The following is a 40,390-nucleotide window of genomic DNA, read 5'->3' on the forward strand; positions in this document are numbered from 1 at the left end:
TACTGCAGGGGGGACCCTGTGGGAGAGTAGGACGCCGCCGAACAATTATTGGGAAAACCCCCGCATCTTCGGATGCGGGGGTTTTCTGCGTTTAGAGCTCGCAACACGATCTTGTTGAGGTGTGCTGGTCGGGCGTGACCAGGGCGACGATTCCGCCGTTCGTGAGGTGTGGGACATCTGCCGTGGATCATGGATGACGAACCGTGGGCGCTGATCGAGCCGTTGCTGCCGCCCTGGCCGCAGAAGGCTCCCGGCCCGAAGCCGGTGGATGACCGGCTGTGCCTGCAGGGCATCCTGTACGTGCTCTACAACGACATCAGCTGGCAACTGCTGCCGCTGGAACTGGGCTTCGGCTCTGGGCAGACCTGCTGGCGTCGACTCGGGCGGTGGCACGAGGCCGTCGTCTTCGAGAAGCTGCACCGCCTGCTGCTCGCCGAATTGCATGCCGCCGACGCACTCGACTGGACCAGGGCCTGCGTGGATGCCTCCCACATCCGCGCGAAAAAGGGGGCGAGGCCACCGGCCCGTCGCCGGTCGAACCGCGGGAAGACGGGCAGTAAGCACCACCTGATCTGCGACGGGAAGGGCACCCCGTTCAAGGTCATCACCACCGCGGCCAACGTCAACGACGTCACGCAGACCCTGGCCCTGGTCGACGGCATCCCGTCCGTGGCCGGCAAACCCGGACGACCACGCAGGCGCCCCGACGCTCTGCTCGGCGACAAGGGCTACGACAGCAACCCCAACCGGCGTGAGCTGCGCAGGCGCCGGATCCTGCCGGTGATCTCCCGCAAGGGCTCCCCGAACATCAAGGGCCGGGGCAAGCTCCGCTACGTCGTCGAGCAGACCTTCTCGCTCCTGCACCACTTCAAACGGCTGGCCGTCCGCTGGGAACGACGCCTCGACCTGCACGACGCCCTCGTCTCCCTCGCCTGCGGCCTCATCTGCTGGAGACGCCTCAAGAAAGCCCGCCCATGATCCATCGAAGCAGCGCGGCGTGAGCTGAGCGAGCGCAGTGTGGTGGATGTCGAGGGCGCTGAGGCCGCCGAGCGACTGGAGGTGGCAGCGCAGTTGACTGCGCCCGCGCACGCTGACCGAGGCGCGCGGCTCCGCGCGGAGGCCGCAGTGCTGCTTCGCTTCCTCGACGGTCCCGGCACCGCATAGGACACGCGGCATCGCATCGCACCTGAAGCGACGCAGGAGCATCCGGCCGGTCGCGGTGGCTGGATTCTCCGCTTGGTGATGATCCGCCGGCCCTGGCGGGCTCACGGCATGATCCGCAACGTACGCTGGATCCAGCGGTCTGGAGCGACATGTACGCGCCGCCATCACTCGCCCCAATGGTTCAGAGGCGGCGACGGGGTCGTGTGCCCGCCCGACGGGGGATTCCCGGCCAAGAGCGCCCTTGGCCCACCTCCTCCCCTCCTGGAGAGCATGACGTGGCAGGTTCGGACCAGCACACATCGCCGTCCACCCGAGTACCCCGCCCCCTTCCGCCGGCCGCGGCGACGTCTGCTGGAGGGTGGCCGGCGGTCCTGGCCGTCGCCTCCGCCGTCTTCACGGTGACCGCGACCGAGACGATGCCCATCGGCCTGCTGCCCGAGATGGCGGCCGACCTGAGAGTGTCCGAGGGGACGATCGGACTGACCGTCACCTTGTACGGCGTGTTCGCGGGCTTACTCGCCCCGGTTCTCACCGCCGCCACCCGCCGCCTCGACCGCAAGCGGCTCCTGATCGTCATCCTGGCCGTCTTCGTCGCGGGCAACGTCCTCACCGCGACGGCCACGAACTGCACCTGGCTCATGCTCGTCAGACTCCTCGTCGGATTCATCCACGGCGTCCTGTGGGCGATCGTGGCGAGCATTGCCGTACGCCTGGTTCCCGCGAACCTGTCCGTGCGCGCTACGGCCGTGGTGTTCTCGGGCATATCCCTGGCGTCGGTCATCGGGGTCCCCCTGGGCACCATGGTCGGCCAGTGGCTGAACTGGCGGGCCGCCTTCTGGGGGCTGGCCGTGTGCAGTGCCCTCGCCCTGGGGGCCACCGCGGTACTGATGCCGGCGATGCCTCCCCGTGGCGGAGTCTTCCTCTCCGACCTGCCCCGCCTGCTGAGGCGGGGCAACCTGCGCGCGGCGCTGGCGGTGACCGCCGTCGTCGTCATCGCGCACTATGCCGCCTACACCTACGTCACTCCGTTCCTGCTCCGGAATGTCGGGTTGGCGCCGGGCATGATCGGAAGCCTGCTGCTCTGCTTCGGAGTGGCGGGCGTGGCCGGCAACTTCCTGGCGGGCGCCGTCATCGGGCGCATGACCTTGCGCACGGTGGTCATCGGCCTCATCGCCGGCACTGGCGTGTCCCTGGCGCTTCTCCTTGCGGCCGGTACCTGGCAGCCCGGGGCGGTCGCCTTTCTGCTCAGTTGGGGCATCGCCTACTCGGCCCTGCCGGTCGCCCTGCAGACCCTGATCTTCCGCAGCGTGCCCCATGCCCGGGAAGCCGCGACCTCCCTCTACGTCCTGTCCTTCAACGTCTCGATCGCCCTGGGCGCCCTCGCCGGCTCCGTCGCGCTCGACCGCTCAGGCCCGTCCATGGTCATGACGACCGCGGTCGCGCTGTGCGCCGTCGCCCTCCTCCTAGCGACCTTCCTGCGCCGCGAGGAGTGCGGGGCGTGAGGCAGACCTTCTCGCTCCTGCACCACTTCAAACGGCTGGCCGTCCGCTGGGAACGACGCCTCGACCTGCACGACGCCCTCGTCTCCCTCGCCTGCGGCCTCATCTGCTGGAGACGCCTCAAGAAAGCCCGCCCATGATCGTGTTACGAGCTCTTAGGGTCGAGCCATGCGCTATGACCTCGTGATCTTCGACAATGATGGTGTCCTGGTCGACAGTGAGCCCATCTCCAACCGGCTCCTGGCCGCCTATCTGACCGAACTCGGGCTCCCGACGTCCTATGAGGACTCCCTGCGCGACTACATGGGCGCTGCCATGCACCGCGTACACGACCTGGTCGCGGAGCGGACCGGGCGGCGGCTGCCGGTGGACTTCGACGACGTGTTCCATGCCCGGGTCTTCGCGGCCTTCGAGCGGGACTTGAAGCCGGTGGTCGGCGTGGAGGAGCTCCTGCAGAAGCTTGCCGCCGACTCCGTGCCGTACTGCGTGGCCTCGTCCGGGAGTCATGAGCGGATCCGGGTGGGGCACCGGACGACCGGGCTCGATCGGTGGTTCGACCAGGGGCGGATCTTCAGCTCGCAGGACGTGGGGAAGGGGAAGCCGGCTCCCGATCTGTTCCTGTACGCGGCCGAGCGAATGGGGGTCGCGCCGGAGCGGTGTGTCGTCGTCGAGGACAGTCCGCTGGGGGTGCAGGCGGCAGTTGCGGCAGGGATGGACGTGTACGGGTTCACCGCGATGACGCCGGCGGAGAGGCTGGCCGGGGCCGGGCGGCTCTTCTCCGACATGGGGGAGCTGACAGACCTGCTCATGTGTGGGACGTAGAAGCTGAACCGAATTCATCTTTGGCGGGATCTACCCACCGGTAAGCCGGGGCCCTACGCTCGCCGCCATGACTGATGTGCTGCGGCGCGGCAGGGGCTCGTTGGCGTTCAGCTTCTTGGTGCAGGGGGTCGCCTTCGCTCTGCTCGTGACGCGGATTCCGGCCATCCAGGACCGGTACGGGGTCTCCGACGCGCTGCTGCCCGCCTTCCTGGCCGCTGTGCCGATCCTGGCCGGGGTCGGGAGCGTGAGCACCGAGCGGCTGGTGAGGCGGGTGCCGCCGAGCCGGCTGTTGCGGTGGTCCCAGCCCGTGGTGCTGTTGGCGCTGCTCGGGGTCGGGGCCGGGGAGCGGATGGTGGAACTGGGCGTCGCGCTCGCGGTGTTCGGGCTGGCCGTCGGGGTGCTGGACGCGTCGATGAACATGCTCGGGGTGAGCCTTCAGCGGTCGTACGGGCGCAGCATCATGCTCAGTTTCCACGCGGCCTACAGCCTGGGCGGGATCGTAGGGGCCTCGCTGGCGTGGGTGGGGGCGCACTGGGATCTGGCGTTGTGGGTGTCGTATCTGCCGGTCGTGGCGGTGCTGCTGCCGACTGTGCTGGTGGGGAGCCGGTGGTACGTCGACGACCGGGACGCGGCACCCGTGGCGGAGGGGAAGGCTGCCGGGGAGGGCCAGGCCGTCGCCTTCAAGTGGCTGCTGCCTCTGTGTCTGGTGATGACCGTCGCCTATATCGGGGACTCCACGGTCTCCAACTGGAGCGCGAAGTACCTGAAGGATGTGCTCGGGTCTTCGGAGCAGATGGCGACCGTGCCGTACAACGTGTACATGGTCACCACGCTGCTGGGGCGGACGATCGGGGACCTGGGGGTGCGGCGGTTCGGGGCCGTGGCCGTCGTGCGGGGTGGGGCGCTGGTGGCGGCGGGTGGGTTCGCCGTGGTGGCGGGGGCTCCCGGGGCGTGGGTGGGGATGCTGGGGTTCACGCTGCTGGGGCTGGGGTTGTGTGTGCTGGTGCCGCAGACGTTCGCGGCGGCCGGCCGGCTGTTCCCGGGGGCTTCGGATACGGCCGTCGCGCGACTGAATGTCTTCAACTATGTGGGGTTTTTGATCGGTTCGCCGTTGGTCGGTGTGCTCGGGGACCTGTGGAGCTACCGCGGGGCGATGGTCGTGCCGATGGTGTTGGTGCTGGTGACGTTGGTGTACGCCCGGTCGTTCGCGGCTCAACCGGACCGATACGGTGGCGGGCATGAGCGGCCGCGCACAGCTGATGTGGGACGAGGCAGTAACGGGCTATGACTTTGGTCCCGGGCATCCGATGGACCCGGTCCGGCTCGCCCTGACCCGGGGACTGGTCGATGCCTTCGGGCTGGACCGTGAGGTGGAGGTGGTCGCCGCGAAGGCGGCCGGGGAGTCGACGCTGCGGCTCGTCCACCGGCAGGACTACATCGCGGCGGTGAAGGCCGCGTCGGTGGATCCCGGGGCGGCGGACCAGTCGTACGGGCTGGGGACGATGGACGATCCGGCCTTCGCCGGGATGCACGAGGTGTCGGCGCTGATCGCCGGGCAGTCGGTGGGGGCCGCGGAGGCCGTGTGGCGGGGGGAGGCGCTGCACGCGGTGAACTTCGCGGGCGGGCTGCACCACGCGATGCCGGGCGGGGCGTCCGGGTTCTGCATCTACAACGACGCGTCGCTGGCGATCGCCCGGCTGCTGGAGCTCGGGGCCGAGCGGGTGGCGTACATCGACGTCGACGTGCATCACGGGGACGGGGTGCAGGCGGCGTTCTGGGAGGACCCGCGGGTGCTGACGATCTCGTTGCACGAGCATCCCCGGACGCTGTTCCCGCAGACCGGGTGGCCGGAGGAGACCGGGGCGGACTCCGCGGAGGGCTCGGCGGTGAACGTGGCGCTGCCGGCCGGGACGGGGGACGCCGGGTGGCTGCGGGCGTTCCACGCGGTCGTGCCGGAGCTGATCGCCGACTTCCGGCCGCAGGTGATGGTGACGCAGCACGGGGCCGACACGCACTTCGAGGATCCGCTGGCGCATCTGGCGGTGTCGCTGGACGCGCAGCGGGCGGTGCAGGTGGCCTGTCACGATCTGGCACACGAGTACGCCGACGGGCGGTGGGTGGCGCTGGGCGGGGGCGGCTACGCCGTGGTGGACGTCGTGCCGCGGTCGTGGACGCATCTGGTCGCGATCGCGGCGGGCCGGGCCGTGGCGCCCGAGGCGATGATTCCCGAGGGCTGGCGGCAGGAAGCGTTCGCCCGGACGCGGCAGTTGGCCCCGGCGCGGATGACGGACGGGCGATGGCCCGTGGCCTTCCCCGGCTGGGATGAGGGCTACGACCCCGCGGACCGGCTGGACCAGGCGGTGCTGGCGGCTCGGCGGGCGGTGTTCCCGCTGCGGGGGCTGCTGGCCTGACCGGGTCGGCCCTCTCGTAGGCCGACCGTGGGGTGTTCCCCGGTTCTGGGGACACCTGGGGCCTGTGTCGCGCACGATCTCCTCGTGCTGACCCCCGAAGCCCTTCGTGCGCACCTGGTGGGCGCACGCCTCGCCGGGACCGTGGCCACGTCTCGTGAGGAGAGCCTGCGGAGTTACCGGCTGTTCGCCGCCCGGGATCCCCGGGTGCTCCTCGGGCTGGATCCCGAAGGGGCCTGGAGCCAGCGGGACGTGATCGAGCTGATGGCGGACCGGTGCGGCGTTTCGGCCGATTGCCGTCGGGTTTCCGGCCAGGACGTGATCGATCCGGGGCGCACCCTGGCCGCGCTGGACGCCTTCGCGGAGCGCCTCGCCGAGGCCGCCCGGCGGAGCGCACCCGTGCTCCTCGGCACCGGGCACCCCCACCGGCTGCTCGGTTTCTACGCCGCTTTGGCAGACGCGCTGTCGGCGGCGGGGTGTGAGATCCTCACCCCCGCGCAGGGTCGTTGTGTCGACATAACGACCCGGTTCGGCCTACGTACGTACAACCTCGACTACGTACGAGGAGTCGCGCTGGTGCGGGGAGCCGGGGTGGAACGCCCCGGTTGTGAGCCCGGCGCACATACGCACTCACCTCTCCCGGTTCGTACCGTGTTGGCCGCTGCCGCGGAGGTCGGCGGGCCCCTTCCCGACCTGGTGATCGGGGACCATGGGTGGGTCTGCGGGGCAGGTCAGCTGGGGTTCGAGGCCATCGGGCCGGCCGATACGGACGACCCCGCCCCGTTCGTCGGTGAGGCGGAGGGGTCCGTCTCCGTCGTCGTTCCACTTGATGACGGAGTGCGGTCTGATTACTACCTGCCGCTTACCCGCTACGTGCTCAATCGGGCGTGTCTGTCACAGTAGGCCGCCGATGGGTGCACCTCTTCCCCACTCGCATCACCCGCACCTACATTGGGGAGTGAGCACGCAGCGACGAAGAGTCACCGGAAGGGGAAGCCGGTGGCCGTCGAGTGCGGAAGGTTCAGGTGTGTCATGGCTGCAGCTGGCGAGAGGCCTCTGAACGAGGTTCAGTTCCTTACCGTGGCGGAAGTCGCCTCGGTGATGCGAGTGTCGAAGATGACCGTGTACCGGTTGGTGCACAGCGGTCATCTGCCCGCGATCCGTGTGGGGCGGTCCTTCCGCGTCCCGGAGCAAGCGGTTCACGAGTACCTCCGCGAGAGTTACGTGGGGGTGGAAACCGCCTGACGGCTGGGGCGGGGTGATCCCTCACAGGGCACTCGGGATCACCCTGGCCCCCTCGATTACGACCTCAGCGCTCGGGCGGGTAGGCTGGCCCCTCGTAGGTCGTGTGGGCCCCGGCGCCCAGCACCGAGTGATGAGAAGTGAGCGAGGGTAGTCGTGGGCTCTGTTATCAAGAAGCGGCGCAAGCGGATGGCCAAGAAGAAGCACCGCAAGCTGCTCAAGCGCACGCGCGTTCAGCGTCGCAACAAGAAGTAAGTTCGCGACGCGGACGCCGCGAGAGCGTTGCTGTGGCCCCCCACCCACCGGTGGGGGGCCACACGTGTTCCGGCTCGTACGTCCGGCTGCTTGTCGTCACTTCGCGCATCGTGCGGTCATCACAGCGCAACGCCGACCCGCTAAGTTGGCCCCACGGGGGAACGCGGCGGGGGCAAGAGGTTTTCTGGAAGAAAGGCGCTGATCTTGGGCAAGGTCGTGCTCGTGACCGGTGTGGCCCGCCAGCTGGGGGGCCGGTTCGTACGGCGGATCCAGCGTGACCCCGACGTGGACCGGGTCGTCGCCGTGGACGCGGTGCCGCCCGAGCACCATCTGGGCGGCGCGGACTTCGTCCAGGCCGACATCCGGCAGCCCACCATCGCGCGGGTGCTCGCCGAGACGGGCGCCGACACGATCGTCCACCTGGACGTGACGGGCACGCCGCTGGGCAGCGGCAACCGGGCCTCCCTGAAGGAGACCAACGTCATCGGCACGATGCAGCTGCTCGGTGCCTGCCAGAAGTCCCCGAACGTGCGGCGGCTGATCGTGAAGTCCAGCACGAACGTCTACGGGTCCGCGCCGCGCGACCCGGCCGTCTTCACCGAGACGACCCCGCCCAAGTCGCTGCCCAGCGGCGGCTTCGCCAAGGACACGGTGGAGGTCGAGGGCTATGTCCGCGGCTTCGCGCGGCGCAGGCCCGACGTGGCCGTCTGCGTGCTGCGGTTCGCCAACATCCTCGGCCCGACCGCGGACACACCGCTCGTCTCGTACTTCTCGCTGCCGGTGCTGCCGACCGTGTTCGGCTACGACCCGCGGCTTCAGTTCGTGCACGAGGACGACGTGATCGAGGTGCTGCGGATCGCCTCGCACGAGCCCACGCGGGGCACGCTCAACAGCGGCACCTTCAACATCGCCGGCGACGGTGTGCTGCTGCTCTCGCAGTGCTCCAGGCGCCTCGGACGCCCCACCGTGCCCCTGCTGCTCCCGGCCGTCACCTGGGCGGGCTCGCTGGTGCGTACGCTGGGCATGTCGGACTTCTCGCCCGAGCAGATCCGGCTGCTCACCCACGGCCGGGTCGTGGCCACGGGCCAGATGCGCGAGACGCTGGGATTCCAGCCCAAGTACACGACCGCGGAGACGTTCGCGGACTTCGCACGCAGCCAAGGACCCGGACTTCTTCCGCCGGAGGCCCTTGCGGGGGCCGTCGACCGGATCGCCGCGCTGCCCCTCGCGGGCGGCGGCCACCCCCCGACGCAGAGCGCCAACTGAGGAGCGCATCAACGATGGCGGATGCCAAGGTCATTCCGTTCGACGACGACCGGTCCCGCGGGGGCGCCGTGCAGCGTCCGCAGCGGCGCCGGAGCGCGGGGAGCCGGCGCCCGGGCACGGACTCGGGGCCGGTCCGTGAGGTGCAGCCCCTGCCCACCAGGGCTGTTCCGCAGGATGATGTTCCTGTGACTTCTGAGGAACAACCGCCGGAGGGGCTCCAGGGCGGCGACGGCGGCCTGGAGCGGCGTATCGCGGGCGGCCTGGCCTTCCTGCGCCGCCGCCTCACCGGGGACTACGAGGTCGACGACTTCGGCTACGACGAGGAACTCACCGACCAGGTCCTGATGTCCCTGCTGCGCCCGCTGTACGAGAAGTACTTCCGGGTCGAGGTGAAGGGCATCGAGAACATCCCGTCCGAGGGCGGCGCCCTGATCGTCGCCAACCACTCCGGGACGCTGCCGATGGACGGCCTGATGATGCAGGTCGCCGTGCACGACAACCACCCGGCGGGCCGGCATCTGCGGCTGCTCGCCGCGGACCTGGTGTTCATGCTGCCGGTGGTCAACGAGCTGGCCCGCAAGCTCGGTCACACCCTGGCCTGCGCTGAGGACGCGTCCCGGCTGCTGGAGCAGGGCGAGGTGGTCGGGGTGATGCCGGAGGGCTTCAAGGGCCTCGGCAAGCCCTTCGCGGACCGTTACAAGCTCCAGCGCTTCGGTCGTGGTGGTTTCGTCTCGACCGCCCTGCGCGCCGGGACGCCGATCGTGCCCTGCTCGATCGTCGGGGCCGAGGAGATCTACCCGATGATCGGCAACGCGAAGACGGTGGCCCGTCTGCTGGGCTTCCCGTATTTCCCGATCACGCCCACGTTCCCGTGGCTCGGGCCGCTCGGGGCGGTGCCACTGCCGACCAAGTGGACGATCCAGTTCGGCGAGCCGATCCCGACGGACGGCTATCCGCCGGAGGCCGCCGAGGACCCGATGCTGATGTTCAACCTGACCGACCAGGTCAGGGAGCAGATCCAGCACACGTTGTACAAGCTGCTGGTGCAGCGCCGGTCGGTCTTCTTCTGAGGCAGTGCGTTACGACTGAGGCCGTTCCTGCCTACGACGATGGGGGCGCCCCTTCCCAGGGGCGCCCCCACTGCCGTACCGCCGGCTAGTCGGCGTCCTCGCTGTTGATGCCCAGCCCGGGCAGCAGATCGGGCAGGAGCGGCGAGAGCGTCACGTGCGGCTCGGGGACGGCCGTGTCGCCCTCCGCCGACGGCGAGGTGCTCGCGTCGCTGTCCTGCGGCGGGTCGAGCAGGCCGCCGGTGTTGCCGCCGAGCAGGCCGTCGCTGTCGCTGCCGGAGCCGGCCGAGCGGCTGGGACTGCCGGAGCCGGCGTTGCCCTCGTCGTCGGAGTGGCCGCGGCCGCTGTCGCTGGGCCGGGCCGACCGGTCGGTGGCGGAGGAGCCGGTGGAGGCCGACTCGGAGGCGCCCTGCCGGTTGCCGTCGCCGTCACTCCTGGCGGGGGGCTCGGGCAGCAGGGACCGCAGCGGGGCGACATCCTCCTCTATGGCGTCGAACACCGACGACACCTGGTCGCTGACGTCCCCGAGCTGGACGGGGAGCCTCTCGCGCAGTTCGCCCCAGGCCTCGCGGTGGGAGTGGGAGAACGAGGACAGGGCCTGGATGGGGTCCAGGGAGTCCGGGTCGCGCTCGTATGCCTCGCTCAGCAGCCGGTGGCCTTCCGACGCTTCGTGCCGCATGCCGGACAGGGCGCGGCGGATCTCGCCCAGGGACTCGTGGTCCAGGGGGCCGCTGCGGCCTCGCTCCATCAGGCGGCGGGCTTCGCTGAGCCGGGTGGAGGCGTGGTCGAGATGGACCCGGCCCCGCTCGTCGACTCCGTCGGCGAGGCCGAGTTTGACGTCCTCGATGCCGCGCTTGAGGCCGTAGAGCGAGTCGCCGGGCAGGGCGTCGGAGCTGGCGGCGGCGACTCCGCCGAAGGCGCTCGCGGCCACGCCCACGCTGAGCCCGCCCGCGGTGAGACCCTTGGCGAGGCGGGAACGGGGCCGGAACTTCTTCAGTGGGCTCGCGCGGTGGGCGCCACGGGCCCTGGGGGAGCGCTGCTCGGGGACTGCGCCGTCCGTCGCCCCGCCGCCCGCGGTGCCCTCCTGGAGCATGGCCTCGAAGGCGGCCACCAGCTGGGCCCGCTGGACGACCTTGACCTCCGGGTCGAGCTCCGGCTTGGGCAGCGCGTCGAGACCGGAGGCGAGCGCCAGCAGGCGTGCCTGTTCGGTCCGCTCCACAGCGGCCGGGGCCGGTGCCGATCCTTCGGACTGCTCGGCCGCCGTGCCCTGCTCGGACTGCTCCTGAAGGGCCTGGGCGAAGGCGTTCGCCCGCCGGTGCGCCGATACGTTCGCGATCACTGGCGGCACCTCCTCTCGTCATGACGGTCGACTCCCCAGGGGGTCCTGAGGGTCGCACACCCTGACCACGACCACACGATCGAGTGATCGGAGTCGGTCAGGGGGTGACCACAGGGAGCCTGCACCCCGCACAACGAGCGGCGCGGCACTTGGGTTACGGACGCCGGATGATCGGATGCGGAAGCCAACGGACTCTCACGGAACGTGAGTTGACCGTCGCCGAGCGTACGGTCCGGTCAGCGGGCGTCTTCCGGGAGGAGCCGGGCGAGGGTGCGGACGGCCCGGTACTGGAGGGTCTTGATCGCGCCCTCGTTCTTGCCCATCACGCGGGCGGTCTCGGCGACGGAGAGGCCCTGGAGGAAGCGGAGTGTCACGCACTCCTGCTGCTGGGGGTTGAGTCGCCGCACGGCGTCGAGCAGGGCGGCGTTGGAGAGGGACTCCAGGACGGAGTCCTCGGGGGAGCGCTCGACCTCGTTGGCGTCGAGCATCTCGCCGGTGGTGACCTCGAGGCGGAAGCGGCTGGACTTGAAGTGGTCGGCTACGAGGTTGCGGGCGATGGTGACGAGCCAGGCGCCGAAGTCCCGGCCCTGCCAGGTGAACGTGCCGATGCGGCGCAGGGCGCGCAAAAAGGTCTCGCTGGTGAGGTCTTCGGCGGTCGCCTTTCCTCCGACCCGGTAGTAGATGTACCGGTAGACGGTGTCGCTGTATTGGTCGTAGAGGCGGCCGAAGGCATCGGACTCGCCGGCCTGGGCGCGCTCCACGAGGTCCATCATGCGGGCGCTGTCGCTGTCCGCCGCCGGCCGTCGGGCGGTGGCCGCGCCGGACGGGCGCCCTCGTCTGCCGACCGCGGCGCTGCCGTCGGCCAGTGCATAGCACGGGCCTACGGGCGCGGCGGTGGCGAATGCGGGGCCGGCGTACGCGGTGGGGACGAAGCCGCGCAACAGGTCGAGGACCGTTGCGCGCAGCGTAGCCAGGCCCGAGGCGTCAACCCCGACGTGTGGGTACACGGGACTCCCAGAGGCAGAGCTTCCATCACGTGCAGTGCGGGACCTTTCACCCGTCGTAGCGACGGAGGGGTACCGGTTTGCGTCTGAGGAGAATAACGCTTCGTGTAGGCCTTGCTACACCGAGTTGCTCAAATCATCGATTCCGTCGCTTCCGTAACCCATTGACGCCGCATCAAGTGTCAGAGCGTGAACGGTTGTTGATCGAAAAGGTTCGGATTGCGGCTGGGTTCAGGGCGTGTTGTGGCCGTGTGCAGCCAAGAGGACTGGATACGAGGTTGTGGGGGTACGCCAGTTGGATTTACGGGGGTTGTCATCCCGTAAACGAAGGTGTCCCGGATTGATCGGTCGTCGGCTTGACCGGTCGTCAGCGACGGCGGCGGTGCAGGGCGATCGCCGCCGCCGTGCCGCCGGCCACCGCGCCCACGCCGGCCGCGGCCGGGATGCCGACCTTGGCGGCCTTGCGGCCGGTGCGGTAGTCGCGCAGGCGCCAGTCCAGCTCGCGGGCGTGCTTGCGCAGCTTGGAGTCCGGGTTGATGGCGTAGGGGTGGCCGACCAGGGACAGCATCGGGATGTCGTTGTGCGAGTCGCTGTAGGCGGCGCAGCGGCTGAGGTCCAGGCCCTCGGCCGCGGCCAGCGCGCGGACCGCCTCGGCCTTCGCGGGGCCGTGCAGCGGTTCGCCGACGAGCTTGCCCGTGTAGACGCCGTCGACCGACTCGGCGACCGTGCCCAGGGCGCCGGTCAGGCCCAGACGGCGGGCGATGACCTGGGCGATCTCGACGGGGGCCGCCGTGACGAGCCAGACCCTCTGGCCCGCGTCCAGGTGGGCCTGGGCCAGGGCGCGGGTGCCGGGCCAGATGCGCTCGGCCATGTACTCGTCGTAGATCTCCTCGCCGATCGACTGGAGCTCGGCGACGCGGTGGCCCTTGACGATCGACAGGGCCGAGTCGCGGGCCTCCTGCATGTGTTCGGGGTCCTCGACCCCGGCCAGCCGGAACCACGCCTGCTGCCAGGCGAACTTCGCGAGGTCGCGCGTCTCGAAGAACTTCCGCTTGTGCAGGCCCCGACCGAAGTGGAAGAGGGCGGCGCCCTGCATGACGGTGTTGTCCAAGTCGAAGAAGGCGGCGGCCTGGTCGTCGCCGTGGACCGGGAACTGCGGTTCCTCGGTCGTGCCGGCGGCCTCCTGTGAGGACTTGCGGGCAGCCTCCGCCGAGGCCTCGCCTGCCAAAACGCTCCGCGCCGTGGCGGAGCGCCTACGGGGAGTGAGCCATCCGAGAGCGGCCATGGCGTGAGCATAGCCAGTTTGTTCGGGGGTTCCGGAGTCGAGAGGTTTGGAGCCTGTGAACTCTCGGCGAGCGTGTCGTTAAGGATGTCGCTCGGGACGGACGTGGTCGGCGCGTCCGCTGGCGCTTTCGTGAGGGTTCCCCTTGTTCACCGGCGCGCGACAATGGCCGACATGAGTCCCCTCTTTCGTCGCAGGCCCCCTCGGGACCGGCTCGTCACCCTGATCCGCAAGCCCGGCTGTCATCTGTGTGATGACGCACAGGTCGTTGTGGAGAAGGTGTGCGGTGATCTCGGAGTCCCCTGGGAGCAGAAGGACATCACCGAGGATCGGGAACTGCACGACCAGTACTGGGAACAGATCCCGGTCGTACTGGTGGACGGCAGGCAGCACACGTTCTGGCGCGTGAACGAGGACCGTCTGCGCAAGGCGCTGACCGACTGATCCCGGCCGGTCCCGCAACTGACCGACCAGTCCAAAGAGGCCGGAACGTCACTTAGGATCGACGGTGGCTGGTCTCGGGGGCGGGATACACAGAGGAGAGTGTGCGGTTTTGCCCCCAGAAGTGAAGGAACAGTGGTGCGTACGTGCCGGTTCCCCGCGAGTGCGCCGGGGGCGCGTGACCCCGGTCACGTTGGCCGGGCAAATCGGACACCATCTTTGTGCACGCGTTCACAAAGACATAGCCTGCTTTCGACGGGGCGGTCATGTAGGGACGTATGACCGCCTACAGCCCCGCTCTACCCGCAGGAGCACCGTGGCAACTGGCCGAACTCACCGACCGGCGACCCGCAGCCGAGGGATTCCCGAGGCCACCGTCGCCCGGCTTCCGCTGTACCTCCGCGCTCTGACCGCGCTGTCGGAACGCTCGGTGCCCACGGTCTCCTCCGAGGAGCTCGCGGCCGCGGCGGGGGTCAATTCCGCGAAGCTGCGCAAGGACTTCTCCTACCTCGGCTCCTACGGGACCCGGGGCGTCGGCTACGACGTCGAGTATCTCGTCTACCAGATCTCCCGCGAACTGGGCCTCACCCAGGACTGGCCGGTCGTGATCGTCGGTATCGGCAACCTCGGCGCCGCCCTGGCCAATTACGGCGGGTTCGCCTCCCGCGGCTTCCGGGTCGCCGCGCTGATCGACGCCGACCCGGCCATGGCGGGCAAGCCCGTCGCCGGGATTCCCGTGCAGCACTCCGACGACCTGGAGAAGATCATCCAGGACAACGGCGTGTCGATCGGGGTCATCGCCACCCCCGCCGGTGCCGCCCAGCAGGTCTGCGACCGGCTCGTGGCCGCCGGTGTCACCTCCATCCTGAACTTCGCGCCGACCGTGCTGTCCGTCCCGGACGGCGTCGACGTGCGCAAGGTCGACCTCTCCATCGAGTTGCAGATCCTCGCCTTCCACGAGCAGCGCAAGGCCGGCGAGGAGGCCGCCGCCTCCGACGGCGGTGTCCCGGCCGCCGCCGCGCGCAGCGACTCCGCCGACCAGGGGCCCGACGGGGACATGCCCGCCGTGATGCCGGCATGAGCCTCCTCGTCGTCGGACTCAGCCACCGCAGCGCCCCGGTCAGCGTGCTGGAGCGGGCCTCGCTCACCGCGGACGCGCAGGTCAAGCTGCTCCAGGACACGGTCGCCGCCGAACCGGCCGCCGAGGCCGCGCTGCTCGCCACCTGCAACCGCATCGAGCTCTACGCCGACGTGGACAAGTTCCACGCCGGTGTCGCCGAACTGTCCACGCTGCTCGCCCAACACAGCGGGGTCGGCCTGGAGGAACTCACTCCCTATCTCTACGTGCACTACGAGGACCGGGCCGTCCACCACCTGTTCTCGGTGGCCTGCGGGCTGGACTCGATGGTCGTCGGCGAGGGGCAGATCCTCGGCCAGATCAAGGACTCCCTGGCCCGCGCGCAGGAGCTGAACTCCGCGGGCCGGCTGCTGAACGACCTGTTCCAGCAGGCCCTGAGGGTCGGCAAGCGCGCCCACTCCGAGACCGGCATCGACCGCGCCGGCCAGTCCCTGGTCACCTTCGGCCTGGAGCAACTGGCCGAGGGCGGCGACGTGGAGACCTGGGCCCGGGGCAAGAAGGCCCTGGTCATCGGCGCCGGGTCGATGTCCTCCCTGGCCGCGGCGACGCTCGCGCGGGCCGGGGTCGCCGAGGTCGTCGTCGCCAACCGCACCTTCGACCGTGCCGAGCGCCTCGCGCAGATCCTCACCGAGGGCGACGACACGGACGTGCTGGCCCGCGCGGTCCCGATGGAGTCGGTGCCGGTCGAGCTGACACGTGCCGATGTCGCCGTCTCCTGCACCGGCGCGACGGGCCTGGTCCTGACGGCCGAGTCGGTCGCCGCCGCGGTGGAGGGCCGTACGGCCGCGCCGTCGGTCGCCGACGGCGACGGACCGCCCGCACCGGACGGCGAGCCGGGCCGGACGGCGGCCACGGAGCGGGGCAGCCTGCCGGCCACCGGCCTCGGCGGCGAGGACGGCTGCCCGCTGGACCTGCCCGCGGTGCAGGGCACCGCCGGATTCTCCGTGCTCGGCGAGGCTGCAGTGGCCGGTATGGCCGCCGCCGACCTGGAGCAGCACGCGGCGTGGGTGGACAACGGCACGGTGGGCGGCGCCCAGCGCGCGGCCAGGCCGGGGACGGCCGGTCCGCTCGACCCCACGCCGGACGCCGACGCCATCGCCGCGCTCGCCGCGACCGTGGCCACCGTCGGGCGGATCCCCGAGCGGCGCAGGCCCGAGCCGGTCGACGAGCCGCCGCGGCCCGAGCCGGTGCTCTTCCTGCTCGACCTGGCGATGCCGCGCGACATAGACGCGGCCGCGCACCGGCTGGGCGGGGTGCGGCTGGTGGACATCGAATCGCTGGCGGAGGCCTCCGCGGGCGCTCCGATGGCTGCCGATGTGGACCAGGTCCGGCGTATCGTCTCCGACGAGGTCGCGGCCTTCGGGGCGGCGCTGCGGGCCGCGCACATCACGCCGACCGTGGTCGCCCTGCGCACCATGGCCGCCGATGTCGTGGCCAGCGAGATCGCCCGCCTGGACGGGCGGCTGCCCGGCCTCGACGACAAGCATCGCGCGGAGATCACCCAGACCGTGCGGCGCGTGGTGGACAAGCTGCTGCACGCGCCGACCGTACGGGTCAAGCAACTCGCGGCCGAGCCCGGCGGCGCCGGGTACGCGGACGCGCTGCGGACCCTGTTCGACCTCGACCCGGAAGCGGTTGCCGCCGTCTCCCGGGCCGAGGACAGCACAGAGAAAGACCGAGGGCCGGCATGAATGACAAGGCACTACGGCTCGGTACCCGGCGGAGCAGGCTCGCCATGGCCCAGTCCGGGCAGGTGGCCGAGGCCGTGAGCCGGGTGACCGGACGGCCCGTCGAGCTCGTCGAGATCACCACGTACGGCGACGTCTCGCGAGAGGCGCTCGCCCAGATCGGCGGCACGGGTGTGTTCGTGACCGCCCTGCGCGACGCGCTGCTCAAGGGCGAGGTCGACTTCGCGGTGCACTCGCTGAAGGACCTGCCGACCACGCAGCCCGACGAGCTGGTGGTCGCCGCCGTACCCGCGCGGGAGGACCCGCGGGACGTGATCGTCGCCCGGGACGCGCTGAAGTTCACCGACCTGCCGAGCGGGGCCCGCATCGGCACCGGTTCGCCGCGCCGCATGGCCCAGCTCAACGCGTACGCGCGCAGCCACGGCCTGGACATAGCGACGGTCCCGATCCGCGGCAACGTCGACACCCGGATCGGATACGTACGGTCCGGCGAACTCGACGCCGTCGTGCTGGCCGCCGCCGGACTGAACCGGATCGGCCGGGGTGACGAAGTGACCGACTTCCTGTCGGTCGACACGGTTTTGCCCGCCCCCGGCCAGGGGGCACTGGCGATCGAGTGTGCCGCGGGCAACGCGGACCTCCTCGCCGCGCTCGCCGAACTCGACGACCCGTTCACGCGGCTCGCCGTGACGGCCGAGCGATCACTGCTCGCCGCCCTGGAGGCCGGTTGCAGCGCCCCTGTGGGCGCGCTCGCCGACCTTCCCCCACTCTCGGCTCCGCTCGAGCGGGGGGACCCCCAGGCCGACCGGCAGATTGTCAAGGAAATGCGCCTGCGCGGCGTCGTCGGCACCACCGACGGCACGCGCATGGTGCAGCTGTCCACCACCGGTCCCGTGCCCGAGACGCACGACGGGGCAATGGCGCTCGGTCGCGAACTCGCGGCCGAGATGCTCGCCCAGGGCGCGGCCGGTCTGATGGGGGAGCGAGCACATTGAGCCCCACCACCCTTTCCGCCGGTCCTGAACACGGGCACGTCACCTTCCTGGGTGCCGGACCCGGAGATCCGGGACTGCTGACTCTGCGCGCCGTCGAGGCGCTGGCGAACGCGGACGTCCTCGTCGCCGAGCACGAAGTGCTCGACGTCGTACGTCAGCACGCCAGGCAGGGCGTCTCCGAAGTGCACACGGACTCGGATCCTTCCCAGGATCCGACGCCGGGCACAGGAGCGCCCCAGCTGACGGTAGTTGACGGCACGTCAACCGCCGTCGCCGCCCCCGCGGTGCGGGATGCCGCACATCTTGTCATGGAGGCCGCACGGGGCGGCAGGCGGGTCGTGCGTGCGGTGTCCGGCGACCCCGGACTCGACACGTACGCCGCCGAGGAGATGCTGGCGTGCGCCGCCGCCGGGGTGCCCTTCGAGGTCGTCCCCGGCATCGCGAGCGCCGTCGGTGTGCCCGCGTACGCCGGTGTGCCGCTGCGGGACGCGCAGGGCGCGGACGTACGGTTCGTCGACGCGCGCACGGCGTCGGACCGGTGCTGGACGGAGGTCGGGGCGTCGGACGGCACGGTCGTCGTGTCCACCACCCTGGACTCCGTCGCCGCGGCGGCCGGCGAGCTCGTCTCCGCGGGCCGCAAGCCGGACACCCCGCTGACGGTCACCGTCGCCGGTACGACCACCCGGCAGCGCACCTGGACCGCCACCCTCGGCACGATCGCGCAGACGCTGAAGCAGGCCAAGGTGCTGCCCTCGCCCGACGGCGGCCGGCCGGTGATAGCCGTGGTCGGTGAGCGTTCCGCCGCCGCCCAGCGCGACCAGCTCGCGTGGTTCGAGTCCAAGCCGCTGTTCGGCTGGAAGGTGCTCGTGCCGCGCACCAAGGAGCAGGCGGCGTCGCTCTCCGACCAGCTGCGGTCGTACGGGGCCGTGCCGCACGAGGTGCCGACCATCGCCGTCGAGCCGCCGCGCACGCCCCAGCAGATGGAGCGGGCGGTCAAGGGGCTCGTGACCGGCCGCTACGAGTGGATCGCCTTCACCTCGGTGAACGCGGTCAAGGCCGTGCGGGAGAAGTTCGAGGAGTACGGGCTCGACGCGCGTGCCTTCGCCGGCATCAAGGTCGCGGCCGTCGGCGAGCAGACGGCCAAGGCGCTGATCGCCTTCGGCGTGAAGCCGGACCTGGTGCCGAGCGGGGAGCAGTCCGCGGCGGGGTTGCTGGAGGACTGGCCCCCTTACGACCCGGTCTTCGACCCGATCGACCGGGTGTTCCTGCCGCGTGCCGACATCGCCACGGAGACGCTGGTCGCCGGGCTGATCGAGCTGGGCTGGGAGGTCGACGACGTCACGGCCTACCGGACCGTGCGGGCCTCGCCGCCGCCGGCGGAGACGCGGGAGGCGATCAAGGGCGGCGGGTTCGACGCCGTGCTGTTCACGTCGTCGTCGACCGTGCGGAACCTGGTCGGTATCGCCGGGAAGCCGCACAACGTCACCGTGATCGCCTGTATCGGCCCTGCTACGGCGAAGACCGCCGAGGAGCACGGGCTCCGGGTGGACGTCATGGCTCCGGAGCCGTCGGTGCACAAGCTGGCGGAGGCGCTGGCCGACTTCGGCGCGAAGCGGAGAGCTGCCGCTCTCGAGGCCGGGGATCCGGTGACGCGGCCGAGCGAGAGGCGGCCGGGGGCTCGGCGGCGGCGGTCGACGACCTGAGGGTTGGCCGAGGAAGTTGGCTGCGGCTACGCGGGGGTCACCGCGTGGCCGTAGCGCAGCAGGTTGTCCGGGTCGTAGGTGGCCTTGTCGTGGCGTAGGCGTTCGTAGACCTCCGGAGTCCAGGCGCGGGCGCGGTCCCGGTCGTCGCCCGGGGTGCCGTGGATGTTGACCATGGTGCGGCCCGTGCCGTAGGGGGCCATGGCCGTGTAGAGCTGCTGCGTCGCCTGTTCGATGGCCTCGGCGGCGGGTGGCGCGGCCAGGATGCCGACGGAGTCGATGAAGTACTGGGCGTCGCGGGCGCAGACGGCGTCCTCGACGAGGGACGGGCGGGACATCGCGCCGCCCATGTGGCGTATCTCGACCATCAGCAGCGGGTGGTCGACGCCCGCCGCGGGACCGACCTGGTCCAGCAACGCGCGGATGGCGTCCGGGGGCAGGTCGCGCAGGAGCAGGCAGGATTCCCTTCCGGGGAGCGGGTCCTGCGGTTCCAAGTGGATGCGGTCCAGGGCCGCGTGGTCCATCACCTCGACCGTGTCGAAGGCCACGGGAGCGGCTGCGCGCAGCGGTGCGATCAGTGCCTCGCCCTCGGCCGGGAGGCCGGGCCAGGCGATCACCACGCGGGCCCAGAAGCCGCCGCGCAGCGGCTCCGGGATCTGGGGGATGGGCGGCAGGCGCAGGATCGTGAACGCGCTGCACATCTCGTCCGGGACGGTGTGGGTCCAGTCCGCCCAGGTCTGGAGCAGGGCCTCGGTGTGTTCGCCCGGACAGTAGATGCCGCCGCCGTAGAGGCGGGGGAGCGGCAGCAGTTCGGTGACGAGTGAGGTGACGACGCCGACGTTGCCCTTGCCGCCGCGCAGGGCCCAGAACAGTTCCGGTTCGTGCTGGGGGTCCGATTCGCGCAGGTGGCCGTCCGGGGTGACGACCTGGAAGGAGCGGACCAGGTCGGCGGCGTAGCCGTAGGCACGGCCGAGGACGGGGAGTCCGCCGCCGAGGGTGTAGCCGATGACGCCCGCGTCCGTGGAGGTGCCGCACAGGCCGGCGAGGCCGTGGGGGGCGGCTGCGGCCATGACGTGGCTCCACTTCGCGCCCGCGGCGATGGTCGCTGTGCGGGTGATGGGGTCCACCTGGACGTCGGTCATGCGGGACGTGTTGATCAGGAGGCCCTGTTCGATGGGGAAGTTGGCGCCGTGGCCGGTGGCCTGGACGGCGACGGGGGTGTTGGTGGCTTTCGCCCAGCGCAGGGCGGTGACGATGTCATCCGGGCCGGTTGCTCCGATGACCACGTCGGGGGTGTGGAGGGCGGCCAGGTTGAAGCCGGTGACCTCGTCGGCGTAGGCGGGATCGCCGGGGCGCAGGACCGGGCCGTGGATTTCCGAGAGGGCGAAGAGGTCGGGCGTGTCGTGGCGGGCGGTCATCGCGTCCTCCGTGGGTGGCGTACGGAGGGACGGCGGCGGCGGGGGGCAGGCCGTCGGGGTCCTTGTCCTTGTTGTTGTTTTCAGGATGGACCTGGTGAGTGGCGGGCGCACCGTGGGGCTGTGGGGTGCTTGGTGCCCGGCGTGGGGGCTGGGGCCGGGTGGGTGCGCAGCTCGGCGCGACGAGGTGCCGCTGCGCCCACCCGTGCCGCCCCTAGCGGCACGCATGCCCGCAGCTGAGTTCCGACAGTGCGTCGGCATCGGGCGGTTTTGGGCGGGCGTAGCGTAGACGGCATGACGACGTACGGATCTTTTCCCGGTACGCGGCCGCGGCGGTTGCGGAGCAATCCCGTCATGCGTCGGATGGTCGCCGAGACCCGGTTGCACCCTGCCGATCTCATTCTTCCGGCCTTCGTGCGCGAGGGCGTCAGCGAGCCGGTGCCGATCGCGGCCATGCCGGGGGTCGTGCAGCACACCCGGGACAGTTTGAAGAAGGCCGCCGCGGAGGCCGTCGCGGCGGGGATCTCCGGGATCATGCTGTTCGGCGTGCCGGAGGAGTCGAAGAAGGACGCCCTCGGGACGCCGGGGACCGACCCGGACGGGATTCTCCAGGTCGCCATCCGGGACGTGCGGGCCGAAGTCGGTGACGACCTGCTCGTCATGTCCGATCTGTGTCTCGACGAGACCACCGATCACGGGCACTGCGGGGTGCTGGACGCCCAGGGGCGGGTCGACAACGACGCGACCCTGGAGCGGTACGCCGAGATGGCCCAGGTGCAGGCCGATGCCGGGGCCCATGTGGTCGGCCCCAGCGGGATGATGGACGGGCAGATCGGCGTCGTCCGTGACGCCCTCGACCAGATCGGGCGGGAGGACGTCGCCATCCTCGCCTACACCGTCAAGTACGCCTCCGCCTTCTACGGGCCGTTCCGGGAGGCCGTCGGCTCGTCCCTGCAGGGGGACCGGAAGACCTACCAGCAGGATCCCGCGAACGTGCGTGAGTCCATGCGGGAACTCGCCCTCGATCTGGAGGAGGGCGCCGACATGGTCATGGTCAAGCCCGCGGGGCCCTACCTGGACATCCTCGCCCGGGTCGCGGACGCCGTGGACGTGCCCGTCGCCGCCTACCAGATCTCCGGCGAGTACTCGATGATCGAGGCCGCCGCCGAGAAGGGCTGGATCGACCGGGACCGCGCGATCATGGAGGCCTTGACCGGTATCCGGCGGGCGGGCGCCCGGAGCATCCTCACCTACTGGGCCACCGAGGTGGCCCAGCAGCTCAAGGATCAGTAGGACAGGGCCTGCTCCATGTCCCGCAGCCAGTACGTGACGGTCAGCGAGCTGTCGTAGTACACGCCCTCGGCGGGCAGCCGCGGGATCGCCGAGGGGCCGCCGCTGCTGTGCGGCGTGCGGCCCTGGAAGCCGACGGTGAGCTTGCGGCCGGTGGTGCCGCCGGTGCCGCTGCCGTCGGCCGCCGACAGCACTACGCCCGCGTAGCCGGACTCTCCGGGTGCCAGGGTCGTCACGGCCTGCGGCTTGGATTCCGCGATCGGCTGCGGGGCCCACTGCATCTCGTCGAAGCGCAGCACCGGGTAGTAGGTGAGGTCGCACGTCTTCGAGCCGGTGTTCTTCACCGTGATCAGCATGTGGTTGAGGGGGCGGGGGACCCGCTTGGCCGTGACGGTGGTGTTGGCGCCGTTGCAGGAGACACGGGCGGCGGGGGCGGCGGCCGTCCCGGGCTTCGTGCCCTTCGCGCTCGTGCCCTTGGCGTTTGTGTCCTTCGTCTGCGTGTCCTTCGCGTTCGTGGCCGTGTCGGCAGCCGTGTCGCTCGCCGTGTCGGCGGCCGCGGTGGTGGGCGTGGTGCTCGTCGTCGCCGTCAGCTGCGGCTTGGCTGCACCCTCGTCCTGTGTGCCCGTGCCGTCCTGGCACGCCGTGAGAGCGAGGGCGGCCAGGAGGGCGACGGGGAGAGCGTGGTACTTGCGCATGGGTGGTTCCCTTTCGGACAAACGTTGTTGGCGAGAAGGCCTGAGCGAGCCGCTCTACCGGTCGGCCGGGAGCGGCGTGCTTGGATGACCAGAGCTTGTGCGGTGATCCGTCCCAGCCGCCACAGCCGGCGGACGATCAGGGACGCTGGAACGCCCGCACATGCGTTGACCAGGGGAAACGACCCTCCCCTGGAACGGGGGAACGGGACATGGGGGTGGAGGAACGGTGTCGGAAGACACGGCCGCGGCAGACTTCGCCGCGTTGCTGGGGGAGTTGAAGGAGCGGTCCGGGCTGAGCTACGGGGTGCTCGCCAAGCGGCTCCACATGAGTACGTCGACGCTGCACCGGTACTGCAACGGGGATGCCGTACCCACCGACTACGCGCCTGTGGAGAGGCTCGCCCGGTTGTGCAAGGCGTCGTCCGAGGAGCTTGTCGAGCTGCATCGGCGGTGGGTGCTGGCGGATGCGGGCCGTGGGCGTAAGGGGGCCGCCGCCGCTCCGGCCGCCGGGGCGGTGACCGCGGAGACGGTGACCGCCGAGGCGGTGTCCGAGGAGGCGGTGTCCGAGGTGGAGGCTCCCTCGGAAGCAGGTCTTCCGGAGCAGGCGGGCGAGGTTGTTTCAGGGGGGCCGGTGGACCGCCGCCCGCGCCGGCCCCGCCCCGCCCTACTCGCCGCTGCCGCCGTGGCCGTGGTCCTGGGTGTCGTCGGGATCGCCGTGGCCGTTCCCTCCGGCGGGGCGGACGAGGACGGGCGTCGTGGTTCGGCGGCGGTCTCCGACGGCAACCGGCAGCAGCCTGAGGGCGGAACGGCGGCATCAGCGTCGCCCTCGGGCAGTTCCTCGCCCGGCAGCGGCAAGAAGAAGGGCGGCGGGAAGGACGCCGCCTCCGCGACGCCCAGCTCATCCGCCTCTGCCACCGGCGTCGGCACCGGAACCGGCACCGGCGCAGGCGCCGACCGCCCCGGACGGGACCCCGCCGCCTCCTCGCGCCCAGCCCCCCTCACCGTGAACACCGAGCCGCACGCCTGGGAGAGCCCCTGTTCCCAGCGCTACCTGGTGAACCGGCCGCCGGGGCGGGTGGGGCCGCCGCCGCTGGAGCAGGACGCGCCCGCCTGGGTGGGGGCGATGGGTGCCGTGCCGTCGGGGCAGCAGTATCTGAAGCTGACCGTGCAGGGCACCGGCAAGGAGACGGTGGTCGTCGACGGGCTGACGGTCCGTATGGCAGGCAAGCGTGCGCCGCTCGCCTGGAACGACTACGCCATGGGCTATCCGGGCGTCGGCTGCGGCGGCGGCGTCCAGACCCGTTCCTTCACGGTCGCCCTCGATGCCGCGCGTCCCGCCGTCGTCCCGGAGGCGGGGCACGACGACTTCCCGTTCTCGGTGAGCGAGTCCGACCCGGAGGTCTACTACATCCGGGCCGACGCCTCCGCGTACGACGTCAGCTGGTACCTGGAGCTGAGCTGGTCCAGCGGCGGCCGGAGCGGCACGTTGACGGTGGACGACCGGGGCCGGCCCTTCCGGACGAGCGGGAACAACGGGCGTCCGGCGTACGAGTTCCCGCTGGGCGGCGACAAGTGGGTCGAGGCCGGGAGCACCGACTGAGTCAGTGGAACTCGTGAACCAGCTCGATCCTGCCGACGATGTGGGCGTTGAACTCGTCGGGTTCCTCGGCCGGTACCCACAGTTCGAGGATCGTCTCCCCGCCCGCCTGCTGGACCGGGTACCGGCGCAGGAAGCCGGAGTCGACCTCGAACCGGGTGACGAAGCCAGCGCCGTCGTGCTTGACGTTCCAGTCGCGCGCGATTCTGACGGCGTAGTCCTCGTTGAGGACCGGGTAGAAGATCGGCTGCTCCGGGAGCCGGGGTGGCCAGGCCCGCCAGTCGAGCTCCCGTACCAGGTCCAGCTCCTTGGGACCGGTGGGGCGCCACAGCGTCGTCGTCGGCGGGTGGTCGGGCTGCATGGGCACCATCAAATCCCCTGAACCGTTAGGTTGTTGACCGCCGAAGTGGTTGCTGATTGAACCACCTACTCTTCAGGGAGACGTCCATGACCGGTGACGCCCTCAGTCAGAATCCCGCCGAGCTGCAGAGGAGGATCGACAGCAGCAAGGCGCACCCGGCCCGGGTCTACGACGTCTTCCTCGGCGGCAAGGACCACTACCCGGCCGACCGGGACGCGGCCGCCGCCGCGCTCGCCGCCAACCCGCGCGGGTACCTCGACGTACGGCACAACCGCGACTTCCTGCGCCGCGCGGTGACCACGCTGGTCGAGCAGGACGGCATCCGGCAGTTCCTCGACATCGGCACGGGACTGCCGACCGCCGAGAACGTGCACCAGATCGCGCAGCGCATCGCGCCCGACTCGCGGGTCGTGTACGTCGACAACGACCCGGTCGTGCTCGCGCACGCGCGGGCCTTGCTGACGAGCGGACCCGAGGGGCGTACGGACTACATCGACGCCGATCTGCGGGATCCGGCCCGCATCCTGGAACAGGCCGCCAAGACCCTGGACTTCGACCAGCCGGTCGCCCTCTGCCTGGTCGCCATCCTGCACTTCGTCGCGGACGAGGAGGCGTATCCGCTGGTGGGCGAGCTGCTCGACGCGCTGCCCGTCGGCAGCCGGCTGGTGCTCAGTCACCTCACCGAGGACCTCAACCCCGAGAACATCCGGGCGGTCCAGCGGACGTACACCGAGCGGGGGTTCACCTTCGTTCTGCGGTCCCGGGCGGAGGTGGAGCGGTTCTTCACGGAGAACTCCCTGGAGATCGCCGACCCGGGGGTCGTGCCCGCGCACCGCTGGCGGCCCGACGACGCCGCTCCCGTCCCCGAGCAGCCGGAGGAGTCGTACCTCGCCGGTCTCGACGACATCGAGAAGGTCCGCTACCGCGACATCAACGACGTCACGGACGCGGACATCAACGTGTATGCGGGGTTGGCCGCCAAGGGCTGAGCCGTGCCGTGTCCGGATCGCGGAAATGTGTTTGTAGGCGGCAAGTACTTCTCTAGGCTGCGGCGCACCAGCCGTCACCGCAGTCGAAGGAGCCGTGTCATGACCGTCACCGAGCCCGAGACCGAGCCCGAGCCCGAGACCGAGACCGCGCCGGCCTCCTCTCCCGTGCCGCCGCTCGCCGCGCGGGCGCGATCGGTCGGCGGTTCTCCCGTGCGGGACATCCTCGCCGTCACCGCCCGCCCCGAGGTGATCAACTTCGCGGGCGGGCTGCCGGCGCCGGAGCTGTTCGACGCGGAGGGCATCGCGGCCACGTACCGGGCCGTCCTCGCCGAGGAACCCGCGCGGGCGCTGCAGTACTCCACGACCGAGGGCGAGCCCGTGCTGCGGGCCGCGCTCGCCGACCGCACCACGGCACGCGGACTGCCGACCGGTCCCGACGACCTGCTCGTCACCACCGGCTCCCAGCAGGCCCTCTCGCTCCTTGCCACCGCGCTGCTCGAACCCGGGGACACCGTCCTCGTCGAGAACCCCTGTTATCTGGCGGCCCTTCAGGCGTTCGGCTTCGCCGGAGCGCGGGTCGTGGCCGCGCCCGGCGACGAGCACGGTGTCGATCCCGAGGCGCTGGAGGAGCTCGTGGTGCGCGAGCGGCCCAAGCTGCTCTACACCGTGCCCACCTTCCAGAACCCAACCGGCCGCACGCTGCCCGCCGAGCGGCGCGCCGCCGTGGCCGCCGTCGCCGCCCGGCGAGGGCTGTGGATCGTCGAGGACGACCCCTACGGGGAGCTCCGCTACGAGGGCGAACGCGTGCCGTGGATCGCCTCCCACCCGGGCGCCGAGGACCGTACGGTCCTGCTCGGCAGCTTCTCCAAGGTCATGGCGCCCGGTCTGCGGCTGGGCTGGCTGCGCGCGCCCGGCGAGCTGCGGCGTGCCTGTGCCGTCGCCAAGCAGGCCGCCGACCTGCACACGCCGACCGTCAACCAGCTAGCCGCGGCCCGGTACCTCGCCGACCACGACCTGGACGCCCACGTCACGCGCGTCGCCGGCGTGTACCGCGAACGCCGGGACGCCATGCTCGCGGGGCTGCCCGGTGCGCTGCCCGAGGGGTCGGTCTGGACCCGGCCCGAGGGCGGCATGTTCCTCTGGGCGCGCCTGCCCGAGCCGTACGACACGACGGCCCTGCTGCCGCAGGCCGTGCGCTACGACGTGGCGTACGTCCCGGGCGCCCCCTTCTACGCCGGCACGCCCGACCGCAGGACCCTGCGACTGTGCTTCGTGACGCAGACGCCGGAGGAGATCGAGGAAGGGCTGCGGAGGCTCGGGAAAGGACTGCGGGTCGGCACGCCGGGGGCCTAGGGTCTGTCGTTTGGATCAGGTCGCAGGGAATCGACGGCATCTCTTCAGCGCAGATGCGCGTGCCAGACCCCGCGTCTGCGGCGTGATCCAAACGACAGGCCCTAGGACCAACGGCGGGGGTGCGGTTCCGGCTGTGGACTGCGGGCGGCTGGGACCGATGTGGTTACGGTGACGTCATGCTCGACTCCGTACAGTTCGACCTGGACGCGTATCTCCGGCGGATCGGATGGGAGGGGGAACGGCGGGCCGACCCGGCCACCCTGCGCGGTGTGCATCTGGCGCACCTGCGGGCCCTCCCGTTCGAGAACCTCGACGCACTGCGCCGCAGGGCTCCCTCCCTCGATCCGGCCGACCTCATGGCCAAGCTGGTCCACAGCCGGCGCGGCGGCTACTGCTACGAGCACAACACGCTGTTCGCCCGTGCGCTGGAGGCGCTGGGTTACCGGGTGACCCTGCTGGCCGCGCGGGTCGCCCTGGGCGCCGACACCATCGCGAGCCGGCCGCGCACGCACATGGCGCTGCTCGCCGAGGTCCCCGGCGAACCGCGGCCGTACCTCGCGGACGTCGGCTTCGGGGCGATCGGTTCGCTGCTGGAGCCGGTGCCGCTGGTGGCGGACGTCGAGTTCGCCGGGGCCGGACGGCGGCACCGCCTGGTGCACGTGCCGCACGACGGTCCGCTGGAGATGTGGCTGCTCCAGGCCCACGACCCGGGCAAGGACGACTGGATCGGGCAGTACGCCTTCACCCTGGAGCCCTTCGAGAAGCCCGACTTCGACGTCATCAACTGGCACGTCGCGACCAACCCGCGCTCGCCGTTCACCCAGCGCCTCTACCTCCAGCACCTCAGTTCCACGCGGCATCTCCTGCTCGACGGCCGGCTCCTCAGGGAGACCCACCCCGACGGGACGGTCACCGAGCGGGAGGTGACCGGTGATGCGGAGGCGCGACAGCTCCTGGACGAGGAGTTCGGCATCACCGCGCCGCAGGAGATGACGCTGCTGACCGGCTGACGGGCCGCGTCAGTCCCACCAGAAGTGCCAGACCGGCTGGTCGAGGACCTGGTGCTCGGCGTAGGCCCGCACCGTCGGGTCTGTGCCCTGCCAGATGTTGTCCGGGCAGAACGCGAAGTGCTCGGCGGCGACGGCCTCCGCGTCGGCCAGGGTGACGGGTGGGGCGGCGACCGACACCAGCAGGTGATCGAAGCCGAGCGCCAGGACCCGTATGCCGAAGCGGTCCTCCCAGGAGCGCAGCACCGCGCTGAGCCGGGCCGTGTCGCCCTCGTGGTTCGCCGGGCCCGTCCAGCCGATCGCCGTCGGTATGTCCGCGCTGCGGCGGGCCGGGACGAGGGCGAGGCGGGGATCCTTCAGCGGGCCTCCGCCGTCGAGCAGCGAGTCCGCGAGGCCGGCGGCGACGACGTCAGGGTCCTGCTGGAGCGGGGGCGGGCCGGCCGGCCCGGGCCATGCGTCGCCCTCCGGGGCGTACTCCTCCCAGTACTCCGCGAGCACCTCCTCGGCGTCGTGGTCCCCGGGGTACGACACCCCGCCGGGCATCAACTCCCAGCGGTCCGGCCCGCCGTGCCCGTCGCCCACGTCGAGCAGGACCGGCAGCAGTCCCGTACGACGGGCCGGCTCCAGTGCTGTCCAGCCACCCGGCAGGGCCCGCTCGTCCGCGCGCCACAGCAACGGCTCGTGCCAGGGACCCTCGTCGGTGGTGTCGACGAGCGCCCCGGCGGGGAGTTGGAGCCCGAGCGCACGACCGCGCGGGTCTGCCGCGAGTGCGGGCAGCGGGTTGGGAAGAGTCGCCATGGTGGTGACTGTAGAGCCGGCCACTGACAGTGGCATGAGCGGACCACTGACACAGGCATGAGCCGAGCAGGCCAGCGGACAGGGCCAGCAGACAGGATCTGACCTACATGCTCCCTACGGTCGTCCCATGACCACTTCCCCGGAGAAGACGGACCTGTCGCAGGCGCTCGCGGAGCAGCGGGAGTTGCTGCTGATCACCGTGCGCGGACTCACCGACGCGCAGGCCGCACAGCGTACGACCGTCAGTGAGCTGACCCTGGGCGGGATCGTGAAGCACCTCGCCCAGGGCGAGGAGGCATGGACGCGGATCATGGTCGAGGGAGACGGTGAACTGCCCGACGGCATGCTGGACATGGGGCAGTACCGGATGGCCGAGGGCGACACGCTCGCCGCGCTGCTGGAGCGGTACGCGGCGGCCGCCCGGGTGACCGACGAGGCCCTGGCCGGTCTGCCGGACCTGGGGCGGAACGTGCTTCTGCCGACGACTCCGTGGTCGCCGCCCGAGCCCGAGTACTGGTCGGCGCGCCGGATCCTGCTGCACCTGATCAGGGAGACGGCCCAGCACGCCGGGCACGCGGACATCGTCCGGGAGGCGCTCGACGGCGCCGGCACCACGGCCCGGCGCTGACCCGGCGCCCGGTCAGACGCGGGCGTCGAAGCACTCGCGGCTGCCTCCCGTCACCGGGCGGAAGCAGGCCCGGACGGTCGTGCCTGGCCTGGCTTCGGTCATGGGCGTGTAGACGCAGGACTGTGCGGCGACGTCGTCCGTGATCTCGGCGGAGTGCGGGCGGCGGCCTCCGTCGGGCCTGTTCAGCTCCAGCCGGTCGCCGATCCGCGTGCCCCACATCCGGGCCCAGCCGGCCTCGCACTTCTCGCTGTAGCGCAGTTCCAGGTGGGCTCCGGTGGACGCGGGGTGCGAGGCGAGCGTGAGCGGAGCCACGCCGCAGCTCATGTGCATCGGACTCCTGCCCTCGCAGGTGGCCACACGGCAGCGGGGTGCCGGCGCGGAAGGAGACTGCAGGGGCGGCGGGGACGGCCGGGGGTCGCCGGACTGGCCCGCGAGGAGGACCAGGGCCACGGACAGGCCGCCGGCCGCTGTCGCGCACACCGACGCGAGGATCGCCATGACCGCGCCCCGGCCGCCGGCGGCAGGTCTGACGTCCGGCTCCGGGCGCGCGGGCGGGTCCGTACGCGCCGTCGGCGCCGCCTGGCCGCTCCCCGGGCCGCAGGCTCGTTGCCGAGCCGGCCGGTGCGGTCGGCCCGCCCACGAAGGGGGAAACAGCATGCGTATGACCAGGAAGCTCGCCGTCATGACCGGGGCCTCGCGCTGACCGGTGGTCTGCTGGCCGGCGGCGCGGGTACGACCGGTGCGGCCGAGGTCGGGCCGCAGGCCGCGTCGGACTGTCCGTCGGGCTGGTTCTGCGTCTGGGCCGGGCAGAACTACACCGGCCGCATGCAGAAGGTCGCGGGGACCAACAAGGACCTGACCAAGTTCGCTGTCTTCCAGAACTTCCGGTCCTGGTACAACCACGGCGCCTCCTGCGACTTCCAGTGGTTCTCCGGGAAGAACCACCCCGGGAGCGACGGCATCATCCCGAGGGGAAACAAGGCGACCGACAGCACGGGCCATTACACAAAGTCCAACAAGTGGGTCAACTGCCGGTGACCTGCGCCCCGTAACGCCCGAGGGCGGCACCCTACGGGGGGTGCCGCCCTCGGCCTGTCACGGCGGGGCCGGGCTCAGAGCCGCTCGGGCGTCCGGATGCCCAGCAGGGCCATGCCCTGGTGGAGCGTGCGGGCCGTGACGTCGCAGAGGAACAGGCGGTTCTCGATCTGCGCGGGCGACTCGGCCTTCAGCACCGGGCACTTGTCGTAGAACGTCGTGTAGAGCGACGCCAGCTGGTACAGGTACGCCGTCATCTTGTGCGGGGCGTACTCCGTCGCCGCCTCCGCCACCGTCGCCCCGAACGAGTCCACGTGCATGCCCAGCGCGCGCTCCGCCTCGTGCAGCTCCAGCTCGGGGTGCGCGGCCGGGCGGGACGCGCCGGCCTTGCGCAGGATCGACTGGATACGGGCGTAGGCGTACTGGAGGTAGACGGACGTGTCGCCGTTCAGCGAGACCATCTGGTCCAGGTCGAACTTGTAGTCCCGGTTCGCCGACGTCGACAGGTCCGCGTACTTCACCGCGCCGATGCCCACCTGGGTGCCCCGCTCGGCGATCTCCTCCTCGGAGAGGTCCTGCGCCTTCTCCCGGACCACCGCCGAGGCACGGTCGATCGCCTCGTCGAGCAGGTCGACCAGGCGGACCGTCTCGCCCTCACGGGTCTTGAACGGCTTGCCGTCCTTGCCGAGGACCGTGCCGAAGGCGAGCTGCACCGCGTGCACGTCCTCGTTCAGCCAGCCCGCTCGGCGGGCCGTCTCGAAGACCATCTTGAAGTGCAGCGACTGGCGGGCGTCCACCACGTACAGCAGCGTGTTCGCCTTGATGTTGAAGACGCGGTCGCGGATCGCCGAGAGGTCGGTCGCCGCGTAGCCGTAGCCGCCGTCCGACTTCTTGACGATCAGCGGGACCGGATTGCCGTCCGGGCCCTTGACGTCGTCGAAGAAGACACAGAGGGCGCCCTCGGAGCGGACCGCGACGCCGGACTCCTCCAGCAGGCGGCACGTCTCGTCGAGCATGTCGTTGTAGCCCGACTCGCCGACGATGTCCGGGTCTCGGACCTCCATGTCCAGCTTCTCGAAGACGGAGAAGAAGTAGATCTTCGACTCGTCCACGAACTTCTGCCACATGGCGAGGGTGTGCGGGTCGCCCGCCTGGAGGTCCACCACCCGGCGCCGGGCCCGCGTCTTGAACTCCTCGTCGGAGTCGAAGTGGCCCCGCGCGGCCTTGTAGAGGCGGTCCAGGTTCGACATCGCCTGCTCGCCGGAGGCCTGGAGATCCCCGCCGTCCCTGTGGTCCAGCTCGTGCGGGTGCTCCTCCAGGTACTGGATGAGCATGCCGAACTGGGTGCCCCAGTCGCCGATGTGGTGACGCCGGACCACGCTCTCGCCGGTGAACTCCAGCAACTGCACCAACGAGTCGCCGATCACCGCGGAGCGCAGGTGACCGACGTGCATCTCCTTCGCCACGTTCGGCTGGGCGTAGTCGATGACCGTGGTGCCCGGGTGCTCGGCGCGCGGCACGCCGAGGCGGCCGGTGTCGTCCGCGTAGCGCGCGGCGAGGTTCTCCGTGATCGCCCGGTCCGTGATCGTGATGTTCAAAAAGCCGGGGCCGGAGACCTCGACTTCCTTGATCACCTCACCCGACTCGACCCGGGAGACGACCTGCGCCGCCAGCTCCCGCGGATTCGCCTTCTCCTTCTTCGCGAGGGCCAGGATCCCGTTGGCCTGGAAGTCGGCCCGGTCGCTTCGTCGCAGCAGCGGGTCCGCGGAACCGGCCTGCGGCAGAGCTGCCGACAGGGCCGCCGCGAGGCGCTGGTGGACGGAGTCGCTGAGGGACGTGACCGAGGCCATAGGAAAGGGTGCCGTTCTCCTCGAGGGAATGGATAGACACGGCCAGTATCCCATGGGGGTTTGTGCTGCTGCCGCTTGCGTGAGCGCAAGCGTGCTGGGGCGAGTGTGAGTGAGCAGCGGTCTGGCAGTGGGGGTGCTCGGGCGGGCTTGGGATCTGGTGAACGGGAGTTTGGCTGTCGAATGCGTGACCTTCGAGGGCTGGGGCTCGTTGGGTTCGGTGTCGGATCTTCGATGCCAGGCGTGGGGGTGGGCGGGGTGGGCGGGCTGCGGGGGGTGGCGCCGTTCGTGGTGCCCGGTCCAGCGGGGGTGGCGATCCGGGCCCGGCTGCGGGTCTCGGAGACGGACGCGGCGGTGCTGGACGAAGTCGGCGTCTTCCTTGGCTCGCTGGCGTCTCGGGACCTTGCGGTGCGCTCGCAGCAGGGTGTGTCGCATGATCCGGGTGCGTGGGCGGTGCGCAAGCGGGAGCTGACAGGCTGCTCGTCGGCGCGGTGGGCGGGCAGCATCACCAAGAGCGTCAACGACCAGTGGGCACTGGCCCGGCGTGGCCAGGCCGGAGAGATGGCGTGGCTGCGCGGACAGATCACCACGATCGAGGCCCGGCTGGCCCGCCCCCCGGGTGCGAAGGCGAACAAGCGGGATGGGCTGGTGCGGGGGTATGGCTCACGCAGCGAGTGGCATGCACAAGTCCCGTCGCTTGCAGGTGTTGAAGGACCGGCTGGCGGCTGTGGAGGCGGACTGGGCGGCGGGCGTGGCGGGAGAGGTGGCAGGCGGCGCGGATGTTCCTGTCCGCCGACGGGGAATCGGGCAAACGCTTCGGCAACGAGACCCTCCGCATCACCGACGCCGGACAGGTCACGCTCAAGCTTCCGGCCGCGCTGGTGCATCTGGCCAACGCCCCGCACGGCCGCTATGTCCTCGACGCGCAGGTGACCTTCACACATCGGGGTGCAGAGTGGCTCGATCGGATCACGACCAACCGGGCGGTGGCCTACTGCATCCACCACGATGCGGTCCGGGGCCGCTGGTATGTGACCGCGTCCTGGCAGAGCACCCCCGTTCCCGTTCTTCCCCTCGCAGCATCGCGATGCCCAGATCCGGCACGCGCTGACCCGGCTGCTGCACCACACCCACCGCGTGGGTGCGACGGCGATCGCGATCGAGGACCTCGACTTCACGGACGGCAAGAGCAGGGAGCAGCACGGCCGCAACAAACGGTTCCGACGTCTGATCTCCCGCTTCCCCACTGCGCGCCTCAAGGCCCGGCTGGTGTCGATGGCGGCCGAGCAGAACATCGCGCTGGTGGCGGTGGACCCGGCCTACACCTCCCGCTGGGGCGCCCAGCACTGGCAGCAGCCCCTGACCACCCCTACCCGCGAGACCACTCGCCACGACGCGGCAGCCGTGGCGATCGGACGACGCGCCCTGGGACATCCGATCCGGCGACGGACGGCACCGCCCCGTAACGACCAGAGCGATCGTTACGGGCATCGGACCATCCAGGCCCGACCGGCCACCCCGGGGCGTGAGGGACCCCGCCCCCGCGTTCCCGGACCACACACCAGATGCGTGCCGCCCGGACACGGAGCGTACGCGGGCGACCGACGTGCCCAACACCGTTCGGAGCACGCGGCTGAGCACGAGCCCTGGCACCAGGACTCACTCCCGCTCAGTCCTCAGGGACGGTAAAGCCGTTTTTCCGGGCGCACGCAGGTCTGGGACAATGGTGCGGTCAGCCGTGCGACCGTACCGGCTGCCCGATGCAGAAAGAAGGACGTGCCGATCGTGGCTCAGAGCACCGAGACCACCGACTGGGTCTCCCGTTTCGCGGATGAGGTCATCGAGGAGTCGGAGCGTCGGGCCCCGGGCAAACCCGTCGTCGTCGCGTCCGGCCTCTCGCCGTCCGGCCCCATCCACCTCGGGAACCTGCGCGAGGTCATGACCCCGCATCTCGTCGCCGACGAGATCCGCCGCCGGGGACACCAGGTGCGGCACCTGATCTCCTGGGACGACTACGACCGGTACCGGAAGGTGCCCCAGGGCATCGCCGGCGTCGACGAGTCGTGGGCCGAGCACATCGGCAAGCCGCTGACGTCCGTCCCGCCGCCCAAGGGCTCCCCGCACGCCAACTGGGCCGAGCACTTCAAGGCCGCGATGATCGAGTCGCTGGCCGAGCTGGGCGTGGAGTTCGACGGGATCAGCCAGACCGCCCAGTACACCTCCGGCGTGTACCGCGAGCAGATCCTGCACGCCATGAGGCACCGCGGCGACATCGACGCGATCCTCGACCAGTACCGGACGAAGAAGGCCCCCGCCAAGAAGCAGCAGTCGCAGAAGCCCCTCGACGAGGCCGAGCTGGAGGCCGCCGAGGGCTCCGGCGCGGCCGGCGAGGACGACGGCAGCTCCGGCTCCGCCGGGTACTTCCCGTACAAGCCGTACTGCGGCAACTGCGAGAAGGACCTCACGACCGTCACGTCCTACGACGACGACTCCACCGAGCTGACGTACGCCTGCACCGCGTGCGGCTTCTCGGAGACGGTCCGGCTGAGCGAGTTCAACCGCGGCAAGCTGGTCTGGAAGGTCGACTGGCCGATGCGGTGGGCGTACGAGGGTGTCGTGTTCGAGCCGAGCGGTGTCGATCACTCGTCCCCCGGGTCGTCGTTCCAGGTCGGCGGGCAGATCGTCGGGATCTTCGGCGGGAAGCAGCCGATCGGGCCGATGTACGCGTTCGTCGGAATCTCCGGCATGGCCAAGATGTCCTCCTCGCGGGGCGGCGTGCCCACGCCCGCCGACGCCCTGAAGATCATGGAGCCGCAGCTCCTGCGCTGGCTGTACGCCCGGCGCAGGCCCAACCAGTCCTTCAAGGTCGCCTTCGACCAGGAGATCCAGCGGCTGTACGACGAGTGGGACCGGCTGGACGCCAAGGTCGCCGACGGCAGCGCCCTGCCCGCCGACGCCGCCGCGCACTCGCGCGCGGTGCGCACGGCCGCCGGTGAGCTGCCGCGCACGGCCCGGCCGCTGCCGTACCGGACGCTGGCGTCCGTCGCGGACATCACCGCAGGGCACGAGGACCAGGCGCTGCGGATCCTGAGCGAGCTCGACCCGGAGCAGCCGCTGACCTCGCTCGACGAGGTCCGGCCGCGGTACGACAAGGCCGAGGCCTGGATCAACACGCACGTGCCCGCCGAACAGCGGACGATCGTGCGGGACGAGCCCGACACCGAGCTGCTGAAGTCGCTCGACGACCAGGGGCGGGAGTCGCTGCGGCTGCTCCTCGACGGACTGGCCGACCACTGGTCGCTGGACGGGCTGACGCACCTCGTCTACGGCGTGCCGAAGGTGCAGGCCGGGTTCTCGGCCGACGCCACGCCGAAGGAACTGCCGCCGGAGATCAAGACCGCCCAGCGGTCCTTCTTCGCCCTGCTGTACCACCTGCTGGTCGGGCGGGACACGGGGCCGCGGCTGCCGACGCTGCTGCTGGCGGTGGGGCAGGAGCGGGTGCGGGCCCTGCTCGGGGAGTAGTCGCCGGTGTGAAGGGAGGGGCCCTGTTCGCAGGGCCCCTTTTTGTCACATCAGAAGCCTTCTGGGGCAGTCTCAGGGGCGTCTGCGGGTTCTTCGATCCATCGACGCAACAGGGGCAGCAGGACGTCAGGGTCGACCGGCTTGGCCACGCAGTCGGACGCGCCTGCCTCGACAGCCAGCTCCTGGCCGCCGAGCGCACCCCCCGAAGCCAGCGCGATGATGGGCATTGCACCGCGCTCCGGCGTCCGGCGAATCTTCGCGATTGTCGTCGGGCCGTCCGCCACCGGCGGCATGACGTCGATTACAAGAACCTTGATCCCGTCGTGCCGCTGCAGAGCATCGAGGGCATCGTCGCCGTTCTCGGCATAGCTCACGTTCAGACCGCGGCGTTCCAAGAGGCTGGCGAGCGCGAAAAGGCTGCGTATGTCGTGGCCGACGATCAACACCCACTCACCATCAAAGCGGATGTCCCGTGCCGGCTCCGCACATGTCCCGTGCTGAATCAAGCTCCCCGACTGCGCTCGGGCGCCAGAGGGGTCAGGCAGTGCCGTCTGCTGCTGAGACAGGGCTCCAGCCTCGTGACGGCGCCTGATGAGCGCGGCGAATTCGTTCTGCGCCTTTGCCACCTTCTCGTCGTCCTGCGACAGCTCGCTCGGATGCAAGGGCAAGTACAGCGTGAACATCGAGCCGTGACCTGGTTCGCTCTGAGCATGGATCACACCGCCGAGCAGCCCTGCGATCTCTCGCGAAATGCTGAGGCCGAGGCCCGTACCTCCGTACTTGCGGCTTGTGATCCTGTCCACTTGCTTGAACGCCTCGAAGATGACCTCCAGCTGGCCGGCCGCGATACCGATCCCCGTGTCCATCACGGCGAACGCGACGACGTCGGCGTCCGGGCCCGACAGCGACCCGGCCTCGAGAAGCTGCTGCCGGATGTCTGGCGGCACCTCCGTGCCGGCGGGGTGAATGGTCACCTCGACCTCTCCGGAGTCGGTGAACTTGATCGCATTCGACACCAGGTTGCGCATCACTTGCAGCAGCCGATGTTCGTCGGTGAACAGTGTGGGAGGCAGTTCGGGAGACACACGTACCGAGAAGTCGAGGCCCTTTTCCGCTGCCAACGGACTGAAGAGGGCCCCTATGTAGTCGGCGAGCTGCACGAGCGTGGCAGGGCCGGCGGAGACGTTCATCTTGCCCGCCTCAACCGTTGACAGGTCGAGGATGTCATTGATCAGCTGGAGCAGGTCGGAGCCGGCGCCGTGGATGGTCTCTGCGAACTCGACCTGCCTCGGCGAGAGGTTGTTTTCGTCGTTGTCGGCGAGCAGCTTGGCCAGGATCAACAGTGAGTCGAGCGGTGACCGCAATTCATGCGACATGTTCGCCAGGAACTCGGTCTTGTAGCGCATGGAGAGCGCGAGTTGCTCGGCACGTTCCTCCAGGACCTGCCGCGCCTCCTCGATCTCGGTGTTCTTGACCTCGACGTCGCGGTTCCGCTGTGCCAGCAGCTCGGCTCTCTGCTCCAGTTGAGCATTGGACTCCTGGAGGGCCCTTTGCCGTTCCTCCAGCTCCGCCGTCTGGTGCCGCAGTTGTGCGGCTATCTCCTGAGATTGACTTAACAGCTGTTGAGTTTGCTGTTGCTCCAGGATTGCTGCGCTGCTGAGCTGGATGAGATGGGCAACTTTCTCCGGGATGTCAGGGCGCCGTTCACCCAGCCAGCGCTGTGCCTCCGCCACTCGGGTGGCAGAGAGCAGGTCTTCGTCTCGGGCGCGTTCTTCCATGACGGTCAGCCATTGCTGGAAATCGGCGTCTTCCTCGACCCAGGCAGAGAGTCTGTCCCATTCTCGAATCACTGCCTCGTGTGCGATCTCGGCCGTCTCAGGTCCGTCAGGTCCCAGGATGACCAGACGTCGGTCCGGTTCGGCAAGTAGCTGAGCGATGTACCAATCAGTGCCGAGATGGGAGCGGTCGGCGGTGACGCGGACGGCACTGGCCGCCCCACCGCGGGCACGGATCATGGAAAGCAGGGCGCGACGGATGCGTTGCTCATCCAGTCGGAGTTGGTCGTGTAGCCAGTAGTAGGCCTTCTCCGCGTGCTGGTTCAGGGCGCCGGCAACGCCTCCGAGGCCGTGATAGCTGTCGAAGCTTATCTGGCGTTCACGCTGCAGGGGCCAGAGTTCGGTCAGGGTGAATTCCAGGAGCGGCAGACTACCTGCCGCCCTGCTGGCCTCACCCGCGATCTTCTCCGCCAGTCCCGGACTGAAGGCCACGCCGGCAAGCTGTGCCGGTTCCACGATCACCCGTGTCAGTGCTGCCTCGTCCAGCGGGGAGACGTTCAACTGCCGATCCTGCAGCCGGGAACCGATATCAGGTAGTTCCAGCAAGTCGGGTAGAAAGTCGGCGCGCAATGCGCACACCAGACGTACGTTTGCGTCTTGCACCGTGTCCGGAGGCGGCAGCAGATGCTGCAGGAACTCCAGCGCCCTCTCCGTATCCGGATTCCCGCTGAGCACCTCCTCGAACTGATCCCCAATGAGGGCCAGGCGTTTACCGGTCAGCAGGGCAACCTTCGAAGCCACGGGCCAAAATCCGTCCTCACGCAGCGCCCCGGCTCGATGGTCCAACTGTTCAAGGGAGTGGTTCGCTCCAGGATGCTCAAGATCAAGCAGGGCCCGAGCAACCGATTCATAGGGGGTCACTCCCGGCCGGAAGGACGCCACGGACCATCCGTCTGCCGAGAGAGAAGGCTGCAGTCCAGCCGCGACAAGGGACGACTTGCCGACACCGGAAGGGCCGGTGACGACAACGAGCGGCTGTGCCATCACCATCTCCCGGAGCCGCTTGACCTCCCGCTCGCGCCCCACAAAGATGCCCGCCTGCGCGTCTGCTGCCGTGAACGCCTGCAGCCCTCGGTACGGGCACGGGGGAAGTACCAACCGACCCAGGACCTCGGGCCAGGCGGCCGCTACCTCCGACAGGGGCACCGCATACGCATCTTGCGCTGCACCTCCTTTGCTCGCGATGGCCAGCATCCCCACGGCCGCATCGCCCCAGCGATCGGTCGCCACAACCGGCGTGCCGCTGTAACCGGGCTGAGCTCGCAAGGCGGCCTCGGCGCGGGCATCGAGCTGGATCAAACCACCACCGACTGCTCCCCGTATGGAGCAACTGGCCCAGGCTCCCTTGTCCTTTCGGTCGGGGACACTTGGATAGCCGAACACTGATACCTGCGAATCGGCGGTCAGGCCAATACGCGCATCGACCAACCGCGCCGGCCCGGCTGCAACGGGCAGGGTGTCTCCCCCCACAACGACCAAGCCGGCTACATCACGTCCGGAGCCGCCTGGTCCGGCGGGCGGATCCCACGCCTCCACTCGACAGACACGCAGCGGTGCGCCGTCGACGTCGCCGAGCAACACGAACTCAACCTGAACTCGTACGTCGTCATGGGGGCGTTCGAGGTGGTGCTTGTCGCGTCCGAGCGCCGCATTGACGACATGTGCGCATGTGACGATGTGCCGGCCTCCGACAACGAACCCGAGGCCGATGGGAGCGCCCGAGACCGCTGACCGGATCTTTACGATGAACCCTTCCCGCCGAGCGTGCATGTGGATCAGGCGCCCTTCCAGACCACCCGGACGGCGAAGTTCACCTCTGTCGTCCCCTTGGCGATGATCACGCCGCTTTCACCGCCGATCTTCAGCCCGAACTGAATCTCCATCTCATCCGGCTTGAGCTCTCGGACCGTTTCAGAGACCTGCGACAAGGCCGGCCTCACGCGGTCCAGCGCTTGACGGAGCGAGGTTTGGGCTCGGGCTACCACGCCGTCGTCCGCTGCAAGTTCCAGGTCCGAGCCCACCAAGCCGCCGTCAACCTCGAAGACGGCAGTGCCGTCGTCATCACCGTCCACCGTCATGATGACAAGTTCCGCCACAGTGCCCCCTTGCACCTGGCCGGCCCCCAACCATGGGGCCGGCAACAATGTCCCTCATCCTGTGACATCCAGGACCGGCATCGCAGGTAAATCCAAGAGAGATTCCGAAGGTATCGAGCCACTGTCACGCCGTGCGGCACATGGAGGATGGCGGAGGTCCACCAGCAGCCACTCCAGCGCACGGCATCGCGGGCGGCATAGGCGTCGAAGGAGCCGACGAGCACGGCGCTGTCCGGCTCCGCAGGAGTCAGCAGGCACTCGCACCAGAACCCCGGTTGCGTGCCACGGTTTCCCGGTCCAACCGGGAAAGGAAGCCGTGGAACCAGCGCTGGCCAGGCGATCCCAAGACCTTCAAGAACGTCTCCCCCTGGGAACTACGGCCGAGCAAGGCCGACCCCCGCCAGCCCTGCGGCGCCGACCTCCGGGACGGCCTGGCCGCCGAACTGCTCCTGAAGATCAGCCCCGCGCTGACCGTGTACGCCGAGCTCAGCCGGCTGTTCGGCTGGCAGCTGTACGACCTAGGTGTGCTGATCGGACAGGTTGGTGACGCGGCTGGCTGGGGTTTGGCCGCCGATGCCGGTGTGGGGTCGGTGGTAGTTGTACCAGTCCAGC

35 protein-coding genes and 4 pseudogenes are annotated in these 40,390 nt (G+C 70.3%); 27 read left to right on the forward strand and 12 right to left on the reverse strand.

What is annotated here, in order from left to right:
* Nucleotides 1–189 precede the first annotated feature (189 nt).
* The 12 genes and pseudogenes from ACIBNA_RS42760 to ACIBNA_RS42815 all read left to right on the forward strand — a co-directional run bounded on the left by ACIBNA_RS42760 (nucleotide 190) and on the right by ACIBNA_RS42815 (nucleotide 9,726).
* The gene (locus ACIBNA_RS42760) at nucleotides 190–978 is read left to right on the forward strand and encodes an IS5 family transposase (protein ID WP_399170762.1); all 789 of its coding nucleotides are present in this window, start codon (nucleotides 190–192) and stop codon (nucleotides 976–978) included.
* 6 nt (nucleotides 979–984) lie between these two features.
* Nucleotides 985–1,164, forward strand: a pseudogene (locus ACIBNA_RS42765) (hypothetical protein); the annotation flags it as partial.
* 275 nt (nucleotides 1,165–1,439) lie between these two features.
* Nucleotides 1,440–2,666, forward strand: coding sequence for an MFS transporter (locus ACIBNA_RS42770; protein ID WP_399170763.1), 1,227 nt, complete (start codon nucleotides 1,440–1,442; stop codon nucleotides 2,664–2,666).
* On the forward strand, nucleotides 2,663–2,803 hold the full coding sequence (locus tag ACIBNA_RS42775; protein ID WP_399170764.1) for a hypothetical protein: 141 nt from the start codon (nucleotides 2,663–2,665) through the stop codon (nucleotides 2,801–2,803). The genes ACIBNA_RS42770 and ACIBNA_RS42775 overlap by 4 nt, the downstream gene beginning before the upstream one ends.
* Before the next feature lie 28 nt (nucleotides 2,804–2,831).
* Entirely contained in the window at nucleotides 2,832–3,485 is a 654-nt protein-coding gene (locus tag ACIBNA_RS42780) for an HAD family hydrolase (RefSeq protein ID WP_399170765.1), read from the forward strand.
* Nucleotides 3,486–3,552: 67 nt separating this feature from the next.
* Entirely contained in the window at nucleotides 3,553–4,773 is a 1,221-nt protein-coding gene (locus ACIBNA_RS42785; protein ID WP_399170767.1) for an MFS transporter, read from the forward strand.
* Entirely contained in the window at nucleotides 4,724–5,896 is a 1,173-nt protein-coding gene (locus ACIBNA_RS42790; protein WP_399170769.1) for an acetoin utilization protein AcuC, read from the forward strand. The genes ACIBNA_RS42785 and ACIBNA_RS42790 overlap by 50 nt, the downstream gene beginning before the upstream one ends.
* An 84-nt stretch (nucleotides 5,897–5,980) precedes the next feature.
* Entirely contained in the window at nucleotides 5,981–6,796 is an 816-nt protein-coding gene (locus ACIBNA_RS42795; protein ID WP_399170770.1) for a phosphatase, read from the forward strand.
* 129 nt (nucleotides 6,797–6,925) lie between these two features.
* On the forward strand, nucleotides 6,926–7,138 hold the full coding sequence (locus tag ACIBNA_RS42800) for a helix-turn-helix domain-containing protein (protein WP_004984898.1): 213 nt from the start codon (nucleotides 6,926–6,928) through the stop codon (nucleotides 7,136–7,138).
* Nucleotides 7,139–7,291: 153 nt separating this feature from the next.
* A complete protein-coding gene (locus ACIBNA_RS42805) occupies nucleotides 7,292–7,390 on the forward strand; it encodes a 30S ribosomal protein bS22 (protein WP_003948845.1) in 99 nt (32 codons plus the stop codon).
* Between the two features lie 204 nt (nucleotides 7,391–7,594).
* Nucleotides 7,595–8,656 (forward strand): NAD-dependent epimerase/dehydratase family protein, encoded by a 1,062-nt coding sequence (locus ACIBNA_RS42810; protein ID WP_399170771.1) that lies wholly within the window; start codon nucleotides 7,595–7,597, stop codon nucleotides 8,654–8,656.
* Between the two features lie 14 nt (nucleotides 8,657–8,670).
* Complete coding sequence (locus ACIBNA_RS42815; protein ID WP_399170772.1) at nucleotides 8,671–9,726, forward strand: lysophospholipid acyltransferase family protein; 1,056 nt, start codon at nucleotides 8,671–8,673, stop codon at nucleotides 9,724–9,726.
* An 85-nt stretch (nucleotides 9,727–9,811) separates the two neighbouring features.
* Here ACIBNA_RS42815 and ACIBNA_RS42820 read toward each other — a convergent pair whose 3' ends face one another.
* From ACIBNA_RS42820 to ACIBNA_RS42830, 3 genes are all read right to left on the reverse strand, one after another.
* Nucleotides 9,812–11,062, reverse strand: coding sequence for a DUF5667 domain-containing protein (locus ACIBNA_RS42820; RefSeq protein ID WP_399170773.1), 1,251 nt, complete (start codon nucleotides 11,060–11,062; stop codon nucleotides 9,812–9,814).
* Nucleotides 11,063–11,298: 236 nt separating this feature from the next.
* The gene (locus tag ACIBNA_RS42825) at nucleotides 11,299–12,069 is read right to left on the reverse strand and encodes an ECF subfamily RNA polymerase sigma factor, BldN family (protein WP_086852376.1); all 771 of its coding nucleotides are present in this window, start codon (nucleotides 12,067–12,069) and stop codon (nucleotides 11,299–11,301) included.
* 364 nt (nucleotides 12,070–12,433) lie between these two features.
* Nucleotides 12,434–13,351 carry an HAD family hydrolase gene (locus tag ACIBNA_RS42830; protein WP_399170774.1) on the reverse strand — a complete coding sequence of 306 codons (918 nt, stop codon included), beginning with the start codon at nucleotides 13,349–13,351 and terminating at the stop codon, nucleotides 12,434–12,436.
* A gap of 162 nt (nucleotides 13,352–13,513) precedes the next feature.
* Between ACIBNA_RS42830 and ACIBNA_RS42835 the strand changes: the two genes are divergently transcribed.
* From ACIBNA_RS42835 to ACIBNA_RS42855, 5 genes are all read left to right on the forward strand, one after another.
* Nucleotides 13,514–13,792 carry a glutaredoxin family protein gene (locus ACIBNA_RS42835; RefSeq protein WP_086603661.1) on the forward strand — a complete coding sequence of 93 codons (279 nt, stop codon included), beginning with the start codon at nucleotides 13,514–13,516 and terminating at the stop codon, nucleotides 13,790–13,792.
* A 313-nt stretch (nucleotides 13,793–14,105) separates the two neighbouring features.
* A complete protein-coding gene (locus tag ACIBNA_RS42840) occupies nucleotides 14,106–14,870 on the forward strand; it encodes a redox-sensing transcriptional repressor Rex (RefSeq protein WP_086603660.1) in 765 nt (254 codons plus the stop codon).
* Nucleotides 14,867–16,618, forward strand: coding sequence for a glutamyl-tRNA reductase (locus ACIBNA_RS42845; RefSeq protein WP_399170775.1), 1,752 nt, complete (start codon nucleotides 14,867–14,869; stop codon nucleotides 16,616–16,618). The genes ACIBNA_RS42840 and ACIBNA_RS42845 overlap by 4 nt, the downstream gene beginning before the upstream one ends.
* The gene (gene hemC, locus ACIBNA_RS42850) at nucleotides 16,615–17,610 is read left to right on the forward strand and encodes a hydroxymethylbilane synthase (RefSeq protein ID WP_399170776.1); all 996 of its coding nucleotides are present in this window, start codon (nucleotides 16,615–16,617) and stop codon (nucleotides 17,608–17,610) included. Before ACIBNA_RS42845 ends, hemC begins: the two co-directional genes overlap by 4 nt.
* Nucleotides 17,607–19,313, forward strand: coding sequence for a uroporphyrinogen-III synthase (locus ACIBNA_RS42855; protein ID WP_399170777.1), 1,707 nt, complete (start codon nucleotides 17,607–17,609; stop codon nucleotides 19,311–19,313). The genes hemC and ACIBNA_RS42855 overlap by 4 nt, the downstream gene beginning before the upstream one ends.
* A 26-nt stretch (nucleotides 19,314–19,339) precedes the next feature.
* Here ACIBNA_RS42855 and ACIBNA_RS42860 read toward each other — a convergent pair whose 3' ends face one another.
* Nucleotides 19,340–20,728 carry an FAD-binding oxidoreductase gene (locus ACIBNA_RS42860; protein ID WP_399170779.1) on the reverse strand — a complete coding sequence of 463 codons (1,389 nt, stop codon included), beginning with the start codon at nucleotides 20,726–20,728 and terminating at the stop codon, nucleotides 19,340–19,342.
* Nucleotides 20,729–21,019: 291 nt separating this feature from the next.
* On the opposite strand from ACIBNA_RS42860, the gene hemB reads away from it, so the two are divergent.
* Nucleotides 21,020–22,018 carry a porphobilinogen synthase gene (gene hemB, locus ACIBNA_RS42865; protein ID WP_399170780.1) on the forward strand — a complete coding sequence of 333 codons (999 nt, stop codon included), beginning with the start codon at nucleotides 21,020–21,022 and terminating at the stop codon, nucleotides 22,016–22,018.
* Here the strand turns inward: hemB and ACIBNA_RS42870 are convergent.
* Nucleotides 22,012–22,710 (reverse strand): DUF4232 domain-containing protein, encoded by a 699-nt coding sequence (locus tag ACIBNA_RS42870; RefSeq protein WP_399170781.1) that lies wholly within the window; start codon nucleotides 22,708–22,710, stop codon nucleotides 22,012–22,014. The genes hemB and ACIBNA_RS42870 overlap by 7 nt on opposite strands.
* Nucleotides 22,711–22,936: 226 nt before the next feature.
* On the opposite strand from ACIBNA_RS42870, the gene ACIBNA_RS42875 reads away from it, so the two are divergent.
* Complete coding sequence (locus tag ACIBNA_RS42875) at nucleotides 22,937–24,310, forward strand: helix-turn-helix domain-containing protein (RefSeq protein WP_399170782.1); 1,374 nt, start codon at nucleotides 22,937–22,939, stop codon at nucleotides 24,308–24,310.
* 1 nt (nucleotide 24,311) lies between these two features.
* On the opposite strand, the gene ACIBNA_RS42880 is transcribed toward ACIBNA_RS42875, so the two are convergent.
* A complete protein-coding gene (locus ACIBNA_RS42880) occupies nucleotides 24,312–24,668 on the reverse strand; it encodes a hypothetical protein (RefSeq protein WP_399170783.1) in 357 nt (118 codons plus the stop codon).
* 86 nt (nucleotides 24,669–24,754) lie between these two features.
* On the opposite strand from ACIBNA_RS42880, the gene ACIBNA_RS42885 reads away from it, so the two are divergent.
* From ACIBNA_RS42885 to ACIBNA_RS42895, 3 genes are all read left to right on the forward strand, one after another.
* Nucleotides 24,755–25,657: an SAM-dependent methyltransferase gene (locus ACIBNA_RS42885; protein WP_399170785.1), complete on the forward strand. Its 903-nt coding sequence runs from the start codon at nucleotides 24,755–24,757 to the stop codon at nucleotides 25,655–25,657.
* Between the two features lie 99 nt (nucleotides 25,658–25,756).
* Nucleotides 25,757–27,010 carry a PLP-dependent aminotransferase family protein gene (locus ACIBNA_RS42890; protein WP_399170786.1) on the forward strand — a complete coding sequence of 418 codons (1,254 nt, stop codon included), beginning with the start codon at nucleotides 25,757–25,759 and terminating at the stop codon, nucleotides 27,008–27,010.
* 176 nt (nucleotides 27,011–27,186) lie between these two features.
* A complete protein-coding gene (locus tag ACIBNA_RS42895) occupies nucleotides 27,187–28,020 on the forward strand; it encodes an arylamine N-acetyltransferase (RefSeq protein WP_399170788.1) in 834 nt (277 codons plus the stop codon).
* A 9-nt stretch (nucleotides 28,021–28,029) separates the two neighbouring features.
* Here ACIBNA_RS42895 and ACIBNA_RS42900 read toward each other — a convergent pair whose 3' ends face one another.
* Entirely contained in the window at nucleotides 28,030–28,815 is a 786-nt protein-coding gene (locus ACIBNA_RS42900) for a DUF4253 domain-containing protein (RefSeq protein ID WP_399170789.1), read from the reverse strand.
* 127 nt (nucleotides 28,816–28,942) lie between these two features.
* On the opposite strand from ACIBNA_RS42900, the gene ACIBNA_RS42905 reads away from it, so the two are divergent.
* On the forward strand, nucleotides 28,943–29,443 hold the full coding sequence (locus ACIBNA_RS42905) for a DinB family protein (RefSeq protein WP_399170790.1): 501 nt from the start codon (nucleotides 28,943–28,945) through the stop codon (nucleotides 29,441–29,443).
* A 12-nt stretch (nucleotides 29,444–29,455) separates the two neighbouring features.
* Here the strand turns inward: ACIBNA_RS42905 and ACIBNA_RS42910 are convergent, their stop codons facing one another.
* Nucleotides 29,456–29,941, reverse strand: coding sequence for a DUF2690 domain-containing protein (locus ACIBNA_RS42910; protein ID WP_399170791.1), 486 nt, complete (start codon nucleotides 29,939–29,941; stop codon nucleotides 29,456–29,458).
* Between the two features lie 123 nt (nucleotides 29,942–30,064).
* Here ACIBNA_RS42910 and ACIBNA_RS42915 point away from each other — a divergent pair, with 123 nt between their 5' ends.
* The gene (locus ACIBNA_RS42915) at nucleotides 30,065–30,481 is read left to right on the forward strand and encodes a peptidase inhibitor family I36 protein (protein ID WP_399170793.1); all 417 of its coding nucleotides are present in this window, start codon (nucleotides 30,065–30,067) and stop codon (nucleotides 30,479–30,481) included.
* 74 nt (nucleotides 30,482–30,555) lie between these two features.
* On the opposite strand, the gene argS is transcribed toward ACIBNA_RS42915, so the two are convergent.
* Complete coding sequence (gene argS / locus ACIBNA_RS42920; protein WP_399170794.1) at nucleotides 30,556–32,328, reverse strand: arginine--tRNA ligase; 1,773 nt, start codon at nucleotides 32,326–32,328, stop codon at nucleotides 30,556–30,558.
* 255 nt (nucleotides 32,329–32,583) lie between these two features.
* Between argS and ACIBNA_RS42925 the strand changes: the two are divergent.
* Together ACIBNA_RS42925 and lysS are read left to right on the forward strand one after the other, a co-directional pair.
* Nucleotides 32,584–34,014 (forward strand): annotated as a pseudogene (locus ACIBNA_RS42925) (IS200/IS605 family accessory protein TnpB-related protein).
* Between the two features lie 87 nt (nucleotides 34,015–34,101).
* Nucleotides 34,102–35,847 (forward strand): lysine--tRNA ligase, encoded by a 1,746-nt coding sequence (gene lysS / locus ACIBNA_RS42930; RefSeq protein WP_399170795.1) that lies wholly within the window; start codon nucleotides 34,102–34,104, stop codon nucleotides 35,845–35,847.
* Between the two features lie 50 nt (nucleotides 35,848–35,897).
* Here the strand turns inward: lysS and ACIBNA_RS42935 are convergent.
* The 3 genes and pseudogenes from ACIBNA_RS42935 to ACIBNA_RS42945 form a co-directional block, all read right to left on the reverse strand.
* Nucleotides 35,898–37,475: pseudogene (locus tag ACIBNA_RS42935) on the reverse strand (hybrid sensor histidine kinase/response regulator); the annotation flags it as partial.
* A gap of 192 nt (nucleotides 37,476–37,667) precedes the next feature.
* Nucleotides 37,668–39,452 (reverse strand): annotated as a pseudogene (locus ACIBNA_RS42940) (serine protease); the annotation flags it as partial.
* Nucleotides 39,453–39,457: 5 nt separating this feature from the next.
* Complete coding sequence (locus tag ACIBNA_RS42945) at nucleotides 39,458–39,778, reverse strand: CU044_2847 family protein (RefSeq protein ID WP_399170796.1); 321 nt, start codon at nucleotides 39,776–39,778, stop codon at nucleotides 39,458–39,460.
* A gap of 275 nt (nucleotides 39,779–40,053) precedes the next feature.
* On the opposite strand from ACIBNA_RS42945, the gene ACIBNA_RS42950 reads away from it, so the two are divergent.
* A partial coding sequence (locus tag ACIBNA_RS42950) for a hypothetical protein (protein ID WP_399170797.1) occupies nucleotides 40,054–40,390 on the forward strand: 337 nt, incomplete at its 3' end.

This window comes from Streptomyces sp. NPDC050164, assembly GCF_044459945.1.
Classification (GTDB): domain Bacteria; phylum Actinomycetota; class Actinomycetes; order Streptomycetales; family Streptomycetaceae; genus Streptomyces; species Streptomyces coeruleorubidus_A.

What these genes read in the sequence shown, in the direction of transcription:
- ACIBNA_RS42760 (WP_399170762.1), top strand. Translation starts at nt 190, where the DNA reads ATGGATGACGAACCGTGGGCGCTGATCGAGCCGTTGCTGCCGCCCTGG.
- ACIBNA_RS42780 (WP_399170765.1), top strand. Translation starts at nt 2,832, where the DNA reads ATGCGCTATGACCTCGTGATCTTCGACAATGATGGTGTCCTGGTCGAC.
- ACIBNA_RS42785 (WP_399170767.1), top strand. Translation starts at nt 3,553, where the DNA reads ATGACTGATGTGCTGCGGCGCGGCAGGGGCTCGTTGGCGTTCAGCTTC.
- ACIBNA_RS42790 (WP_399170769.1), top strand. Translation starts at nt 4,724, where the DNA reads ATGAGCGGCCGCGCACAGCTGATGTGGGACGAGGCAGTAACGGGCTAT.
- ACIBNA_RS42800 (WP_004984898.1), top strand. Translation starts at nt 6,926, where the DNA reads ATGGCTGCAGCTGGCGAGAGGCCTCTGAACGAGGTTCAGTTCCTTACC.
- ACIBNA_RS42815 (WP_399170772.1), top strand. Translation starts at nt 8,671, where the DNA reads ATGGCGGATGCCAAGGTCATTCCGTTCGACGACGACCGGTCCCGCGGG.
- ACIBNA_RS42830 (WP_399170774.1), bottom strand. Translation starts at nt 13,351, where the DNA reads ATGGCCGCTCTCGGATGGCTCACTCCCCGTAGGCGCTCCGCCACGGCG.
- ACIBNA_RS42835 (WP_086603661.1), top strand. Translation starts at nt 13,514, where the DNA reads ATGGCCGACATGAGTCCCCTCTTTCGTCGCAGGCCCCCTCGGGACCGG.
- ACIBNA_RS42845 (WP_399170775.1), top strand. Translation starts at nt 14,867, where the DNA reads ATGAGCCTCCTCGTCGTCGGACTCAGCCACCGCAGCGCCCCGGTCAGC.
- hemC (WP_399170776.1), top strand. Translation starts at nt 16,615, where the DNA reads ATGAATGACAAGGCACTACGGCTCGGTACCCGGCGGAGCAGGCTCGCC.
- ACIBNA_RS42860 (WP_399170779.1), bottom strand. Translation starts at nt 20,728, where the DNA reads ATGACCGCCCGCCACGACACGCCCGACCTCTTCGCCCTCTCGGAAATC.
- hemB (WP_399170780.1), top strand. Translation starts at nt 21,020, where the DNA reads ATGACGACGTACGGATCTTTTCCCGGTACGCGGCCGCGGCGGTTGCGG.
- ACIBNA_RS42870 (WP_399170781.1), bottom strand. Translation starts at nt 22,710, where the DNA reads ATGCGCAAGTACCACGCTCTCCCCGTCGCCCTCCTGGCCGCCCTCGCT.
- ACIBNA_RS42880 (WP_399170783.1), bottom strand. Translation starts at nt 24,668, where the DNA reads ATGCAGCCCGACCACCCGCCGACGACGACGCTGTGGCGCCCCACCGGT.
- ACIBNA_RS42885 (WP_399170785.1), top strand. Translation starts at nt 24,755, where the DNA reads ATGACCGGTGACGCCCTCAGTCAGAATCCCGCCGAGCTGCAGAGGAGG.
- ACIBNA_RS42890 (WP_399170786.1), top strand. Translation starts at nt 25,757, where the DNA reads ATGACCGTCACCGAGCCCGAGACCGAGCCCGAGCCCGAGACCGAGACC.
- ACIBNA_RS42895 (WP_399170788.1), top strand. Translation starts at nt 27,187, where the DNA reads ATGCTCGACTCCGTACAGTTCGACCTGGACGCGTATCTCCGGCGGATC.
- ACIBNA_RS42900 (WP_399170789.1), bottom strand. Translation starts at nt 28,815, where the DNA reads ATGGCGACTCTTCCCAACCCGCTGCCCGCACTCGCGGCAGACCCGCGC.
- ACIBNA_RS42905 (WP_399170790.1), top strand. Translation starts at nt 28,943, where the DNA reads ATGACCACTTCCCCGGAGAAGACGGACCTGTCGCAGGCGCTCGCGGAG.
- ACIBNA_RS42910 (WP_399170791.1), bottom strand. Translation starts at nt 29,941, where the DNA reads ATGGCGATCCTCGCGTCGGTGTGCGCGACAGCGGCCGGCGGCCTGTCC.
- argS (WP_399170794.1), bottom strand. Translation starts at nt 32,328, where the DNA reads ATGGCCTCGGTCACGTCCCTCAGCGACTCCGTCCACCAGCGCCTCGCG.